The sequence below is a fragment of the Streptococcus troglodytae genome (assembly GCF_002355215.1).
Classification (GTDB): domain Bacteria; phylum Bacillota; class Bacilli; order Lactobacillales; family Streptococcaceae; genus Streptococcus; species Streptococcus troglodytae.
Genome location: NZ_AP014612.1, coordinates 1,095,755 through 1,153,425, shown reverse-complemented (window position 1 = coordinate 1,153,425; position 57,671 = coordinate 1,095,755). Strand labels below are relative to the sequence as shown.

Annotated in this window: 49 protein-coding genes, 9 pseudogenes and 1 other annotated feature (2 of these 59 running past the window's edge); of the genes and pseudogenes, 53 read left to right on the top strand and 5 right to left on the bottom strand. The window is 34.8% G+C overall.

Going from position 1 to position 57,671, the window contains the following annotated elements; translation table 11 throughout:
* A protein-coding gene (locus SRT_RS05590) for an AAA family ATPase (protein ID WP_128833347.1) crosses the window boundary here: on the bottom strand, nucleotides 1-325 show its start. Its footprint begins 1,781 nt before the window's first position; 325 of the gene's 2,106 nt are visible here — the first part of the coding sequence; the start codon lies at nucleotides 323-325; the stop codon falls past the left edge of the window.
* 234 nt (nucleotides 326-559) lie between these two features.
* Nucleotides 560-690 (top strand) — a sequence feature (ribosomal protein L10 leader region).
* 31 nt (nucleotides 691-721) lie between these two features.
* On the opposite strand from SRT_RS05590, the gene rplJ reads away from it, so the two are divergent.
* From rplJ to SRT_RS05570, 3 genes are all read left to right on the top strand, one after another.
* Entirely contained in the window at nucleotides 722-1,225 is a 504-nt protein-coding gene (rplJ, locus tag SRT_RS05580) for a 50S ribosomal protein L10 (RefSeq protein ID WP_128833346.1), read from the top strand.
* 65 nt (nucleotides 1,226-1,290) lie between these two features.
* Nucleotides 1,291-1,659, top strand: a complete 369-nt coding sequence (gene rplL, locus SRT_RS05575) for a 50S ribosomal protein L7/L12 (RefSeq protein ID WP_003082454.1) — start codon at nucleotides 1,291-1,293, stop codon at nucleotides 1,657-1,659.
* A gap of 264 nt (nucleotides 1,660-1,923) precedes the next feature.
* A complete protein-coding gene (locus SRT_RS05570) occupies nucleotides 1,924-2,475 on the top strand; it encodes a carboxymuconolactone decarboxylase family protein (RefSeq protein ID WP_128833345.1) in 552 nt (183 codons plus the stop codon).
* Between the two features lie 51 nt (nucleotides 2,476-2,526).
* Here the strand turns inward: SRT_RS05570 and SRT_RS05565 are convergent.
* Nucleotides 2,527-3,875 (bottom strand): IS3-like element ISSmu1 family transposase gene (locus SRT_RS05565; RefSeq protein ID WP_128833344.1). Its coding sequence is split into 2 segments (ribosomal slippage): nucleotides 2,527-3,434 and nucleotides 3,434-3,875, totalling 1,350 coding nucleotides; the frame shifts between segments, so codons are not numbered across the junction.
* 57 nt (nucleotides 3,876-3,932) lie between these two features.
* Between SRT_RS05565 and SRT_RS05560 the strand changes: the two genes are divergently transcribed.
* Nucleotides 3,933-5,000 (top strand): acyl-CoA dehydrogenase family protein, encoded by a 1,068-nt coding sequence (locus tag SRT_RS05560; RefSeq protein ID WP_128833343.1) that lies wholly within the window; start codon nucleotides 3,933-3,935, stop codon nucleotides 4,998-5,000.
* 163 nt (nucleotides 5,001-5,163) lie between these two features.
* Here the strand turns inward: SRT_RS05560 and SRT_RS05555 are convergent, their stop codons facing one another.
* Entirely contained in the window at nucleotides 5,164-6,063 is a 900-nt protein-coding gene (locus SRT_RS05555) for a polysaccharide deacetylase family protein (protein WP_128833342.1), read from the bottom strand.
* 105 nt (nucleotides 6,064-6,168) lie between these two features.
* Here SRT_RS05555 and SRT_RS05550 point away from each other — a divergent pair, with 105 nt between their 5' ends.
* From SRT_RS05550 to SRT_RS05485, 14 genes and pseudogenes are all read left to right on the top strand, one after another.
* Nucleotides 6,169-7,455, top strand: coding sequence for a homoserine dehydrogenase (locus tag SRT_RS05550; protein ID WP_128833341.1), 1,287 nt, complete (start codon nucleotides 6,169-6,171; stop codon nucleotides 7,453-7,455).
* A gap of 1 nt (nucleotide 7,456) precedes the next feature.
* On the top strand, nucleotides 7,457-8,323 hold the full coding sequence (thrB, locus tag SRT_RS05545) for a homoserine kinase (RefSeq protein ID WP_128833340.1): 867 nt from the start codon (nucleotides 7,457-7,459) through the stop codon (nucleotides 8,321-8,323).
* A gap of 169 nt (nucleotides 8,324-8,492) precedes the next feature.
* Complete coding sequence (locus SRT_RS05540; RefSeq protein WP_128833339.1) at nucleotides 8,493-9,770, top strand: bifunctional folylpolyglutamate synthase/dihydrofolate synthase; 1,278 nt, start codon at nucleotides 8,493-8,495, stop codon at nucleotides 9,768-9,770.
* A gap of 20 nt (nucleotides 9,771-9,790) precedes the next feature.
* Complete coding sequence (folE, locus tag SRT_RS05535; RefSeq protein WP_161940029.1) at nucleotides 9,791-10,354, top strand: GTP cyclohydrolase I FolE; 564 nt, start codon at nucleotides 9,791-9,793, stop codon at nucleotides 10,352-10,354.
* A 9-nt stretch (nucleotides 10,355-10,363) separates the two neighbouring features.
* Nucleotides 10,364-11,164 (top strand): dihydropteroate synthase, encoded by an 801-nt coding sequence (folP, locus tag SRT_RS05530; RefSeq protein ID WP_128833337.1) that lies wholly within the window; start codon nucleotides 10,364-10,366, stop codon nucleotides 11,162-11,164.
* 6 nt (nucleotides 11,165-11,170) lie between these two features.
* Entirely contained in the window at nucleotides 11,171-11,533 is a 363-nt protein-coding gene (folB, locus tag SRT_RS05525; RefSeq protein WP_128833336.1) for a dihydroneopterin aldolase, read from the top strand.
* Nucleotides 11,530-12,009, top strand: a complete 480-nt coding sequence (gene folK, locus SRT_RS05520) for a 2-amino-4-hydroxy-6-hydroxymethyldihydropteridine diphosphokinase (RefSeq protein WP_128833335.1) — start codon at nucleotides 11,530-11,532, stop codon at nucleotides 12,007-12,009. Before folB ends, folK begins: the two co-directional genes overlap by 4 nt.
* 133 nt (nucleotides 12,010-12,142) lie before the next feature.
* Entirely contained in the window at nucleotides 12,143-13,063 is a 921-nt protein-coding gene (murB, locus tag SRT_RS05515; RefSeq protein ID WP_128833334.1) for a UDP-N-acetylmuramate dehydrogenase, read from the top strand.
* 3 nt (nucleotides 13,064-13,066) lie between these two features.
* Nucleotides 13,067-14,221 carry an ABC transporter ATP-binding protein gene (locus SRT_RS05510; RefSeq protein WP_128833333.1) on the top strand — a complete coding sequence of 385 codons (1,155 nt, stop codon included), beginning with the start codon at nucleotides 13,067-13,069 and terminating at the stop codon, nucleotides 14,219-14,221.
* Nucleotides 14,205-14,999: an ABC transporter permease gene (locus SRT_RS05505; RefSeq protein ID WP_128833332.1), complete on the top strand. Its 795-nt coding sequence runs from the start codon at nucleotides 14,205-14,207 to the stop codon at nucleotides 14,997-14,999. The genes SRT_RS05510 and SRT_RS05505 overlap by 17 nt, the downstream gene beginning before the upstream one ends.
* Complete coding sequence (locus SRT_RS05500; RefSeq protein WP_128833331.1) at nucleotides 14,996-15,772, top strand: ABC transporter permease; 777 nt, start codon at nucleotides 14,996-14,998, stop codon at nucleotides 15,770-15,772. Before SRT_RS05505 ends, SRT_RS05500 begins: the two co-directional genes overlap by 4 nt.
* Nucleotides 15,765-16,837 (top strand): annotated as a pseudogene (locus SRT_RS05495) (ABC transporter substrate-binding protein). Before SRT_RS05500 ends, SRT_RS05495 begins: the two are co-directional and overlap by 8 nt.
* A gap of 77 nt (nucleotides 16,838-16,914) precedes the next feature.
* Nucleotides 16,915-17,757: a BglG family transcription antiterminator LicT gene (gene licT, locus SRT_RS05490; protein WP_128833330.1), complete on the top strand. Its 843-nt coding sequence runs from the start codon at nucleotides 16,915-16,917 to the stop codon at nucleotides 17,755-17,757.
* A 359-nt stretch (nucleotides 17,758-18,116) separates the two neighbouring features.
* Nucleotides 18,117-20,050 (top strand): annotated as a pseudogene (locus SRT_RS05485) (beta-glucoside-specific PTS transporter subunit IIABC).
* 683 nt (nucleotides 20,051-20,733) lie between these two features.
* Here SRT_RS05485 and SRT_RS05480 read toward each other — a convergent pair.
* Nucleotides 20,734-21,636 (bottom strand): AraC family transcriptional regulator, encoded by a 903-nt coding sequence (locus SRT_RS05480; protein ID WP_128833329.1) that lies wholly within the window; start codon nucleotides 21,634-21,636, stop codon nucleotides 20,734-20,736.
* Between the two features lie 195 nt (nucleotides 21,637-21,831).
* Here SRT_RS05480 and SRT_RS05475 point away from each other — a divergent pair, with 195 nt between their 5' ends.
* On the top strand, nucleotides 21,832-22,332 hold the full coding sequence (locus SRT_RS05475; RefSeq protein WP_128833328.1) for a CHAP domain-containing protein: 501 nt from the start codon (nucleotides 21,832-21,834) through the stop codon (nucleotides 22,330-22,332).
* A 134-nt stretch (nucleotides 22,333-22,466) separates the two neighbouring features.
* Nucleotides 22,467-23,903: pseudogene (locus SRT_RS05470) on the top strand (glycoside hydrolase family 1 protein).
* A gap of 142 nt (nucleotides 23,904-24,045) precedes the next feature.
* Here the strand turns inward: SRT_RS05470 and SRT_RS05465 are convergent.
* A pseudogene (locus SRT_RS05465) lies at nucleotides 24,046-24,560 on the bottom strand (helix-turn-helix transcriptional regulator).
* Nucleotides 24,561-24,908: 348 nt separating this feature from the next.
* On the opposite strand from SRT_RS05465, the gene wapA reads away from it, so the two are divergent.
* The 33 genes and pseudogenes from wapA to SRT_RS11340 all read left to right on the top strand — a co-directional run.
* Entirely contained in the window at nucleotides 24,909-26,267 is a 1,359-nt protein-coding gene (gene wapA, locus SRT_RS05460) for a functional amyloid protein WapA (RefSeq protein ID WP_128833327.1), read from the top strand.
* A 162-nt stretch (nucleotides 26,268-26,429) separates the two neighbouring features.
* Nucleotides 26,430-27,966: pseudogene (cls, locus tag SRT_RS05455) on the top strand (cardiolipin synthase).
* 103 nt (nucleotides 27,967-28,069) lie between these two features.
* On the top strand, nucleotides 28,070-28,207 hold the full coding sequence (locus SRT_RS05450; RefSeq protein WP_128834040.1) for an aspartate-semialdehyde dehydrogenase: 138 nt from the start codon (nucleotides 28,070-28,072) through the stop codon (nucleotides 28,205-28,207).
* Nucleotides 28,208-28,251: 44 nt separating this feature from the next.
* Nucleotides 28,252-29,328 carry an aspartate-semialdehyde dehydrogenase gene (locus SRT_RS05445; RefSeq protein WP_128833326.1) on the top strand — a complete coding sequence of 359 codons (1,077 nt, stop codon included), beginning with the start codon at nucleotides 28,252-28,254 and terminating at the stop codon, nucleotides 29,326-29,328.
* A 41-nt stretch (nucleotides 29,329-29,369) separates the two neighbouring features.
* Nucleotides 29,370-30,251, top strand: coding sequence for a 4-hydroxy-tetrahydrodipicolinate synthase (gene dapA / locus SRT_RS05440; RefSeq protein WP_128833325.1), 882 nt, complete (start codon nucleotides 29,370-29,372; stop codon nucleotides 30,249-30,251).
* Nucleotides 30,252-30,558: 307 nt separating this feature from the next.
* On the top strand, nucleotides 30,559-30,897 hold the full coding sequence (locus SRT_RS05435) for an ATP cone domain-containing protein (RefSeq protein WP_002262855.1): 339 nt from the start codon (nucleotides 30,559-30,561) through the stop codon (nucleotides 30,895-30,897).
* A gap of 279 nt (nucleotides 30,898-31,176) precedes the next feature.
* Nucleotides 31,177-32,141 (top strand): annotated as a pseudogene (locus SRT_RS05430) (hypothetical protein).
* 728 nt (nucleotides 32,142-32,869) lie between these two features.
* Nucleotides 32,870-33,571, top strand: coding sequence for a 4'-phosphopantetheinyl transferase family protein (locus SRT_RS05425; protein WP_128834039.1), 702 nt, complete (start codon nucleotides 32,870-32,872; stop codon nucleotides 33,569-33,571).
* A complete protein-coding gene (locus SRT_RS05420; protein WP_223213923.1) occupies nucleotides 33,572-34,048 on the top strand; it encodes an MBL fold metallo-hydrolase in 477 nt (158 codons plus the stop codon). It begins immediately after the preceding gene.
* A 217-nt stretch (nucleotides 34,049-34,265) separates the two neighbouring features.
* Nucleotides 34,266-35,255, top strand: coding sequence for an acyltransferase domain-containing protein (locus tag SRT_RS05415; RefSeq protein WP_223213922.1), 990 nt, complete (start codon nucleotides 34,266-34,268; stop codon nucleotides 35,253-35,255).
* 175 nt (nucleotides 35,256-35,430) lie between these two features.
* Entirely contained in the window at nucleotides 35,431-35,940 is a 510-nt protein-coding gene (locus SRT_RS10810) for an acyltransferase domain-containing protein (protein WP_223213921.1), read from the top strand.
* Nucleotides 35,907-37,640, top strand: a complete 1,734-nt coding sequence (locus tag SRT_RS05410; RefSeq protein WP_223213920.1) for a PfaD family polyunsaturated fatty acid/polyketide biosynthesis protein — start codon at nucleotides 35,907-35,909, stop codon at nucleotides 37,638-37,640. Before SRT_RS10810 ends, SRT_RS05410 begins: the two co-directional genes overlap by 34 nt.
* A gap of 30 nt (nucleotides 37,641-37,670) precedes the next feature.
* Nucleotides 37,671-37,892 (top strand): phosphopantetheine-binding protein, encoded by a 222-nt coding sequence (locus SRT_RS05405; protein ID WP_128833323.1) that lies wholly within the window; start codon nucleotides 37,671-37,673, stop codon nucleotides 37,890-37,892.
* A gap of 1 nt (nucleotide 37,893) precedes the next feature.
* Nucleotides 37,894-39,318 carry a beta-ketoacyl synthase N-terminal-like domain-containing protein gene (locus SRT_RS05400; RefSeq protein ID WP_223213919.1) on the top strand — a complete coding sequence of 475 codons (1,425 nt, stop codon included), beginning with the start codon at nucleotides 37,894-37,896 and terminating at the stop codon, nucleotides 39,316-39,318.
* Between the two features lie 38 nt (nucleotides 39,319-39,356).
* The gene (locus tag SRT_RS05395) at nucleotides 39,357-40,397 is read left to right on the top strand and encodes a hydroxymethylglutaryl-CoA synthase family protein (protein ID WP_223213918.1); all 1,041 of its coding nucleotides are present in this window, start codon (nucleotides 39,357-39,359) and stop codon (nucleotides 40,395-40,397) included.
* A 14-nt stretch (nucleotides 40,398-40,411) separates the two neighbouring features.
* Nucleotides 40,412-41,200, top strand: a complete 789-nt coding sequence (locus tag SRT_RS05390; protein WP_223213917.1) for an enoyl-CoA hydratase-related protein — start codon at nucleotides 40,412-40,414, stop codon at nucleotides 41,198-41,200.
* 86 nt (nucleotides 41,201-41,286) lie between these two features.
* Nucleotides 41,287-42,285: a beta-ketoacyl [acyl carrier protein] synthase domain-containing protein gene (locus SRT_RS10805; RefSeq protein WP_252120204.1), complete on the top strand. Its 999-nt coding sequence runs from the start codon at nucleotides 41,287-41,289 to the stop codon at nucleotides 42,283-42,285.
* A pseudogene (locus tag SRT_RS11250) lies at nucleotides 42,273-42,329 on the top strand (hypothetical protein); the annotation flags it as partial. The gene SRT_RS10805 and the pseudogene SRT_RS11250, both read left to right, overlap by 13 nt.
* A gap of 18 nt (nucleotides 42,330-42,347) precedes the next feature.
* Nucleotides 42,348-42,563 (top strand): ketoacyl-synthetase C-terminal extension domain-containing protein, encoded by a 216-nt coding sequence (locus SRT_RS10800; RefSeq protein WP_230401495.1) that lies wholly within the window; start codon nucleotides 42,348-42,350, stop codon nucleotides 42,561-42,563.
* Nucleotides 42,560-43,966, top strand: coding sequence for a CurL C-terminal domain-containing protein (locus tag SRT_RS10795; protein ID WP_223213916.1), 1,407 nt, complete (start codon nucleotides 42,560-42,562; stop codon nucleotides 43,964-43,966). Before SRT_RS10800 ends, SRT_RS10795 begins: the two co-directional genes overlap by 4 nt.
* Nucleotides 43,967-44,100: 134 nt before the next feature.
* Nucleotides 44,101-44,856, top strand: a complete 756-nt coding sequence (locus SRT_RS10790; RefSeq protein WP_223213915.1) for a polyketide synthase dehydratase domain-containing protein — start codon at nucleotides 44,101-44,103, stop codon at nucleotides 44,854-44,856.
* 35 nt (nucleotides 44,857-44,891) lie between these two features.
* On the top strand, nucleotides 44,892-45,884 hold the full coding sequence (locus tag SRT_RS10785) for an SDR family NAD(P)-dependent oxidoreductase (RefSeq protein ID WP_323130068.1): 993 nt from the start codon (nucleotides 44,892-44,894) through the stop codon (nucleotides 45,882-45,884).
* Between the two features lie 151 nt (nucleotides 45,885-46,035).
* Nucleotides 46,036-46,167, top strand: a complete 132-nt coding sequence (locus SRT_RS11160) for a hypothetical protein (RefSeq protein WP_256376006.1) — start codon at nucleotides 46,036-46,038, stop codon at nucleotides 46,165-46,167.
* A gap of 20 nt (nucleotides 46,168-46,187) precedes the next feature.
* Nucleotides 46,188-47,800 (top strand): annotated as a pseudogene (locus tag SRT_RS10780) (acyl carrier protein); the annotation flags it as partial.
* An 18-nt stretch (nucleotides 47,801-47,818) separates the two neighbouring features.
* A complete protein-coding gene (locus tag SRT_RS11060; RefSeq protein ID WP_230401494.1) occupies nucleotides 47,819-51,085 on the top strand; it encodes a beta-ketoacyl reductase in 3,267 nt (1,088 codons plus the stop codon).
* A complete protein-coding gene (locus tag SRT_RS10770; RefSeq protein ID WP_223213913.1) occupies nucleotides 51,082-51,723 on the top strand; it encodes a polyketide synthase in 642 nt (213 codons plus the stop codon). The genes SRT_RS11060 and SRT_RS10770 overlap by 4 nt, the downstream gene beginning before the upstream one ends.
* Nucleotides 51,720-52,001 (top strand): KS-MAT linker domain-containing protein, encoded by a 282-nt coding sequence (locus tag SRT_RS10765; protein WP_223213912.1) that lies wholly within the window; start codon nucleotides 51,720-51,722, stop codon nucleotides 51,999-52,001. The genes SRT_RS10770 and SRT_RS10765 overlap by 4 nt, the downstream gene beginning before the upstream one ends.
* 71 nt (nucleotides 52,002-52,072) lie before the next feature.
* Nucleotides 52,073-52,996, top strand: a complete 924-nt coding sequence (locus SRT_RS10760; RefSeq protein ID WP_223213911.1) for a polyketide synthase — start codon at nucleotides 52,073-52,075, stop codon at nucleotides 52,994-52,996.
* 8 nt (nucleotides 52,997-53,004) lie between these two features.
* Complete coding sequence (locus SRT_RS10755; protein WP_420011486.1) at nucleotides 53,005-53,721, top strand: acyl carrier protein; 717 nt, start codon at nucleotides 53,005-53,007, stop codon at nucleotides 53,719-53,721.
* A gap of 139 nt (nucleotides 53,722-53,860) precedes the next feature.
* Nucleotides 53,861-56,251 carry a type I polyketide synthase gene (locus SRT_RS05380; protein ID WP_128833321.1) on the top strand — a complete coding sequence of 797 codons (2,391 nt, stop codon included), beginning with the start codon at nucleotides 53,861-53,863 and terminating at the stop codon, nucleotides 56,249-56,251.
* Complete coding sequence (locus SRT_RS11120) at nucleotides 56,212-56,751, top strand: polyketide synthase dehydratase domain-containing protein (protein ID WP_128833320.1); 540 nt, start codon at nucleotides 56,212-56,214, stop codon at nucleotides 56,749-56,751. The genes SRT_RS05380 and SRT_RS11120 overlap by 40 nt, the downstream gene beginning before the upstream one ends.
* Nucleotides 56,752-56,788: 37 nt before the next feature.
* Complete coding sequence (locus tag SRT_RS11345) at nucleotides 56,789-56,992, top strand: hypothetical protein (RefSeq protein WP_353511576.1); 204 nt, start codon at nucleotides 56,789-56,791, stop codon at nucleotides 56,990-56,992.
* A pseudogene (locus SRT_RS11340) lies at nucleotides 56,950-57,671 on the top strand (KR domain-containing protein); it runs 721 nt beyond the window's last position. The gene SRT_RS11345 and the pseudogene SRT_RS11340 overlap by 43 nt, the downstream one beginning before the upstream one ends.

The window sequence follows — 57,671 nt, the reverse complement described above, 5'->3', positions numbered from 1 at the left end:
TCTCAGCAGTTTCTTGAATTTCTTTATTCCGTCCGATAACAGGATCAAGGTTGCCTTGTCTGGCTTCTTCAGTTAAATTGTTACCAAGCTTAGCCAAGATACTGTCTTCTTTTGGAGTTCTAGCAGCAGATTGAGCTTGCTGTATTTCTGGATTACCAGGAAGCTTACCTGTTTGTCTGTATTGTGCGAATTCTTCGGGACTTACTTCACGACCGTTAATCAGGTATCGGCGGTTTTCAGAGTTGTATCCTCCCATATTGCCCATTAATTGATTAAAAATATCGTCCATATTTCCAAAAGGATCGCGTCCATTAAAATTTGCCATAATTTATTACCTCTTTTTTAAATTATTATAAATAGTCGATTATACTATAACAGTTTAGTGAAAGAAAATAATTTTCAGGTACTGATATAGAAGCTTAATCAACTATTTGTCTATATTATAACACCAACATTATTATATATCAAGAAAAATGTATTATATAATAAAAATAATTTAAAATTCTTCTTACATTGTCTTAATAACTTGACTTCTTCAAATAATATGTTATGATGATAAAGGTTTTGAAAAAACTGACCTAAGACAGCAGGGGAGCATGCTCATAATATTCCTGCCGAGGCACAAAACGTAAACTGAAAAACGTATTGTACTTTCGTGTCTGGGTTTGGGTGCGATTTTTTATTGCATTCAGCCAAAAATAAAAACGGAGGTTAAACACTGATGAGTGAAGCAAGTATTGCTAAAAAAGCAGAATTAGTTGATGCTGTTGCTGAGAAAATGAAAGCAGCTGCAAGTATCGTCGTTGTTGACTCACGCGGTCTCACAGTAGAACAAGATACTGTTCTTCGTCGTAACTTGCGTGAAAGTGCTGTTGAATTCAAAGTTATCAAGAATTCAATCTTACGCCGTGCTGCTGAAAAAGCTGGTCTTGAAGGATTCGATGATATCTTTACTGGACCATCAGCTGTTGCATTTTCAAATGAAGATGTTGTGGCACCAGCTAAAATTATTAACGATTTTGCTAAAGATGCTGAAACACTTGAAATCAAAGGCGGTGCAATTGAAGGTGCTGTTTCTACAAAAGAAGAAATTCAAGCTCTCGCAGCACTTCCAAACAGAGAAGGACTTCTTTCTATGCTCTTGTCTGTACTTCAAGCGCCAGTTCGCAACGTTGCATATGCTGTCAAAGCTGTTGCAGAAAGCAAAGACGAAGACGCCGCTTAAGTCTTCAAACAGTAGCATAGCGCTACAAATTATTTAAGAAAAACTATTTTTGGAGGAAATTAACAATGGCATTGAACATTGAAAACATTATTGCTGAAATTAAAGAAGCTTCAATCCTTGAGCTTAACGATCTTGTAAAAGCGATCGAAGAAGAATTTGGTGTAACTGCAGCTGCTCCTGTAGCTGCAGCTGGTGCAGCTGGTGGAGAAGAAGCAGCTGCTAAAGATTCATTTGATATCGAATTGACTGCTGGTGGTGACAAGAAAGTTGCTGTTATCAAAGTTGTTCGTGAAATCACAGGCGAAGGTCTTAAAGAAGCTAAAGGCCTTGTTGATAACGCACCATCTGTACTTAAAGAAGGTGTTGCAGCAGAAGAAGCTGAAGAACTTAAAGCTAAACTCGAAGAAGCTGGAGCAACTGTTACTCTTAAATAAGAGAATCTTGTTTTAAAGCTATTCAAACAATAAAGTCCGCTAAGGTTTTCTTAGTGGGCTTTTTCTTTAGCTATAGTTGTTTTTGCATAAATAAAATTATGTAAAAATATTTCAGCGTTTCGATTGTACCTTCTCTGAAATTGGAATCTTTTGTTTATCCAAGAACTCTATCATTTTTTCTTATGTCTAACTATAAAAAATATAGATTATCCTAAAAAGGTAAGACATGATAAGATAGTAGAAATACTAAAAAAGGAGTCTATTATGTCTAAATTTATCATACATACAATTGAAACTGCACCTGAGGAAGTTAAAGAAACGCTGCGGACGATTAAAAGGGACAATGGCGGCTATATACCTAATCTTATTGGTCTTTTGGCTAATGCCCCAGCGGCTCTTGAGACTTATCGGACAGTAGGAGATATTAATCGTCGTAATTCATTAACACCAACGGAGCGCGAAGTTGTTCAGATTACGGCTGCTGTAACCAATGGCTGTGCTTTTTGTGTAGCAGGTCATACAGCTTTTTCGATTAAGCAAATTCAAATGTCTCCTAATTTATTGGAAGCTTTGCGCAATGCAACTCCGATTGATGATAATCCTAAATTGGATACCTTAGCAAAATTTACTATTGCTGTTATTAATACCAAAGGACGTGTCGGGGATGAAGCTTTTGCTGATTTCTTGGAAGTTGGTTATACGCCTGAGAATGCTCTTGATGTGGTTTTGGGTGTTAGTTTGGCCTCGCTTTGCAATTATGCCAATAATATGGCAGACACACCAATTAACCCAGAGTTACAGCAGTATGCGAAATAGAAAATGAAAAGAGGGTTATTATGTACTGACCCCAAAAAGTTAGACAAAAATTTAAGTAAAGGATTTCGTTCTGTACTGTACAGGACTAAGTCCTTTTAGTTTTACCTTAATACGTTTGTTGTTGTAATAATCAATATAGTCTACAATAGCTTGTTCCAATTGCTTAAGTGACTTAAATGTCTTCTCATAACCGTAAAACATTTCGGATTTCAAAATGCCAAAAAAAGATTCCATCATGCCATTATCTGGGCTGTTTCCTTTACGTGACATGAACGGCTGAATCCCCTTGTTCTCTAAAAATTGATGATAAAATTCATGCTGGTATTGCCAGCCCTGGTCACTATGAAGAATAGTATTTGTGTAATGTTTCTCTGTGAAAGCCTGTTCTATCATAGCTTTCACTTGTATCAAGTTCGGTGACGTAGAAAGGTTATAAGCAATAATTTCACTGTTGAAACCATCTAAAACTGGTGACAAATAGAGCTTTTGACCGCTTGCTGGAATGGCAAATTCTGTCACATCTGTGTAGCACTTTTCCATTGGTTTTGATGCTTCAAACTGGCGTTGAATAAGGTTGTCTGCTTTTTTGCCCACCTCTCCTTGGTAGGAAGAATACTTCCGTTTGCGACGAATACGAGCCTCCAAACCAAGAACTTTCATTAGACGTTGAACCTTTTTATGATTTACCAAGAAGCCACGATTTCTCAATTCAAGAGTCATTCGACGATAACCATAATTTCCTTTGTGCTCAGTAAAAATAGCTTGAATTTCAGCTTTAATAGCATGATCTTTATTGCTTTTATCTAGCTGCTTTAAGTGGTAATAATAGGTTGAACGAGCGAGCTTAATAATCTTTAGAAGAATGTCTAAAGAAAACTCCGTTACCAATCCTCGGACAATTTCCGTTTTTCTTCTTGCTCTTTTTCTTCCCTCAATCGGAGTTCTCTCAACTTTTTTAGAACAGCATTCTCCGCTCTCAGATATTCTAATTCTTTCTGAAGTCGCTCTAGCTCTGTCATTTCTTCCGATTTCTTCTTTGGCCTACGTCCCATTTTAGGTGGTCTCCCTCTTGTTTTATCAACAATAGTATACCTATTTTTCTTGTATTGTGCTATCCAATTAGGCAACATTCCATGACTTGGAAGAGCATAATCTAGAGATACCCTTATTTGTGAACGACCTTCAAGAAGAACTTTATCAATGATTTCTTGTTTTAGTTCAGGAGAATAGTAACGATTCTTTCTTTTTTTGACGATCTCTATTCCGTAATGATCAATCAATTTAATCATGTAGCTAAGATTAGAAATTTTTATCCCAAATTTATTTGAAAGCTGCTCTAAGCTATACCCTTGGTTTCTCAGTTCATAGATGAGAACTTTATCCTCATAAGTCAATTTCATAATAAAAACACCCCAAAAGTTAGATTTTTCTGTCTAACTTTTGGGGTGCAGTTCATTATGGCTTATTTTTCGGGAGAATTTATTGATTGGTTAGATACTCATGCTGAACAGATTGACCAAAAGTCTGGCGGAGCAGCTGACCAACTATTAGAAAAAGTAGCAGCGGAAGGTGTTTTTGGCCTTGCTGTTCCAGAGAAATCTGGGGGTAAGGGTGGTTCTCAAACAGAGGTTATTGGATTTTTGTCAGAATTAGCGCAGCATTCTTTAACGGCTTCCTTTATCTCGTGGGGACATCGAACCTTTATCGAAAATATTCTTGCAAGCAGTAACGACTATGCTAGAAAGACTTGGCTGCCTGGTTTGTTAACAGGGAAATTAGCAGCCGGGACAGCTCTGTCAAATGCGACAAAATTCTTATCTAAAATTGAAGAATTGAGTGTTACTATCATTGAGCAAGAGGGACAGTATTACCTTAAAGGCAGATTACCTTGGGTGACTAATTTGCGTTCTGATAATTTTGTTACTATTTTTGCGGCTTCTTTTGAAGACGAAACTAAAAAACCTTTAATTTTGACAGTGCCATCAACAGCAGCATACTTATCACGTTCTGATGATTTAGAATTTGTTTCCTTGCAGGGTTCTAACACAGCAGCTCTCACATTTAATCGTGTTCCTTTGGATAATAACTGGATTTTATCAGATGATGCTGAAGACTTCTTGGCTCAGACACGTCCGGAATTTCTAGGCTATCAATTTGGTCTTGCTTTTGGTTTAGCAGAGCGTTCCTTAAAAGAAGTCGCTCAAAGTCTTAACAGCAATCGTTCAGTTCTGAGAACAGAATATGATAATGTTTTGAAAAGTCTCAATGCCATTAAGAGTGACTTGTTTGAAGGTCTAGGTGATCGTACCTACTTCATTCGAAATCCGCGGCAGCTTTTTCAGCTGCGCATTGATATCGTAGATATTGTAGCCGATAGTTTGTTATTAGAATTGCAAGCCAGCGGTGGTCGCGGGTATTTTAAACATTCAACATCAAGTTTTATTCGTCGTTGGAATGAAGGGGCTTTTCTGCCGATAGTTTCTCCAAGTGCAGTTCAGCTTCGACATATTTTGGAAACTGTTTAGCCCCCTAAGGCTAACTGACAAAAAGCCAATCAGTAGATGAAAATAGGTTTCAAAACAATTTAATATAATCTATATCTTTACCTCATTTTTATCACTAAGGACGAAAGACAAGGCTAATATATAACAAAAGACTAGGACTGTTTTTAATCCTAGTCTTTTGTTATTATTGAATGGCAGGAGAGATAGTATTCATTAAAATATCTGCACTTGTGTCTGGTAGGATACGGACACGATTTAGGGAGAGAAGTCCATCGTTAGCACTAGCTAGTCCTTCGTTAGTTGTCACTCCCAACTTATATTGATTAGCTAAATTAAGCGTTGTATCATTGTAGCGTCCCGCTGGATAAGCTATTGCTGTTGTGGTTTGATCTAATTCTTTGTCAAGGTAATCCTTAGATTGCTTTAGCTCTGCAGCTTGCGTGTCTTGGTCTGAAGCGGATAAATCAGGATGGGTCAGGGTATGAGATTGGAAAGACATTCCTTCCTTTTTCATTTCTTTCATTTGCTTCAACGTTAGGTTGCCAGCCCTTCCCTCCTGAGTGAAACTGGTAATAACATTATTGGTAGCCTTGGCTTTATATTTTTTTAAGATAGGGAAGGCGATATTATAAAAGTCAATAAGACTGTCGTCAAAAGTCAGCCAAATCACTTTTTTAGCAGGCAGACTGTTTTGAGTAAGAGCTTTGTAAGCTTCTTCTGGAGTTAAAAAGTAGTAACCTTCGTCGCTCAAACGTTTAATATGGCTTTCAAAAATATCAGGGGCAACAATGAGATTAGCATTTCCTGCTTCCTCTGGAGCCATATTATGGATAGCGTGATACATTAAAATAGGGATTTTAACTGGCTGATCTTGTTTAGTCCATTTGCTGTTAGTTTTTTCTTTTTCTTGATGGGTGCTTTTAGTAATGCTGGTCACAGTAGTAGTTGCAGTTCTATTTTTAGTAGCTGTCTTTTTTTGGTAGGTTACTACAAAAAGAAGAAAACCTAACGTTAAAGCACAGGCAAAAATTAAAATGGCATTAAGACCTGTTAATGACTTCTTTTGATGTTTTTTCTTAGTCATAAAATATCCTCTTAGCCCATTATAGCACAAGAAGCGGATAATTAGCTGTAAATTCTGTCAAAAATTTGATATAATGAAAAAAATTGTGTTTACAAGGAGAAGGAAATGTCTATAAAAATTGGTTTGCTTGGGTTTGGTACAGTAGCGAGCGGAATGCCGTTTTTATTGAAGGAAAACAAGGATAAAATTACAGCTGCTTCAGGGACTAAACTTGAAATTGCTAAAGTTTTGGTTAAAGACGACGATGAGAAAAAACGTCTTTTAGCAGCGGGCAATGATTTTAACTTTGTAACGAATGTTGATGATATTTTGTCCGATGACAATATTGCTATTGTTGTGGAATTGATGGGACGCATTGAACCAGCTAAAACTTTTATCACCAAGGCGCTTGAAGCTGGTAAACATGTTGTTTCAGCTAATAAAGACTTAATTGCAATGCACGGTAAAGAACTTATCAGACTTGCTCAAGATAAGGGTGTAGCTTTTTACTATGAGGCTGCTGTTGCTGGTGGTATTCCAATTTTACGCACTTTAGCCAATTCATTGACTTCTGATAAGGTCACTCGTATTCTTGGGGTATTAAACGGAACCTCTAATTTTATGATGACCAAAATGGTCGATGAAGGCTGGACCTATGAAGCGGCTCTCAAAAAAGCTCAGGAATTAGGTTATGCCGAAAGCGATCCGACCAATGATGTTGAAGGAATTGATGCGGCTTATAAGGCTGTTATTCTCAGCCAATTTGGTTTTGGCATGACAATTGATTTTGATCAAGTAGTGCATCAAGGTATTTCAAGCATTACTCCTGATGATGTCGCTATGGCACAGCAACTAGGTTATGTTATCAAGCTGGTTGGTTCAGTTGAGGAAACACCTTCTGGTATTTTTGCAGAAGTGTCGCCTACATTCCTTCCAAAATCTCATCCGCTTGCCAGTGTTAATGATGTGATGAATGCAGTTTTTGTGGAATCAATTGGTATTGGCGAGTCTATGTACTATGGACCGGGTGCCGGCCAAAAGCCAACAGCAACTTCTGTTGTAGCTGATGTGATTCGCATCGCTCGTCGCATCAAAGACGGTAATGTCGGTAAACGCTTCAATGAATTTATCCGTGAAACAAAAATTGCGCATCCTGATGATGTTAAAAGTCATTACTATTTTGCTATTAATACAGCAGATGAAAAAGGTAAGATGCTGTGCTTGGCCGAAATCTTCAATTCGGAGGATATCTCTTTTGAACAAGTTTTACAGCAAAAAGCTAATGGTGAACAAGCGCGTGTGGTGATTATTACGCATTCGGTAAGTAAGAGTCAGTTAGTAAATGTCACTGAGAAATTACAAGCTGTGGCAGACTTTAAATTGCTCAACACTTTCAAAGTATTAGGGGAATAAGATGAAAATTACAGTACCTGCAACATCAGCCAATATTGGACCCGGCTTTGACTCTGTCGGCGTTGCTCTTTCCAAATATCTTTCTATTGAAGTTTTAGAAGAAGCTGCTTCTTGGCATATTAGTCATGATTTGGGTGATATTCCAAGTGATGAGCATAACTTGCTGCTTGTAACAGCTTTGAAAGTGGCACCAGATCTCAGACCTCATCGTTTGCGTATGGTTAGTGACATTCCTCTGGCAAGAGGATTAGGATCATCAAGTTCTGTTATTGTTGCAGGTATTGAATTGGCTAATCAATTAGCAGATCTGAATTTAACAGACAGTGAAAAGTTAGATATTGCAACGGAAATTGAAGGACATCCAGACAATGTGGCACCAGCCTTATTTGGGAATCTCGTGATTTCTAGTTATATCAATCAAAAAGTTAATTATATTGTTGCTGATTTTCCTAAAAGTTCTTTTATTGCTTTTATCCCTAATTATGAGTTAAAAACCAGTGACAGCCGTGATGTTTTACCGACAGATTTAACATATAAGGAAGCAGTGGCTGCTAGCTCAATTGCCAATGTTGCTGTTGCCGGCCTTTTGACTGGTGATTTAAAGACAGCGGGTGAAGCTATTATGAGTGACCGCTTTCATGAACGTTTTCGTCAATCCTTGGTAAGGGAATTTGCACAAATTAAAGAGATCAGTAAGCGAAACGGTGCTTATGCCAGCTACCTTTCTGGTGCAGGGCCGACGGTTATTGTCTTAACGGATCAAGATAAGGCTGATCAAATCAAGGCGGATATTGATGCTTTAGAGCTAAATGGTAGTACTCATTTGCTTTGTGTTGATGCTAAGGGTGTAAGGGTAGATAAAAATTAAATAAGAATCTTTACTTAATAATGAATGGTAACTGCTGCGTTAGCAATATACTTTGAATATTTTATAGGTAATCTTCTAAAAGATATATCCGCTTGTGGGTGATTGTATTGGTCATGATGGCTTTGTCTTAAATTCATCTGTGTTTTTGAAATTTAGAGCTGGAGAAAAAATGAATTATCAAGAAGCATTGACTTGGATACAAGATAGTTTAAAGTTTGGGATTAAACCGGGCTTGGAACGTATGACTTGGATGCTAGAAAAATTGGGCAATCCCCAACGGCATATTTGCGGCATCCATGTTGTCGGTACCAATGGTAAAGGATCCACTGTTAATGATTTACAAACTATTTTTAGTGAAGCAGGTTATCGGGTTGGAACTTTTATTTCGCCTTATATTATTGACTTTAGAGAGCGAATCTCAATTAATGGCCAAATGATTAGTGAAAGGGATCTTGTTTATTTAGTTCAATTAGCCAAACCTGTGGTTGAACGTCTGCCTCTTGAGACTGATTTGGAAGCAGCGACAGAGTTTGAAATTATCACGCTTCTAATGTTTCTTTATTTCGGGAAAGTGCATCCGGTTGATTTAGTTTTTATTGAGGCAGGAATGGGCGGACTCTACGATTCAACTAATGTTTTTAAGGCGCAAGCTGTTATTTGTACCTCCATTGGACTGGACCATCAGGCTGTTTTGGGAGAGACTTATTCAGATATTGCTCAGCAAAAGGTTGGTGTTTTAAAAGAGGGTGTCCCTTTTATTTTTGCTGAAAAACGTCCTGATGTTAAGGCCTTTTTTTACCAAAAAGCCAAAGAAACTCAGAGCTCTATTTATGAGTTAGGGAACACTTTTTATCTTGTAGATAAGGGTGAGAGGTTTGATTTTATTTGCGGCAATAAAAAGATTTCTGATATTAAATTGGCCATGCAAGGATACCATCAAAGATCTAATGCTGCTTTGGCTATTATGGCTAGCCTTTTATTACAAGAGCATTTTCCTAAGGTAACTGATACTGTTATTCAAAAAAGTCTGGTTCATAACTACTGGATAGGAAGGACAGAGTTTATCAAAGATAATCTTATGATTGATGGTGCTCATAATAATGAAAGTGTTGCTGTTTTAGTGGAACTTTTAAAAGAGCAGTATGCTGATAAAAAGATTCATATTCTTTTTGCGGCCATTAATACCAAACCAATTGACAGCATGTTAAAGCAATTAAATCAATTCACTGATTTGACTGTGACAACCTTTTCTTATCCTAATGCCCTTCCTTTGAAAGATTATCCACAGATTTACAAACAAGTCAGAGATTTTAGACTTTGGCTCAAAAGATTAAGTAAGGCTCAAAGAGATGACTTTTATGTCATTACAGGATCGCTCTATTTTATTTCACAAGTCAGAAAAGTTCTTTTGAAAAATGAAGAAATAGGCTATAATAGATTGTATTAAGAAAAATGAATGAGAAAATAATGTCAAACCAAAAAAAGATTGAAGAAGCCGTTTATCAGTTGTTAGAAGCGCTTGGTGAAGACCCTAATCGTGAAGGACTGCTAGATACACCAAAGCGTGTTGCTAGGATGTATCAGGAAATGTTTGCAGGTCTTAATGAGGACCCTAAAGACCAGTTTACAGCTGTTTTTTCTGAAGGACACGAAGAAGTTGTCTTAGTCAAGGATATCCCATTTTATTCTATGTGTGAGCATCATTTGGTCCCTTTTTACGGCTTAGCACATGTTGCCTATATTCCGAGTGACGGCCGCGTCACAGGACTTAGTAAATTGGCTCGTGCTGTTGAAGTGGCCAGCAAACGTCCGCAGCTGCAGGAGCGACTGACAGATCAAATAGCTAATGCTCTTGAAGAAGCCCTAAAACCCAAAGGTGTCCTTGTTATGATTGAAGCAGAGCACATGTGTATGACTATGAGAGGAATCAAAAAGCCTGGCAGCAAAACTGTAACCAGAGTTGTTAGAGGTGTTTGCCAATCTGATAAAGAAACGCGTCAGGAAATTATAGCAATGATACATCATAACTAGGGAGTAAGTATGAAAATTGGTAACTATGAAGTGGCTGGTAACGCGGCTATTATGGGGATTCTCAATGTAACCCCAGATTCATTTTCAGATGGCGGACAATATGAAACAATCGATCAGGCTCTAAAACAGGTTGAAGTCATGTTGGCAGCAGGAGCGGCTGTTATTGATATCGGCGGTGAATCCACACGTCCCGGCGCAGCATTTATTTCTGCGGAGGATGAAATTAAGCGGATTGTTCCAATTGTTGAAGCTATTAGTGAAAAGTTTAACTGTCTGATTAGCATTGATACCTATAAGACTGAGACTGCTCGAGCAGCCCTTGCTGCAGGAGCGCACATATTAAACGATGTGTGGTCCGGCCTTTATGATGGACAAATGTTTCAATTAGCAGCTGAAATTAATGCACCTATTATTTTGATGCACAATCAGACTGAAGAAGTTTATGGCAATGTGACAGAAGATGTCTGCCAATTCTTACTGGAACGTGCTGATTTAGCTCAAAAAGCAGGAGTTAAAAAGGAAAATATTTGGCTTGATCCTGGGTTTGGTTTCGCTAAAAATGTTGAACAAAACATGGAACTTCTGAAAGGTTTGGCGGAGGTGACTAAGCTTGGTTACCCTGTTTTATTTGGTATTTCCAGAAAACGTGTGGTTGATAGTCTGTTAGGCGGTCATACCAAACCGCAAGAGCGTGATATGGCAACAGCAGCTCTTTCTGGCTACGCTATTAGTAAGGGTTGCCAAATGGTCAGAGTACATAATGTGGCTGCAAACAAAGACATTGTAAAGGTCAGCAGCCAGTTAGTATGAGGTATTATGGATAAGATTATTTTAAAGGGCTGTCGTTTTTATGCTTATCATGGTGTTTTTTCTGAAGAAAAGGCCTTGGGCCAGATTTTTACGGTTGACCTAGACCTCTCACTTGATTTAACAGCAGCTTCAAAAACAGATAAATTGGAAGATACGGTGAATTATGGTCAGGTTTTTTCAGTGCTTAAGACCTGCGTTGAAAATAGTCAATATGCCCTGATCGAAAGATTGGCAGGGGTCATTTGTGAAGATATTTTTGAACAATTTTCATCAGTCAATGCCATCAAGATTCGTATTACTAAGGAAAATCCGCCAATAGCTGGCCATTATGATAGGGTTGGCATTGAATTGGAACGAGAGCGCTCATGACACTTGTTTATTTAAGTCTAGGTAGTAACATAGGAAATCGACAAATTTATCTACAGAAAGCTTTAGATAAACTGGCACACCTTCCTCATACTACTATGCAAGCAGTATCCCCCGTTTATGAAACAGCAGCTTGGGGAAAAGTAGATCAGGCGGATTTTTTAAATCTCGTGTGTCGACTTGAAACTGAGTTATCACCATACGATTTACTAGAGGCTTGCCAAAAAATTGAAAAGCATTTAAATCGTGTTCGTCATGAACATTGGGGCCCCAGAACTATTGATATTGATATCTTATTTTATGGAAATACTATTATTAAAGAGGGTACCCTCAAAATCCCCCATCCTTATTTGCAGAATCGTGCTTTTGTTTTGGTTCCTCTTAATGATATTGCCAGTGAATTAGTTCATCCGGTTTTAAAGGAAACAGTAGCTGTTTTGCTGGAAAAAGTGGACAAATCAGGAGTTAAAATCTGGTAGGAAAACTATCAGATTGGGAAATGATGAATTAATGGAAAAATAACTTCTCTTGTCGTCAAAGTAGGTAAAATTTGATATAATAAAATCGGTTTAATTTACCGATTTTTTAGTATGAAAAAGTAGAGAATAACTAATGATATCAAATGAAATGAACAAAAGTTTAGAAGGCATTGATATTCGTATTAATGAACCCCTAAAAAAATATACCTATACAAAAGTGGGCGGTCCAGCTGATTTTTTAGCCTTTCCGCGTAATCGTTATGAACTCGCTCGCATTGTTAAATTTGCTAATCAAAACAACTTACCTTGGATGGTTTTAGGAAATGCCAGTAATTTGATTGTGCGTGATGGTGGGATTCGTGGCTTTGTCATCATGTTTGACAAACTTAATGCCGTGACCGTTGACGGTTATGTCATTGAAGCAGAAGCAGGTTCTAATCTGATTGAGACGACTAAAGTTGCTCAATATCATAGCTTGACTGGTTTTGAATTTGCTTGCGGCATTCCAGGAAGTATTGGCGGTGCTGTTTTTATGAATGCTGGTGCTTACGGTGGTGAAATCTCGCATATTTTGATCTCAGCTCAGGTTTTAACTAGAGATGGTGAGATTAAAACGATTGAAGCGTGTGATATGCGCTTTGGTTATCGTCATTCTGTTTTACAAGATAATCAGGAAGTTGTCATTTCAGCCAAGTTTTCTTTAAAACCAGGGGATTATATGGTTATCAGTCAGGAAATGCAGCGTTTAAATCATTTACGAGAACTTAAACAGCCCTTGGAGCATCCTTCTTGCGGTTCAGTCTTCAAACGTCCTTTAGGACATTTTGCTGGTCAGTTGATTATGGAAGCCCAATTAATGGGACATCGTATTGGCGGTGTTGAAGTTAGTACAAAACATGCCGGTTTTATGGTCAATGTTGCTAACGGTTCAGCTAAAAATTACGAAGACCTAATTGCTGATGTTATTCGTAGAGTTAAAGAACATTCTGGCGTTACGCTTGAACCAGAGGTTCGGATTATTGGTGAAAAAGAAGTACAAATGGAGGATTCATAGGTATTGACTGATCCAATCATTGCATTTAAAAATGTGTCAAAAGTTTTCGAAGACAATGGTACTGTTGTTTTAAAAAATATTAACTTTGAATTAGAAGAAGGGAAGTTTTACACGCTTCTTGGAGCGTCCGGTTCAGGGAAATCAACCATTCTAAATCTAATCGCGGGTTTACTGGAAGCGAGCAGCGGTGGCATTTTTCTTGATGGAAAACGAATCAATGATATCCCTATCAATAAACGTGATGTGCACACGGTCTTTCAGTCTTATGCGCTCTTTCCGCATATGACAGTTTTTGAAAATGTTGCCTTTCCGCTAAAATTACGCAAAGTAGCTAAGAAGGAAATTGAAAAACGTGTTACGGAAGCCTTAAACATGGTGCGTTTGTCTGGTTTTGAAAAGCGTTCAATTAGAAAACTATCGGGCGGACAGCGTCAGCGTGTTGCTATTGCTCGTGCCATTATCAATCAGCCCAAGGTTGTTTTATTGGACGAGCCTCTGTCAGCTTTGGATTTGAAATTGCGAACAGAAATGCAGTATGAATTGCGAGAGCTGCAGCAGCGTTTAGGGATTACGTTTGTCTTTGTAACGCACGATCAAGAAGAAGCATTAGCTATGTCTGATTGGATTTTTGTCATGAATGATGGGGAAATTGTCCAATCAGGAACACCTGTTGATATTTATGATGAACCAATCAACCATTTTGTTGCTACTTTTATTGGGGAATCTAATATTCTGCCAGCCACCATGATTGAGGATTACTTGGTTGAGTTTAATGGTAAACGTTTCGAAGCTGTTGATGGTGGTATGCGGCCTAATGAAACTGTTGAAGTGGTCATTCGCCCAGAGGATTTGCAGATTACGTTGCCAGAAGAAGGCAAGCTTCAGGTCAAAGTTGAAACACAGCTTTTTCGTGGTGTTCATTATGAAATTATCGCTCATGACGAACTCGGCAATGAATGGATGATTCATTCAACGCGTAAAGCTATTGAAGGTGAGATTATCGGTCTTGACTTTACACCTGAAGATATCCATATCATGCGTCTTAACGAAACTGAGGCAGAATTTGATGCCCGTATTGAAGAATATGCGGAAACAGAAGAACATGAAGAAGGTCTAATAAATGCCATAGAGGAGGAACGTCATGAAGAGGAAGGTTAATTTCTTTTCCCTGCCTTATCTCCTTTGGATAGGTTTTTTTGTTTTAGCGCCGGTAGCACTTATTCTCTACAAATCTTTTTTTGATATTGAGGGGCATGTCACATTAAGCAATTATAAAACTTTTTTTACCAACTGGACTTATTTGAAAATGAGCCTTAATTCTATTTTATATGCTGCTATTATTACTTTAGTGACACTTCTTATTTCTTACCCGACGGCACTTATCTTGACAAATCTTAAGCACAAACAATTGTGGTTAATGTTAGTTATCTTGCCCACTTGGATTAACCTTTTACTTAAAGCCTATGCTTTTATGGGAATTTTTGGTATTCATGGTGGTGTCAATAGTTTTTTACAGTTTATGGGATTGGCACCCAAACAGATTCTTTTTACTGATTTTTCTTTTATTTTCGTGGCTTCTTATATTGAAATTCCTTTTATGATTTTGCCGATTTTTAATGCTCTTGATGACATTGATCCCAATCTTATCAATGCTAGTCGTGATTTAGGGGCAACTGATTGGCAGACCTTCACCAAGGTCATTTTCCCCTTGTCTTTAAATGGTGTTAGAAGTGGTGTCCAATCTGTTTTCATCCCTAGTCTCAGTCTTTTTATGCTGACACGCCTAATTGGTGGCAATCGCGTCATTACTTTAGGGACTGCTATTGAACAGAACTTTCTGACTACACAAAATTGGGGAATGGGGTCAACTATTGGTGTCATTTTGATTGTTACCATGCTTGTCATTATGTGGGTAACTAAGGAGAGAAAGAAATGAAGAAAATAGGGCATTTATATTTAACGCTTGTCTTTTTAATTCTTTATATTCCTATCTTTTATTTGATTTTTTATTCCTTTAATCAAGCAGGAGATATGAATCGTTTTACTGGTTTGACTTTAGAACATTATACAACGATGTTTAACGATCAGCGGTTAATGTTGATCCTTGTTGAAACCTTTCTTCTAGCATTTCTAAGCTCCTTGTTGGCAACCGCTATTGGGACTTTTGGTGCGATTTTAATTTACCAAGCAAAAAAGAAGTATCAAAATACGATTTTGTCTATTAACAATGTCCTTATGGTAGCACCTGATGTGATGATTGGGGCTTCTTTCTTGATTCTCTTTACCTTTATTGGCTTTAAATTGGGCATGTTTTCCGTTCTTCTTAGTCACATCGCCTTTTCCATTCCTATTGTTGTTCTAATGGTTCTTCCTAGATTAAAAGAAATGAATGATGATATGATTCATGCGGCTTATGACTTAGGAGCCAGCTACTTTCAAATGTTAAAAGAAGTGCTGCTGCCTTATTTGACACCTAGCATTATTGCTGGGTATTTTATGGCTTTTACTTATTCTTTAGATGATTTTGCGGTAACTTTCTTTGTTACTGGAAATGGCTTTTCAACGCTTTCAGTTGAAATTTATTCCCGTGCTCGTAAGGGAATTTCTTTAGAAATCAATGCGCTATCAACGGTTGTTTTCTTATTTAGTATCTTACTTGTCATTGGTTACTATTTTATTTCGCAGGATAAGGAGGAAAAGCATGCGTAAACTTTATTCCTTTATAGGAAGTGTTCTCCTTATTATCCTGCTTTTGACTGGCTTAAGTTTCTATATGAATCAACAGATAGAAGGGGAAGGAGCTTCTGATAAGCTGGTTATTTATAACTGGGGGAATTATATTGATCCCGAACTTCTGACAAAATTTACCAAAGAAACAGGCATTCAGGTTCAATATGAAACCTTTGATTCTAACGAAGCCATGTATACCAAAATCAAGCAAGGTGGGACAACTTATGATATTGCTGTTCCTAGCGATTACATGATTAGCAAAATGAAGGCAGAGCATCTTTTGGTTAAACTTGATAAATCAAAAATTAAGGGATTAGCTAATCTTGATCAGCAATTTCTTGGTAAGAGTTTTGATAAAGACAACACCTATTCTATTCCTTATTTTTGGGGAACAGTAGGTATCGTTTACAATAGCAAAATGCTAACTAAAGTGCCTCAGCATTGGAATGACCTTTGGAATAAAGCATATACCAATAAGATTATGCTTGTCGATGGTGCGCGCGAGGTACTTGGTTTTAGTCTCAATAGTCTTACTTATAGTCTCAATACTAAAAATAGGACAGAGTTGGAACAAGCTAAAAGGAAGCTCAATCAGTTGACACCCAATATTAAGGCCATCGTTGGTGATGAGATGAAGGGGTATCTCATTCGAGGAGATGCGGCCCTTGGTGTGACATTTTCAGGAGAAGCTAGTGAAATGCTGGATGCCAATAAAGATCTTCGTTACCTCGTTCCTAGTGAAGGCTCCAATCTTTGGTTTGATAATCTAGTTATTCCTAAAACAGTCAAACACAAAAACTCTGCCTATGCCTTTATTAATTTTATGCTAAAGCCAGAAAATGCGGCTCAAAATGCTGGATATATTGGCTACGCAACGCCAAATGCTAAGGCGAAAGATTTACTGCCGGCTGATATAAAAATAACAAATCTTTTTATCCAAGCGAGGAAACAATAAGTCATTTAGAAGTCTATGATAATCTTGGCAAGAAGTGGCTGGGCATTTATAATGACCTTTATTTGCAATTTAAAATGTATCGTAAATAAAGATTTCTAAGATATTTTTAAGTTTTTATTTGATAGGATAGAAAAAGGATGTCATTTGTTTTACTAAGGAAAGTTCTATGAAAATTGAAAAAGTGTTTAATAACAATGTCGTTCAGGTACTTGGTATCAACAATGAAGAGATTATCGTTATGGGGAAGGGGCTAGGTTTTCAAAAAAAGCCCGGTGATGAGGTCAACCAAGATTTAATTGAAAAACGATTTATTTTACAAAATACGGATACAGACATGGTCGGAGAATTATCGCGTGTTTATGTTGATCTTGATAGCGAAGAAATTGATCTGGTTCTTGAAATTATTCATCAAGGGCAAGAAAAGTTAGGACAAACTTTTGACATTTCCCTTTATATTGCCTTGGCTGACCACCTTCATTATACTATCCAAAGAACCAGAGAAGGTCTTACCTTGCAAAATCCTCTTGCTTGGGAAGTCAGAAAATTTTATCCTGAGGAGTTCCAATTAGGAAAAGATACGATTGAGTTGGTCAAAGAAAAAATGAAGCTTCAATTGGCAGATGATGAAGCGGCTTCCATTGCCTTGCATTTTATTAATGCACAAAAAGATGGTGGTCTGTTAGAAAAGAATCGCCTTATTTCTAAAATTGTTAGTGATATTTTAGAAATTGTTCGTTTGCATTTTGGAGAGGTTAGAGATGAAGAATCAATCAGTTATAATCGGTTTATCACCCATGTTCAATACTTTGCTCAACGCGTAGCTAATGGTCTTGTTCAAGGGAAAAATGACGCTTTCCTCTATGAACAGGTAAAAGAAAATTATCCCCATGCCTTTGCTTGCACAGAAAAAATTAAATCTTATGTAGAATCCGCTTATAATTTTGCTATGAGTAGAGATGAACAGGTTTACCTGACCATCCATATTCAACGTCTAGAGACTAGTCAATAAAGATTAGTTTCAGATTGAAGACAAACTTACTTGAGGTTTGTCTTTTTTCTTTTGCCTAGATCATGAAAAGTTTTATCTCCTCTAAATGTGAACTTACATTTACTCTGCGCTTCAGTTTATAAGGAGGTTCTTAATTGTCTTTTAATTTTTATAAAAAAGCGTTTGCAAAAGTTAAATAATCTGCTATAATAATTTTGTAAGGATTGTTACTGGTCATGCAGGCAAAACCTAGATGAATACGAAATAGATTGCAAACAAGTGTTTTGTTGTATTTATTTGGTATTTGTTTAGGTTTTTTCTGTTTTTACGCCTCATAAGGATAAAATTGCAAAAGACCAGAAAAAAGAAAGGAGCCCAAAATGGCTAAAGATTATACCGAATTAGCGCAAGATATTGTCTCCCATGTTGGTGGCAAAAATAATATCGTTAAGCTTGTTCACTGTGTTACTCGCTTGCGTTTCACTCTCAAAGATGAAAGCAAGGCTGATGATGATTACCTCAAACAACGTGAAGGTATTGTGACTGTTGTCAAAGCAGGTGGACAATATCAAGTTGTTATCGGAAATCATGTTCCTGATGTCTATGATACTGTACTAAAAGTAAGTGGCATTACTGGAGAAGGCGGTATTGATGTGGATGAGGGAGATATTCCAAAAGGAAATCTTTTTGATCGCTTCATTGCTCTCGTTTCAGGACTGTTCCAACCAATGCTGGGGGTTCTTTCAGCAGCAGGTATGATTAAAGGTCTAGTTGCTATTTTAGCAGCAGTAGGAGTCTCGAAAACAGATGGTGCTTATGTTGTTCTCAATGCAGCAGGCGATGGCTTTTCCAATTCTTGCCTTTGATTCTTGCACTTACAGCAGCTAAACGTTTTAAAATGGATCAATTTACAGCTTTAGCTATTGGTTTTGCTCTTGTTTATCCTAATATTGCAGCTAGTTTTACAGCTAAACAGCCGCTTTATACTTTGTTCCAAGGAACCTTAATTGAATCTCCTATTTATTCAACATTTTTTGGGATACCAATTATTTTCCCAGCCTCTAGTTATTTGCAGACTGTCTTACCAATCATTGTAGCGATTTGGGCCGGTTCCAAAATAGAAGCTTTCTTTAAAAAGATTATTCCAGATGTGGTTAAGGTATTCGTTGTTCCTTTCTTTACAATTTTAATAACTGTTCCACTTTCCTTCTTAGTTATTGGTCCTGTGATGAGTTGGGCATCTGATCTTGTAGGTGCCGTCTTTACAGGCATTTATGGCTTTAATCCAGTTATTTACGGCATTGTTCTTGGTGCTACGTGGCAAGTGCTTGTTATGTTTGGTCTTCACTGGGGCCTTGTTCCACTTGCTATTTTGGAACTGCAAAAGGGATCTGGTGTCATTCTTGTAGCGACTATCGCCATTTGTTTTGCTCAAGCTGGATCACTGCTTAATATCATGATGCGTACCAAAGAAAATAAGGTTAGACAATTATCTATTCCAGCTTTTATTTCTGCCCTTTTCGGTGTAACAGAACCAGCTATTTATGGTATTACACTTCCAATGCGTATGCCATTTATCATGACCTGTATTTCTGGAGCTCTTTCAGGCGCCTATCTTGCTCTCTTTAATGTAAAAATGCAGGTTATGGGAGGTCTGGGACTCTTTGCTATTCCTTCCTTCATTGATCCTAAAAATTCAATGACCTTAATCCATTTCCTAATCGCTATTGCAATGAACTTTGTTCTTGGTCTTGTTTTAACACAATTTGTTAAAATTCCTTATCTTTATGGTGAACCAACAAGTACAGACAGTGATGTTGATAATAAGGAAGAACCTGTTAAAGAACTCAAAGAAATTAAACAAGAAATCATTTCTAGTCCACTCATTGGCAAAGTAGTTAAATTGGAAGATGTTCCTGATGAAGTCTTTGCTTCAGGTGCTATGGGTAAAGGAATTGCTATTGATCCAGATGATGGTATTGTTGTTGCACCAACTAAAGGTGAAATAACACTTATCTTTCCAACTAAACATGCTGTTGGCTTAAGGACTGAAAATGGTGCAGAAATTCTTATTCATATTGGTATGGATACTGTCTCTCTTGCAGGTAAAGGTTTCAAATCTTTTGTTGAAGTTGGCGATCATGTTGAAGCTGGCCAAACCCTTCTTGAATTTGATGTCAATGCTATAAAGGCTGCTGGACTTCCGGTCATTACACCCGTTATTGTCACTAATTCAGATCAATTTGAAGACGTCTTGACGACTCAAGAACGGACTGTAGAAGCAGGAGATTACCTTCTTACAGCCGTTAAATAAAGCCCAAACTAAAAGGTTCTCTTTAATTATATAGTTCTTTGATTAATTAATGGTTAAAAGAAGTGAACTAAACGTTTTTAAAAAAGAAGACCTAATGAATATCTCAATGTCACTAAGTTAAGAAATTCAATGACTCATTTTTAGAGTACTTGGGTTTCTTTTTCTTATGCTAAACTAGTATTAAGGAAGAATTTGATATGTTGCACCAAATAAAAAATGTCCTGTCAATGGTATCAAAACTATTTCTGAACTTTTGTTAATAATATTCAGTGTTATGGACAAAACTCTATGAAGTCAGGGCTCAGGATTTGGTTTACCAAATAGTCCTGTTTTTGACTCAATTTCCCATCTAAAGATCTGCCGAAAAGAACAATGAGATGAAACATAAATACTGTGAACAACCTAACAAGTATCACTCTCTCCAAGCACTAATACAAACTATTCAACAGAAGTATTAAAAAATCTCTACACCAGAAAATAGGGTATAGAGACTAGTTTTTATGACTTAAAATACAATATTGATTTATTTGTATTGGTTTAGTGAATTTTCCTGCTTTACTAACTTTAAGTTCTGTCAATGACTCACCTCACAAGCAGCTCTTAAAAAATCTCGCAGCAAACAAAACTATCAGATGAATTTTTTATACTCAATAGAGTTGCTCTTGCTCTTATTGAGTGAATATTTATCGCTCCTTTTGTGCTTTTTTGAATTGTTTACGATATTGACTTGGAGTAATTTGATAATAACGTTTAAATTGGCGATTAAAATTAGAGAGGTTAGTAAAGCCAACTTCGGAGGCAACTTCGAGAATTGGCTTAATGGAATTGACTAATAAATCACAGGCTTTACTCAGTCGGAATTGAATAATAAAATCTGTGCAGGAAGTTCCGGTATGTTGTTTAAAAACGGTCATAAAATGAGTTTTGCTATAGCCGATAATATCAGCTAAAGAGATAATAGACAATTTTTCTTGATAATGCTGATGAATATAATCAATCAATTCACGAATTTTCTCATTTTTGCGGTACATATCATCAGAATGCTTTCGCAGGACGTATTGATGAAAGTAGAGGAGATAGATTAATTCTTGTAATTTTGCTTTGAGTAAGAGTTCAAAATGGCGTCCTTGTCGCTGATAAATATCGAAAATAGTAAAAAGACAATTTTTGATGTCCTGATAACCTAACATGTCTGGCTTGATACAAGGGACAAATTTAAAAGTAGAGTTTTGCAAAGGCTGCAAATAACAAAGACTAATTTGATCCAAAAGAGAATAGCCAACCAAATCTAAATGGAAAAGTATTGTCTGAGCTTTTTGCATTTTATTTTCGATAGGGTGAATAGAATGCATACCATTAGGACGGATAAGGATAATATCACCAGTTTGACTATTAAAATAATCATAATCAATGTGATATTGAGCTGTACCTTCATAAATATAAGAAATTTCTACTTCTGGATGCCAATGAAAAAGGGTATCTGGACAGCCATTAGCAATAGTTGTTTGATAAATTTTATAAGGTAGCAAATCATTATCAAAGTTAATCTCATGCTTGAAATTTTCATCTGTTAAAAATGCTTTCATTTTTCTCCCATTCTTTTTATCAGAAGATAGTATTATTGTAGCATATCAGACTCATAAAAAGAACACATCAATTCAAGACGTTGTATTTTCCCAGAAACATTATGTAACTAAAATGAAATATAATATTGACATTTGTCATAATAATGATTATAATTTTAAGTATAGGATATAAGAAATATGTAGTTCTTTACAAGACTGATTAGCAGACAACAAAAAAAGAGATTTAAAGAGATTAAGGATGGGGAAATGGAAGAAAAAGATATTATTTTAACGGGTTTTTATAATGTTAAATTAAATAGTGCTCAAGAAGCTAGGTTAACTTACAATTTACCAAACGATCAAACCGTGAAATTTGGCTATGATGGTAATGATTATAGCTATGGAAGTGCTTTTTGGTATATTTATAATAGAACAGCTCAGTTAGGTAAGGAAATTAGTTCTCACTTAGGTGAAAATGCTGGCAAATGGAGAGAAGAAGCAGTTCAGAAAGGTTATACAACGGGTAATCAGGCAAAAGTTGGAGCTATAGCCTGCCTACCTTCTCGTCTATCTGATGCAGAGTCTTCTAGTCATCTTGCTTTTGTAGAGTATCTTAATAGTGATGGCAGTTTTATTGTGAGTGAAATGCCCAGCCCCAATATTCTTAATTGGCGTCTTATACAGCCTCAATCAAAAATGACTTTTATTTATCTTTAAATATGATTCTCCTTTTATGAAGGAGGATTTTTTTATATCAAAGGATAGTATCAATTTTTCACAAGATAGTAGCAGTTTTTTTCCTGCTAAAAGTTTTATAATAGTATTATCAATAGTGAAAGGAAAAAAAGATGATGTCATACACATTTCCAGAAAATTTTTTATGGGGCGGTGCAACAGCTGCTAATCAGTTTGAAGGCGCTTATAATCAAGATGGCAAAGGCTTATCTGTTCAGGATGTTACGCCAAAAGGAGGAGTTGCTCAACCGGGTTCTTCAAGTCCATTGATTACGGAAGAACCGACGGAAGATAACCTTAAATTAGTTGGCATTGATTTTTATAATCGTTATAAGGAGGATATTGCTCTTTTTGCTGAAATGGGGTTTAAAGTATTTCGTCTTTCTATTGCCTGGACTCGTATTTTTCCAAATGGAGATGATTTGGAGCCAAACGAAGCCGGCCTTGCTTTTTATGATAAAGTTTTTGATGAATTAGCAAAATATGATATTGAACCATTGGTTACTTTATCGCATTATGAAACACCTCTTCATTTAGCTAAAAAATATAATGGCTGGGCCAATCGTGAGTTAATTGCTTTTTATGAACGTTATGTACGCACAGTATTTACACGTTATAAAGATAAGGTGAACTATTGGTTAACTTTTAATGAAGTTAATTCTGTTTTACATGCGCCGTTTATGTCAGGAGGTATTATTACTGATCCCGAACAATTAAGCAAACAGGATCTTTATCAAGCTGTTCATCATGAATTAGTGGCATCCGCTCTTGCAACTAAAGTTGGACATGAAATCAATCCAGATTTTAAAATTGGCTGTATGGTTCTTGCTATGCCTGCTTATCCAATGACTGCAGATCCATTGGATCAATTAGCTGTTCGAGAGTTTGAAAATCAAAATTATCTATTTAGTGACTTGCATGCACGTGGGAAATATCCTAACTATATTAAACGTTATTTTAAAGACAATAATATTGACATTCAAATGGCTGAAGGTGACAAGGAGCTAATGCTCGAAAATACTGTTGATTTTATTTCCTTCTCTTACTATATGTCAGTAGCAGCAGCTCATAATCCTGAAGACTACAATTCAGGAAGAGGTAATGTCTTGGGAGGTCTTTCAAATCCTTATCTTCAAGCTTCGGAATGGGGTTGGCAAATTGACCCTGTTGGTTTACGACTAGTTCTTAACAACTTTTATGATCGTTATCAATTACCACTATTTATTGTAGAAAACGGTCTAGGTGCCAAAGATATTCTTGTTAAAGGTTCAGATGGACCAACTGTTGAAGATGATTATCGCATTGATTATCTTCAAAAACATTTGATACAGGTAGGAGAAGCCCTGCAAGATGGCGTAGACTTACTTGGTTATACGACTTGGGGACCGATAGATCTTGTTTTCTGCATCAACTGCACAACTTAGTAAACGCTATGGTTTTATCTATGTTGATCGCAACGATGATGGTTCTGGAAGTTTGGCGCGCTATAAGAAAAATCATTTGTTTGGTATAAAAAGGTTATTGAAAGTAATGGTGCCAGTCTCTATGAATGAATATTGATGTTGATTAAAAATTAAAAAAAGTAGAAAGTTTAGAGTAACAGTGAATTACACCTCAAAAATTAGACAAGAAATCTAATTAGAAGATGTATTTCAATAGTCTCTAAACTTTTTTGTTAGCAGTAAAAAATCTATTTTAGCAAGGAGGAATCACATCATCAAAAAAGGAAAAGGTCTTATAAGTGGAAGTAGTAGAACCTAAAATAGACGCAGTTAAAGGAAGCAAAGCGAAAACAGCCATTGTTTTTCTCTCTAGATTTGTCTGTTCACTGTTTGTTATCTGAGAAGTATATGCAGCTTTTGATGCGGCTCCAAGTTGTGCGATTTTTATGTCTTTAGCCAATTTTAACTTTATGTTTGAATCTATATTGTCTTGTTCTTGGTTGAATAAGTAGTCCATTGCTTTTTTTAAAACAGGATTATCAGTGATAGTGATTTCATGATCAATGACAGAACGAATAGCAAGATATTGTGTGGAATTTAAATTATTTGTTTGTCCATTAGAATTTTCAAGATTACTAATGGTTTGTTTGGTAACACCGATTTTAGCGCCTAACTCTTCAGCTGTCCAATTAGCTATATTTCGAAGAGATGAGAGATTTGCTTGTAATATTTTAAATTTTGGTTTGAATATTGAATTCTTTTTGGCATAAGCTTACTCCAGTCAATTATTTTATATATTATTATAAATAATTATTTAAGTATAGTCAATTAATTTAATATATAAAATAACAATAATTAGTCAATTATTTTATATTCAAAAAAACACGGTGTTGTTTGGCATAGTTATTGAGTATTAACACGAAATCATTGTGCACAAAATCTTCAAAACAAAATTTTATGATACAAAGATAAGTGAAAGATTATAAGAACATTAAAATAACAAAATAATAACAATTGAAGACTTCTTGTTAAAAACAGCATTTTTATGTTAAAATGTATGATGTAGATATAATAATTCAAAATATTCTACAGATTAACTAAGGAGAAAATTCTATTATGAAAATGAAACGTAAACTATTAAGCTTGGTTTCAGTCCTTACTATTTTATTGGGAGCTTTTTGGGCAACGAAGATTGTAAAAGCTGACCAAGTCACAAATTATACAAATACGGCTTCTATCACAAAATCAGATGGTAAAGCACTTTCTAATGATCCATCTAATGCTGTTAACTATTGGGAACCACTTTCTTTCAGTAATTCTATTACTTTCCCAGATGAAGTCAGTATTAAGGCTGGAGATACTTTAACCATTAAATTGCCAGAGCAATTACAATTTACGACTGCTCTTACTTTCGATGTTATGCATACCAATGGGCAATTAGCTGGTAAAGCAACAACTGATCCTAATACAGGAGAAGTGACGGTTACTTTTACTGATATTTTTGAAAAACTGCCTAATGATAAGGCTATGACACTAAATTTTAATGCGCAATTGAATCATAACAATATTTCTATTCCTGGTGTTGTAAACTTTAATTATAATAATGTTGCTTATAGCACTTATGTTAAAGATAAAGATATTACGCCAATAAGTCCAGACGTTAACAAAGTGGGTTATCAGGATAAAAGTAATCCTGGTTTAATTCACTGGAAAGTTCTCATTAATAACAAACAAGGTGCTATTGATAATTTGACTTTGACTGATGTTGTCGGAGAAGATCAAGAAATTGTAAAAGAGTCTTTGGTTGCTGCACGTTTACAGTATGTTGCTGGTGATGATGTTGACAATTTAGACGAAGCTGCTTCGCGACCTTATGCTGAGGATTTTTCAAAAAATGTTGCTTATCAAACGAATGATTCAGGTCTAACAACAGGATTTACCTATACAATTCCAGGATCCAGTAACAATGCTATCTTTATCTCTTATACTACTCGTTTAACTTCTGCTCAATCTGCTGGTAAAGATGTCAGCAACACTATTGCTATTTCAGGAAATAATATTAATTATTCCAATCAAACAGGCTACGCTCGTATTGAATTCGCATATGGTAGGGCTAGTTCTAGAGTAAAGAGACAAGCGGAAACAACAACTGTTACTGAAACAACAACTTCGTCATCTTCTGAAACGACAACTAGCGAAGCAACAACAGAAACAAGCACAACAAATAATAATTCAACTACTACAGAAACAGCTACTAGTACGACGGGAACTTCAACAACACAGACAAAAGCGACAGTTTCTCAAACGAATGTTCCGACAACAACAAACATTACAACAACTTCAAAGCAAGTAACCAAGCAAAAAGCAAAATTTGTTTTACCATCAACAGGTGAACAAGCAGGGCTTTTGTTAACTACTGTAGGTCTTGTAATCGTTGCTGTGGCAGGTGTCTATTTCTATAGAACACGTCGTTAACAATTGATTATGTTAATAAAACCGAGGTTGGATCAAAGCTGATTATCCTGCCTCGTTTTTTATTGCTTTTAAAAAATGACCGGTTATTTATGTTATAATAACCTTTGATATCTGTTTTAGGAGGACAAAACCATTAGCAATAACAATACGGTCAAAAGATTACTGAAGAAAAGTAAAAGAGGTATTTTAAGAGGGATATTTAGTCGTGCCACGATTATTGTTATTCTGCTTCTTGTTCAAGTTTTTCTTTTGTTATCAACTTTTCTCTGGTTTAATCACTATAGACTTCATCTTGAAATTTTAGGAATTGTCTTAATGATAGGAGCTGTTCTGTATCTTGTGAATAGTCAGATGGATACGCTTTCGATTATTACTTGGCTTTTGGTCATTTTGCCTTTTCCTATTTTAGGAACACTTTTTTTAATCTATACAAAGCAAGATTGGGGTTATCGTGAGTTGAAATCGCTTATCAAAAAATCAACACAAGCTATTAAACCTTATTTTCAGTATGATCAGCGTATTTTGTATAAACTAAAAGAAAGTCACGCTAGAACTTATAATTTAGCCCAATACCTCCATAGAAGCGGAGGATTTCCTGTTTACAAAAACACCAAAGTCACGTACTTTCCGAATGGACAATCTAAATTTGATGAGATGAAAAAACAGTTGCTAAAAGCTGAAAAATTCATTTTTTTAGAATATTTCATTATAGCTGAAGGGTTGATGTGGGGTGAAATTCTTTCTATTTTGGAACAAAAAGTTCAAGAAGGGGTAGAAGTTAGGGTGATGTATGATGGCATGTTGGAATTATCAACGCTTTCTTTTGACTATGCTAAAAGACTGGAAAAAATTGGTATAAAAGCCAAGGTTTTTTCACCCATAACTCCATTTGTGTCTACCTATTACAATTACCGAGATCATCGTAAAATTTTAGTTATTGATAATAAGGTCGCTTTTAATGGGGGGATTAATCTTGCGGATGAATATATCAATCAAATTGAACGATTTGGTTATTGGAAAGACACTGCTGTTATGCTGGAAGGTGAAGGCGTCACTTCTTTTACTTTAATGTTTTTACAAATGTGGTCTACTACCAATAAAGATTATGAATTTGCACCTTATTTAACCCAAAATTTTCATGAGATTGTTGCTAATGGTTATGTCATTCCCTATAGTGATTCACCGCTTGACCATGAAAAAGTAGGTGAAAATGTTTACATTGATATCCTCAATCAAGCGAGGGATTATGTTTATATTATGACGCCTTATTTAATTTTAGATAGTGAAATGGAGCATGCTTTACAATTTGCTGCTGAACGTGGTGTTGATGTTAAAATTATTATGCCAGGTATTCCTGATAAAAAAGTTCCCTTTGCCTTAGCTAAGCGCTATTTTCCTGCTCTTCTTGATGCGGGAGTTAAGATTTATGAATTTACGCCAGGATTTGTACATGCTAAAGTTTTTATAGCTGATGATATAAAAGCAGTAGTAGGGACAATAAACTTAGATTATCGCAGTCTTTATCATCATTTTGAATGTGCAACTTATATGTATCAGACGGATTGTCTTGTTGATATTAAAGCCGATTTTAAAGAAACTTTAAAACAATCAAGACGAGTAACACGCTCAACTTTACAAAAGAAAAATTACAACAAGATTAATTGGTTTAGTTGTTAAATTGGTAGCCCCCCTCTTGTGACGTTCCACTTTTTTGATGGTTTGGCAAATCAGACGATTTGTGTTATACTAAAATCATGCGATGAGTCGATTGTGGTTTATACCACATTTGCGCTAAGGAGATCATAACGCAGGAGCGGATCTTGGCAAGTTGTGTGAACCTGCTTGCCACACTTAACCAAAAGTGTCTTTTCCCTTGTAATAACAAGGGCTTTTTTATTGAATTCAATAGTTTATGGACTTTTTTTTTGTATAAAAAGTAGTATAATGTCTATTATTAGAATGAATTAGAATAAAGAGGTAAACTATGGGCTACACAGTTGCTATCGTTGGTGCTACAGGTGCCGTTGGAACTCGCATGATTCAACAATTGGAACAATCGACGCTTCCAGTTGATAAGGTACGACTTTTGTCATCTTCACGTTCTGCAGGTAAAGTTTTGCAATATAAAGATCAAGATGTCACGGTTGAATTAACTATGAAAGATTCCTTTGAAGGTGTTGATATTGCGCTTTTTTCAGCTGGCGGCTCTGTCTCGGCAAAATTTGCTCCCTATGCAGTCAAAGCTGGTGCAGTCGTTGTTGATAATACCTCTCATTTTCGTCAAAATCCAGATGTGCCTTTGGTTGTTCCTGAAGTCAATGCTCATGCCATGGATGCTCATAATGGGATTATTGCTTGTCCTAACTGCTCAACGATTCAAATGATGGTAGCCTTGGAACCTATTCGTCAAAAATGGGGATTAAGTCGTGTTATTGTTTCAACTTATCAAGCTGTCTCAGGAGCAGGTCAATCAGCTATTAATGAAACTGTTCGTGAAATTAAAGAAGTTGTTAATGATGGTATAGATCCTAAAGCTGTTCATGCTGATATTTTGCCATCAGGTGGTGACAAAAAGCATTATCCTATTGCTTTCAATGCTTTGGCGCAGATTGATGTCTTCACTGATAATGATTATACTTATGAAGAAATGAAGATGACTAACGAAACCAAGAAAATCATGGAAGAACCTGAACTTCCCGTTTCGGCCACTTGTGTTCGTGTTCCAATTCTTTTTTCACATTCTGAGTCTGTTTATATTGAAACTAAAGACGTTGCTCCAATTGAAGAAGTAAAAGCAGCTATTGCAGCATTTCCAGGTGCTGTTCTTGAAGATGATATTAAACATCAAATTTACCCACAAGCAGTGAATGCTGTTGGCAGTCGTGAAACCTTTGTCGGCCGTATTCGTAAGGATTTAGATATTGAAAATGGTATTCATATGTGGGTCGTTTCAGACAATCTTCTTAAAGGCGCTGCTTGGAATTCAGTTCAAATCGCTGAAAGTCTTCATGAACGTGGTCTTGTTCGTTCGACATCAGAATTGAAGTTTGAACTGAATTAAAATAACTAATGATGGTTTATTAAAAGTGAGAGGGAGAGAACATGTCAATTCAAGATTTTAAAGACGTCAACATTATTACAGCTTTCATCACCCCATTTAAAGAAGACGGCTCAATCAATTTTGCTGCTCTTCCAAAGCTTATTGAGCATTTACTGGCTCATCATACTCAAGGTTTGCTCTTAGCGGGAACAACTGCCGAGAGTCCTACCCTTACTCATGATGAAGAATTGGAGTTGTTTGCTGCTGTTCAAAAAATTGTTAATGGACGTGTTCCTTTAATTGCTGGTGTGGGAACAAATGATACACGTGATTCTGTCAACTTTGTTAAAGAAGTTGCTGACTTTGGTGGTTTTTCTGCTGGCTTAGCTATTGTTCCTTATTACAACAAACCGACACAAGAAGGGCTCTATCAGCATTTTATGACTCTTGCTGATACTAGTGATCTGCCTATTATTATTTATAATATTCCGGGACGCGTTGTAACAACATTAGAAACTGATACCATGCTTCGTTTGGCTCAGCATCCTAATATTATTGGTGTTAAAGAGTGTACAAATCTTGATAATATTGCTTATTTAGTTGACAATAAACCAGATGATTTCTTAGTCTTTACGGGTGAAGATGGCGAGGCTTTCCATGCTCTTAGTTTAGGGGCTGATGGCGTTATTAGTGTAGCTTCACACACTAATGGTGATGAGTTATTTGCTATGGTGGAGGCTATTGAAAAGAGTGATATTAAAAGGGCTGCTGGGATTCAGCGCCAATTTCTTCCTAAAGTTCACGCGCTCTTCTCTGTTGCCAGTCCAGCTCCTGTCAAAGCAGTTCTTAATCATCAGGGTTTTGATGCAGGACCTTTGCGCTTGCCACTAGTTGCTTGTACTGATGAAGAAGCTAGACGCATCATTGAAATTGTTGAGAAATGATTGCAGCACACTAGTTTTTGCTAGTGTGCTTTTTGAAAAGGGGCTATAATTACTGTTACTATTCGAAAGTGAATTTAAATGATATTTTAGTTATTTAGGATGTTGGAAATTTCAGCGATAGTGATGAAATAGAGGGCTTTCATTATTGAGGAATCATTTAGAAAGCCTTTAGTATATGACCGGTTTTCCATTATATTTATATTAGACAAAGAGTAATAGATTAAGATAAAAGACTTGACAATTAATCCGACAATTTAGATAATAATAGTAATGAAAGATGTTAATAACATTTAGAAAAGAGGTTCTTATGCAAGTTATCAAACGTAGTGGTCAAGTTGTTGATTTTGATCCTGATAAGATATATCAAGCTATTCTTGGTGCAGCACAAACAGTTTATGTATTAGATGATGCCTTGCGTCAAGATTTGGCGCAAGTTACTAAAAAGGTTGTTGTTGATCTAGAAGAAGCACAGACTGAACGGCCCACAATTAGCATGATTCAATCACAAGTGGAACATCGTTTGCTTGATGCTGGTTATATCACAATTGCTGAGCATTATATTTCTTACCGCCTTCAACGTGATCTTGAGCGCAATGGTTACGATGATCATATTAATGTACACTTGCATTTTGAACAAGTTAAATAAAATCTGGCAATGATTCTTTCATTTAAGAATATGATGATGAGTAATTATTGCTAATTAGTAAATTTTAATGGTACTGACTTGGTTGTTTTTATCAATATCTAAAATTGGATGAGAGTCACGACAAATCAACTTCTTCTTGAGCTACTGATTTGTTGTGATTCTCATTTTGTATTTACAACGATTATTGAATTCTTTTTAAGATTTAATGACAAAAGCTGCCTTTTAGAAAGTATATGTTATACTGAAAAAGTAATGATAGGCAGAAAGTGGAGGTTGTTTATGTTAAAGGAAAACTGCAATAAGGGGTTTGTTCTATATCTTGTTTTTGGAATTTTCTTTATCATTGGAGCCGTAGGGATTTTTCTAGCGGTTTCTTATAAAACAATAGTCAAGCAGTTTCTTATAACGGCGAGTCTACAAAGGCCTCTTCGGGAGACAAGGTGACGCTTGAAATTCGTGATATTTATTCCAAACCTATAGCAGATATTGATGGTCACAAAACAGTTATTTGGCTTGTGAAATATAAAGACAATGGTTATGTTGGTTTAGAATCTAAAGAAGAGGATAAGGATATTGCTAGATTATTGAAAGCTGGCAGTTCGCTAAGACAGCATCCTAAACGCATTGCGGTGAAGTATTATAACACCCATAGAAGTACCAGCCATGCTATTCGAAATTATTCTGGTGCAATGATTGGTATTTTACGATCACAGCCTGAGTTGAACAAATATTTTTCATTTTATACCTATGTTTCTCTCTATGATATAAAATCTGATCAGACTAGCCTACCAATTGTATGTGGCCTCTTAGGTTTGGTTGGCTTGCTTTTTATAGGTATCGCTTTCTATGTTAGATATAAGGTTAATCGAGCTTATGATGAGCTTTATGCTGCTTATCCTGAATTAAATGGTAATTTAGATCCTCTCATCTCTGAATCGCTTTATCATGATGATAAGCTTAAAATTATTATTTATAAAAATCATCTTATAACTTATCATAGAGGATTTGCTCTTGTAGATCTGCATCAAGTTGTGCAGCTTTACCATCGCATTGTTAAGACCAGACGTTCTTTTATTGCTGTCAATCAACAATCTTTTCTCGTTGCAGTTAAAATGGATAATAAGAAAGTTAGTCTATTTATTTGCAATCGCGGTAAGAAAACAGATGAAGAACTTCAGCCGTTATTTGCTGCTGTTACAAATTACTTCCCTGATATAAAAATTGGTTATGATAAACTATTTTAAATTAATCATGTGATAGTTCATTTACTAACTTTCATCCTCACTATACTGTAAGAGAACGACTGGATCGTGATGTTTTACTTTGAAAATCATATCATATGAGATTTGAACGATGGGCAGAATTTATCCATCAAATAATCTTTGGCAGTAAGTCAAATGATTATGTGATAGGGGAGTAAGTATCCAAGAACATTTATTGTAGAAGAGGAGACAAGGAGAAATATGCAACAATTTTCACTACTTGCAATACATCATAATGGCGTTTATTATGTGATGTTATAAAAGCTGTGTTCAAAAAGTACTAACAGAACGCAGAAATATACAACATTGTAAAATTTCTAGTGTTCAAATTTTGCTTCCCTTAATTCTACAAGTTTAGCTTAGATAGCAATCCGTAATGAAAATCTCTATCATTATAATTAAGGTTCAAGTTTTTGTCGATAGTTTTATTAGGGTTATATTGAGACAGTTATTTCGGATCGTTTAGCAAGCAGTAGGACATCCCCATCCAATGTATTTTGAGAAATTTGGATTATCTAGAAAATGATTAAAAAAAGAGACTGTTAAATATATTTTCTTCTATTTGAATATCGCCTAGAGAGAATATATCTGAAGCTAAAAAGACAACTTCTACTTATTTTTGAGTCCATGAAATCGGGAAGTAGAACCTTAGGTCAGTAAGTGACATTAAATACAAAATCTGATTATATACATTTGGAGATTAAGTGGAAATGATATACCAATATGCAATTAATACAAAGAAAATTGTGAACATAAATGAGGTAAAAGAGTTTCTTAATATAGTTTCAGCAGAGAGAAAAGTAAAGATAAATAGATTTTATTTTCAAAAGGATAAAGTACATAGTCTATTTGCTGAGATTATATTGAAATATGCATTGTGGGAGCAGTATGGTTTAAATAGTACATATATAGAGTTTGGACAATCGAAATATGGAAAACCTTATTTAGTGAACCAAAAAGGTCTTTATTTCAATTTATCGCACTCAGGGAATTGGGTGTTATGTGGGTTAGGAGATACTCCAATTGGACTAGATGTTGAAGAGATTAAGGATAAGAAGATGAACTTATTCAATAGAATTTTTACGAAAGAAGAACATGATTTTATATTTATGCAGCCTTTGGATCAAAGGATAAAGACATTTTATAAGATATGGACATTAAAAGAAAGTTATGTGAAATATATAGGAAAAGGATTAAGTATACCATTCGACAGTTTTCTGTTTCAATTTAATGAGGATGGCATTCAGTTTTATCTAAAAGGGGAAAGGGATTGTAGTTTAGTCTTTACAACAGGACAGTTAGATGGACGACACGTTATATCATTATGTGTCAAATCACAGTGGAATGATAGGATAAATAGTCAAGTTAAAATTCTTACATTAGAGGAGTTACAAAAATGGAGAAACTTATAAATGTTAACGTATGAAGTTTATCAGCTCAAGGTACAACAGTTCGGTTTTATTAATTATATATATCTAATAATAGATAAATATACAAAGAAAACAGCTATTGTTGATCCTTCTTGGAATACTGTCACTGTATTTAACTTACTTGATAAGTTAAAGGTTGAAGTTGATGCAATACTATTAACTCACTCTCATATTGATCATGTATACATGACAGATGCGTTATTACAAAGATATCAAAATGCCAAAGTATATATGTCAGATGTTGAATGCTCCTATTACAATTTTTTTTCTCGTAATCTTATTAGACTTCATGATATGAATATGATAAGAATTGGAGAAACAAATGTAACTTGTATATTAACCCCAGGTCATACGAAAGGTTCAATGTGCTACTTGTTAGAGGAGAGTCTTTTTACAGGGGATACGAGTTTTTTCAGAAGGGTGTGGGATGTGCAAGGGACCAGGTGCAAATGCCTGTGATATGTATTATAGCTTGCAGAAAGTGAAGGAGATAGTGTCACCTAATGTGCGAATATATGCAGGTCATTCTTATGGAAAGCAACCAGGTGAGATCCTAAGTGAAGTGATGGATCATAATATATATTTTCAGATAGAGGATATAAATAAATTTATTGAGTTCAGAAATAGAAAAGGACAAGATAATTTATTTAAATTTATATAAATTCTGTGAGGTGTGATGGAAAAAAATGAGATTTTCGATTGTTTTCTTTGTTCGGGACAGGGTTCCCAATATTTTAATATGACTTATCAATTGTATGAGGAAAATGTCAATTATAGGAATTACCTAGATGAATTGGATGAGCATTGCTATGAGATAACTGGTTATAGTGTATTAACTTATTTGTTTGATAAATCAAAGAAATTATCAGTATCCTGTGATGATTTACAGTTAAGTAGTCTAGCATTAATGATTTGTCAGTATTCGCTTGGTAAACTCCTGATAGACCAAGGCATTTATCCGGATTATATTGTAGGTTCAAGTATGGGAGAGTTTGTGGCAGTAGCACTTTCGCATAATAATAACTTGAAGGATGTAATAAAAGTGCTATTTGAAATTGTCAGAAAGGTAGCAGAAAAGTGTCAAAAAGGTGGAATGGTTTCGATTCTGGATAACAGTAATATGTATTTTGATAAAAGAGAAATCTTTGGTGATTGCGAAATCGCGGGAATAAATTATGATAACAATTTTGTGGTTTCAGGCAGTAACAAATCACTAGGAAACGTAATTGATTATCTTAAGCAAAATCGAATTATATTTCAGCGACTTCCGGTGAAGTATGCTTTTCACTCTAAGATGATTGAAGAGATAAGAAATGAAGCAAAGAATAAATTAAATCCATGGCAGTTGAAAGTTCCAATTGGTTCTTGTGCATATGGAAGAATCATAAAAGAAATTCCGCATTCTTATATATGGGATGTCCTAAGAAAACCGATGCTATTTCAGCAAATGATCAAAAGTATTGAGAAAAACATGAATCCTGTATATATTGATTTGGGTCCCAATGGTACACTATCTAACTTTGTTAAACGCGGAGAAGGATCAAAACATAAGAGTTACTCCATTATCAATATGTACAATACGGAAAATGAGAATTTGAAGAGACTAATGGATGATTTAAACAGCACTTCCAAAGTTAGACAGAAAACATTCAACCTCAGGAGGTGATATAATTTTCAGGAAACGTTTTATTGTTTTATTAGGGTAGTATCAAGTAAGTTATGTGAAAATACAGCTAAAGACAAAATCTTGTTATTTTATTTGACATAACTTTATTAAATAAAAAGGAGAAAGAATAGATGAAAGCTTATGTATTCCCAGGACAAGGTTCACAAAAAAGGGAATGGGAGAAGAACTATTTGATGAATTTCCTGAGTTAGTAGAGCGGTCAGATCAAGTTCTTGGATATTCCATAAAAGAATTATGTCTGGAGGATAAAGAAGAGAAGTTGGATAACACGCAGTATACACAGCCTGCATTGTATGTTGTTGAAGCATTATCGTATCTGAAAAAAATTAAGGAAGAGAATGTAAAACCAGATTATATAGCCGGACATAGTTTAGGTGAATATGTAGCACTTTTTGCAGCAGGAGTATTTGATTTTGCTACAGGGTTAAAGTTGATTAAAAAAAGAAGTCAACTCATGGCTCAGGTTTCAGGTGGTGGAATGGCCGCTGTTGTTGGAATGAGCGAGGATGAAGTAAAAAGAGTATTAGAAAAAAATCATTTAAATATGATTGATTTGGCCAATATCAATACGCCATCGCAAATCGTAATTTCGGGATATAAAAAGATATTGAAGATGCAAAACAGGTATTTATGTTTGAGGGAGCAAGTAATTATGTGCTTTTAAATGTAAGTGGAGCTTTTCATTCGCGTTATATGAAGAAAGTAGCTAAGGAATTTGATACATATATATCTCAGTTTACGTTTAATGATTTTGAGATACCTGTTATTTCTAATTTAAAAGCCAGACCATATAAGAATAATCAGATAAAAAACGTACTCGTGAAGCAGATGTATAATTCTGTCAAATGGGTAGAGTCTATAAGATATCTTATGGGAAAGGGAGTCGAAGATATTGTTCAAGTGGGACCTAGTAATGTTCTTACAAGCATGATTCGCCAAATAAAAGAGAAGTCAACTCCTTTGATTGTAAATGATGAAGAAGCAACAGTTCAAAAGTCAGGAGAAACAACAGTTAATTTAGCTGAAAAATTTGGTTCCGAACAATTCAAAAAGAATTATAACTTAAATTATGCTTATATTGCAGGAGCAATGTATCGAGGTGTTTCTTCAAAAGAGTTAGTTGTCGCAATGGGTAAGGCAGGTTTTATGGCATTTTTAGGAACAGGTGGACTTCCCATAGATGAGATAGAAGAGTCTATTCAATATATTCAAGCAGAATTACTTCATGGTGAAGCCTATGGAATGAATTTATTGTGTAATGCTCATAATCCTGAAAAGGAAGATGAATTAATTAAGTTGTATATAAAATACGATATTAGAAACTTTGAAGCTTCAGCATATATGAGTATGACATTGGCACTGGTTAAACTACGAATTAATGGTATAACCAAAGATGATACTGGAAACATTATTATTAAACATAGAATTATTGCTAAGGTGTCAAGACCAGAGATTGCAGAGCAATTTCTAAGTGCACCACCGGAACGTATTGTCAAAAAGCTTTTGGAAAATGGGGAAATTACAAAAGAGGAAGCTGAACTTGCTGCATATATATCTATGGCTGACGATATATGTGTAGAAGCAGATTCAGGAGGCCATACGGATCAAGGTGTTGGATATGTAATTTTACCGACAATACAAAAGTTAAGAGATGAGATAGCAAAGAAAAACAGTTATAAAAATAGAGTACGAGTTGGATTAGCTGGTGGAATTGGGACACCAGCAGCAGTTGCATCTGCTTTTCTTATGGGAGCTGATTTTGTTGTTACTGGTTCAATTAATCAATGTACAGTAGAAGCAGGGACAAGTGAAGTTGTAAAGGATATGCTGGAAAAGATCAATATTCAAGATACAGCGTATGCACCAGCTGGTGATATGTTTGAGATGGGAGCAATTGTTCAGGTACTTAAGAGAGGGGTATTCTTTCCTGCTAGAGCTAATAAATTATATGAGCTGTATAAAAACCACAATTCTATTTCAGAAATTGATTTCGATACACAGGAACGAATTCAAAAGAAGTATTTCAAGAGGAGTTTTGAAGAGGTTTATAGTGAAGTAAAGAAATATACAAACTCATTAAAAATAGAGAAAGCAGAAAGAGACCCAAAATATAAAATGGCTCTTATTTTTAAATGGTATTTTAGATATACCACACAATTAGCATTGCATGGTGATGATAAGTTAAAGGTTGATTACCAAGTACATTGCGGGCCAGCATTAGGGGCATTCAATCAATGGGTAAAGGGTACTGAGCTTGAGAGTTGGAAAAATCGACACGTTGATAAAATAGCAATTAAGTTATTAGAAGAAGCAATGGAACTATTAGAAAGTCAATCAAAAAGAATATTAAATGAGGAAATATAATATTATGAGTAAAAAGAAATTTTTAAAGTAATGAAAGAACTTATCTATGAATATCTGCCAGAGTTAGAAGGAAGGGATATCGTTATTACAGATAGTTTAAAATCACTAGGTGCAAATTCCATTGATAGAATGGATATTATTGTTGATACAATGGAGAAGATTTCGTTAAAAGTACCAATGGTTGAATTCGGAGGCTTGAAAAACATAGAGGAAATTATAGATGTTATGTATTCAAAATTAGTAGGTCAGTAATATGGAAGTTGGTAAAGTTAGCATAACAGGTATGGGAGTTGTCAATTCGGTTGCAAAAGATGTGCCTGAATTCACAGATGCATTGCGTAAGGGAATACATGGATTTAGTAAAGTAGAAAATGAAAAATCAGTAATTCAAGTAGGAGCTTACTTAAAAGATTTTTCAATGGTAGAATACATAAAAAAATATAGTGAATATATGCCGGATATTGCCATAAAAGCAAAAAAATATTCTCGAAAAGCTTCACTATCGGTTGAGACATCAATTGCTTCTTGTATGCAGGCATGGGAGGATGCAAAACTTAATTTGAATCCGGTGCCTTCAGAACGTATCGGTATAGTGATTGGCGGAAGCAATATTTCACAAGATATGAATTTTAAAATGTCTGAAAAGTATAAGATGACACCAGAGTATGTATCCCCTAGCTACGCACTTCAGTTTATGGATACTAATCAGTTAGGCATTATTAGTGATATCTTTGGAATTCAAGGTGAAGGATATACAGTAGGTGGTGCATCAGCTAGTGGAAATGTCGCCATTATAAATGGATATCGCTTGATTAAGATGGGCATTGTTGATGTTTGCATTGTTGTTGGTGCATTAGCAGAGTTATCACCTGTAGAATTCCAAGCATTTAAAAATCTTGGAGTTATTGGCGGAGAGAGATATAAAGAGAACCCTGAAAAAGCATCATGTCCATTTGATAAAAATCATTCTGGTTTTATTTATGGCCAGGGTGCAGCATGTATCATACTTGAAAATGAGAAAAGTGTAAAAGCAAGAGGTGCAAATACGATTGCTGAACTATTGGCTGGTACAATTGTCCTTGATGGAAACCATTTATCCGATGCAAGGGTAAGTGGTGAAGTTAAGAGTATGGAACAGGCGATAAAAGATGCTGGCATTGAGAAGAAAGAAATTGATTATATTAATGCGCATGGCACTTCTACTCCGTTAGGTGATCAGGTAGAAATGGAAGCAATCGAAAAAGTATTTGAAAATGAATTGGATAATATTAAAGTAAATTCAACCAAGGGATTGATTGGACATTGCTTGTACTCTGTAGGTGTTATTGAGGCTGTGGCAACAATTATTCAACAAAGGGAAGGATTTTTGCATGGAAATAGAAATTTGAACAAAACTTCTGTATGTAACATTGATTTCTGTGGTAAAGATAGTACAGCATATGTTTCCCAATATGCTATGAGTAATTCATTTGGGTTTGCGGGGATCAATACATCAATAGTAATTAGAAAAAGAGAGAGGAATAAGATGAGTGTAGGAATTGAAGCAATTAATTTTTATGGAGGAGCTGCTTGTATTGACGTTAGGGATATTTTTGAAGCGAGAGATCTAAATTTGGATCGTTTTGATAATCTTATGATGAAAAAAAATCAGTTGGTCTTCCTTGGGAAGATGCTGTAACGAATGGTGTAAATGCTGCTAAGCCTATTATTGATTTATTGTCTAAAGAAGAGAAAAATAGTATTGAACTAGTGATTACATCAAGTGAATCAGGATTAGATTTTGGAAAATCATTAAGTACATACATTCACGATTATTTAGGATTAAGTAAAAGTTGTCGATTATTCGAGATTAAACAAGCTTGTTATGGTGGTACAGCGGCGTTCCATATGGCGAGTTGTTTTGTTGCTTCGCAGGTATCTCCTGGAGCAAGGGCTTTAGTAATTGCTACAGATGTTGCACGTGCAGCTGCAAGATACACATATGCGGAAGCATCTCAGGCAGTAGGGGCTATAGCCATGCTTGTTAGTGAAAACCCAAAAGTTTTAGAACTTGATTTTGGTGCATCAGGACAATACTCTTATGAAGTAATGGACACATGCAGGCCCTTACCGGATATTGAAACAGGTGATGCAGATTTATCATTGCTGTCTTATCTGGACTGTTTTAGTAATAGCTACAAGAAGTATGCAGAAAAAGTAGAAGATGTAGATTTCATCAAAACATTTGATTATTTGGTATTCCATACACCATTTGCAGGTATGGTTAAGGGAGCTCATAGAAAGCTTATGAGAGAATTATTTAAGGTAGGCCCAAGTGAGGCAAATGCAGATTTCTTAAAACGTGTACAACCATCATTAGAATATTGTGTTCAGGTTGGTAATGTTTATTCAGCAACTACTTATTTGGCATTATGCGGATTGATTGATTATGGTGATATAAAAGGAAATGAGCGCATAGGTATCTTTTCTTATGGATCTGGATGTTCCTCAGAATTTTACAGTGGTACACTGACAGAGTGCTCTAGAGAACAATTGGCTAAAATGAAAATTGGAGAACATCTGAATATTAGATACAAATTAACTATCGATGAATATGATCGTGTCATTGATGAGAATGCAGAATGGTTATTTGGTATTAAAGACAAGGAAGTAGAGTATAGTAAATTTATAAAAATATATAATCACTTCTTTAAAGGAAAAAATTATTTAGTTTTGGACAGAGTGTCTGATTATCATAGAGAGTATAAATGGAGCTAACCAAGGTGTATAAGATGGAATATAGAACGCTGATTGTTGAAAAAAAGAATGCAATATTACAGATTACATTCAATCGTACAGAAGCAAGAAATAGTATTAATTGTGAGTTTCTTCAAGAACTAAATACTGCATTAGATTATGCAAAGGAGAACCTTGAAATTAAGATCGTTCTTTTACAAGGAAAAAATGGTGTATTTTGCAGTGGGATGGATTTTCAGGAAGTTGCATCTATAAAAGAAAAAGAATCTTCTGAGAGTAGTCAAAAAGATTTAGTTATGACTCAGATGTATATGGATACTTTACGAAGAATAACCTTATTTTCCAAAGTTGTTATTTCATGTGTTGATGGTCAGGTCTTAGCTGGCGGTATTGGTTTAGTTGCTTGTAGTGATTTGGTAATTGCTACAAGCAAAGCAGAATTTGGTTTATCAGAAGCACTTTGGGGACTTCTGCCAGCAATGGTACTACCATATTTGATCAGAAAAGTTGGAGTCCAGAAAGCATATTTTATGACTTTAACCACAATTCGGATTAGTGTGGAAGAAGCAAAAGATATGAATCTTGTTGATGAGATTTCTAATAATATGGATCATGTCATATTAAAGTATTATCAGAAAATATCCAGGATGGAAGAAAAGACAATAGAAAATATGAAAAGTTATTTTCGTAAGTTGTGGATTATTGATGAAAATATGGAAAGAATGGCTGTTAATCAGACCTATACATTGGTGTCACAACCACAGGTAAAAGAGAATATTTATAACTTTGTAACACACAAAAAGTTTCCTTGGGAAAAAAATTAGTGCTATGCAGACTTGCTAAAATGTAAATATATGAGGTTATAGAATGCTAGAAAAAGAGAGAGTAAAATAAAATAGCTATTATTGGAATGTCTACGCGTTTTCCAGATGCAAATAACTATAATGAGTTTTGGCAAAATCTTAGAGCTGGAAAAAACTCAGTAAAAGAAATTCCAAGCGATAGATGGAATATAGAGCAGTATTATTCAGAGAATATCAATGAGAGCAATAAGAGTATAAGCAAATGGTGCGGTATACTTGACGATATTGCGCTTTTTGATACTCTCTTTTTCAATATATTGCCAAGAGAGGCCTGTAGTATGGATCCGCAGCAAAGAATATTACTTGAAGAGACTTGGAAATGTATTGAGGATGCAGCAGTATCAATAGAGGAATTACAAGCAGGTAGGACAGGTGTATATACTGGGATTTTTAATATGGATTATAAAAATAAAATCGTTGAATCAAATCGTGTGGTTGATTATTATGAGGGAATTAATAATTTTGAAAACCACATCGCAAACCGTATTTCATACCAGTTTGATTTCAATGGTCCGAGTATGGCAATTAATACAGCTTGTTCATCCGGATTGGTTTCTATTATTCAGGCTGTGAGGGGGTTGCAAGCTGGTGAATGTCAGTATGCATTGGCTTCAGGTGTGAACTTAAATATTGATCCGTACAAATATATTGCATTTTCTAAGTATAGGATGTTAAGTCCAGACGGACAATGTAGGACTTTTGATAAAAATGCGAATGGCTATGTTCCAGGAGATGGAGCTGGTGTATTCTTATTACAAAGATTAGAAGATGCAGAACGTGACGGAAATCATATATATGGAGTGATTATCGGTTCTGCAATAGGACATACGGGAAGAGGCTATACATTGACAGCACCTAATGTTGAGTCACAAATGGAGGTGATTAAATGGGCATATGAGGAGGCTGATATTGATCTTAGAACGATTAACTATATTGAGGCACATGGTACAGGAACCTCATTAGGTGATCCGATTGAATTAGAGGCTCTAAATAATGTATTTAACGATGTCACTGATAAAAAAAATTTTGTAAGATTGGATCAGTAAAAACAAATATTGGGCATCTGGAATCGGCAGCTGGGATTGCCAGTGTTGCAAAAGTACTTCTTATGTTTCAGAATAAAGAGATCCCTCCGACAATAAATTTGGAACAGGTTAATCCTGTTATTGATTTTGATAATCTTGCATTAGAACCGGCATGGAAATTGATGGACTGGAAGAAAGAAATTGAAGGAGAACCACGTCGAGCTGGTGTAAGTTCTTTTGGTTTTGGTGGAACAAATGCACATATTCTTTTAGAGGAATACGAAAAAAACCAGATTTGAAGCAAGAGAATGAAGAAGAGGAACAAAGCGTTTTTTATATTTTTAATCTATCGGCAAAGAGCAGTAAAAGCTTGAAGAGGCAATTAGAACAATGGAAGAGGTATATAAATACAGAAGAATTTGCGACAGAAAAGTTAAGTACTTTATGTTTGAATCTTCTGAAAGGAAGAGAAAGTTTTAAGTATCGTTGTGGAAGAATCGTAGAAAAGAAAGAAGATATCATTAAATTCTTAAATTCGTTGGAGGATAATATAAAAATAAAGAAAGTTAATAATGGAATTAATATTTCCCGCAATCGAGAATATATAGGATATGTTGAAGTGAAAAATGATTGTGAACGATTCCCGAAAGTTAAGAATTATATAGAGAAGATGATTCCGGATAAAATTACAGAATTTGAAAAAATAAGTGGAATGAAAACAAGTAAAAGTTTTTCGTTGGTTATGAATCTGGCAATTTTACAAACACTGTCTGATTATGGAATGAGAATCGAATATATCAACGGAAGTGGGAATGCGACACTTTTAAGTATGGTGTATGCAGGGATACTCTCTATAGAGGATGCAATGGCTTGTATAGCGAACAATAAAAAATTTGATGATTGCAAAATGAGTCGCCCTAGAATTAATTATTATGATAGTAATAGCAGAAAATATATTTATCCATTAAATATAAACATGGAATATTTACAATATGTAGCAGATATTGAGATGGGTGAAGAGATTGAGGCATATTTAGATAAAGGAAGAGAATTAATCTGTAATCAATATACGTTCAAAAAATTTGTAGGAGAATGGGAAGTGGCATTTAATACAATTTTTGGACAGTCAATTAAAGAAGCTTTGATGAATAGAGTAGATATTTTAGACGAGAAAAGTTTACAGAAAAAAAGAGTATTACTTGCAATAATTGTGGCAAATTCGTTAAGAAGGGTAAATTTAAAGTGGAGCCTTAAAGAAGTTCGGCTTGTAAAAAATGAAAAGTTCTATGAAATATTAGACTTGATTACAGATGAAATTTTGACAAAACAAACTGTAAGCAATCTGATCTGTAATCAGAATATTATTTTTGAAGATATAGTAAGCAGAATCAAATATCACCAAAAAAAGCTGAACGCATCCAATGGTAAGTATAAAATATTACAGAAATTTAATACGAATCTAAGTGAAATACCATCGTTACAGGAATGGATTGATCAATGTTCTGTTATACATATAGAAGATCCTGATTTGGCAACTATTTCCTTCGGAAATATATTGAACATGCTGGAATACGCATGGCTTCAAGGATTTGATGTGGACTGGAGGAAAGTATTTTCAGAAGTTAAATATAAAAAGATTGCTCTTCCAACATATTGCTTTGATCAGAAATATTATTGGTTGTCTTCTAATACAGAAAAATAACTAAAGTAAAAGAAGATACTACTGTAAATGTTAAAGAGAATGGTATCTTTCAGTATACATGGAATATAAAGGACAATTATCAAGCATTAGAAGATCATAAGATAGAAAACAATAATATTGTTCCGGGAGCTGCAATGGTTAGTATAGTCCATGATTGTTTAACAAGTATGCTGGGGCAAAAACAATATGAGATGGTTAGTATATCTTTTCTAAACGTTGCCAGAAAAGGAGAGTATATAGTTAATATTGATAAGAATAAAGGTAATTTTTTTATTACAAAAGATAAAGAAAAAATATTTACCGGCAATTTTAAAACTGTACAGAAAATGGAATCAGTGGAGCAAGTTCAGATACCAATGAATGACAGAAAGATAGATACAACAGAATGTTATAACTTTTTTTTACAACGAGGATATGACTATAAAAAGAGTCTTCAGGTCATTAAAAAACTGGGAATTAATAATAGAAAATATATTTATAAATTGCAGGTGGGAGCAGAATCTCAATTCAAAACAATTAGTGAATATCTTTTGGATGGTGTTTTCCAGAGTATCTTATATACATACTATCAAAATAATAGGGAAGTGACAAAATTGCTAATCCCATTTCTTATATCTGAAATAAAAGTGAGAAAAGAGCTTAAAAATACTTGTTATGTTTATGTAGATGCGGGGAAAATACGTGTATTTGGATCTGATATTATGGCAAGTGCATCAGTGTATGATGAAAAAGGTGAGTTGATTTTAGAGATAAGGGATATGTTGTTTAAGAGGCCTGAGGAGCATTTTATAGAAGAGAAAAAGTTGAATTTTTATGAAACAGTCTGGGTAAAAGAATGGATTGACATGAAGCCAACCAAAGAAGAGGGGATCGCTGCTATTACTTTTTAAATGATGATAAGTTTTCGAATAGGTTCCATCAAGAAATCTCTGAATTATATAATAATATAATTGTTGTAAAAAAAGGAGAAGACTATTATAAAGTATTTGATTTAATTAACAAACAGAATCAAAGTAAAAGTTATGATATTTATTACTTATGGTCATTGAATTCTGTTAAAGAAAGTGGAATTGAACAAGAAATTGAAAACGGAGTTGTGGCTTTATATAAAATATTCAAGGGATCTCTTCTAAAATTAGACAAGGCAAAAATAAGAATTATGTCTGTTACAAAAGATTGTTATGCTATTGTTGAACAGGATAAAGGTATTAATTATGCATATGGTGCATTAAACGGTTTCTCCCGTAGTTTAATGAAAGAGATGAATCGTTATTGCATGAAAATAATTGACTTAGATGAAACTTCAATGGAGCAAAAGTATATAATTTCTTTATTGAAAACTGAGATGTCAAACAACCAGAAATTACTAATAGGGTACCGTAATGGATCACGTTTTGTACAGAAGGTGCAATCTAAAGAGATAAAGTCTGAATGTGAAAAAACTGTTTTTGAGGATAACAAGCAATATATTATTGTTGGTGGTATGGGAGGGATAGGACGTAAAATTATTAGCAAGATTACGAAAAATACCAATTCCCATATCATCGTCATTGGACGGAAGAAAAGAGAAGAACTAAATGATATAGCAGATTGTTTAATTAGAGAAAGCAAGATAGAGTATTATTCCTGCAATATATCAGATTATTCTAGCATTAAAAACTGTATAGATGAGATTAAACAGGAGTATGGAAGTATCCATGGTATTATTCACGCGGCTGGAATTGTAGAGGATCAATATTTAATAAATAAACAGTTAGATTCATTTAAGAAGGTTCTTTCACCCAAAATATTAGGTGCATATTATTTAAATGAACTGACAAAGGACGAAGCATTAGATTTCTTTATTGTATTTTCATCTATTGTATCAATTGTGGGTAATTCTGGACAGGCAGATTATGCTGCAGCAAATAGTTTTTAGATGCATTGATCCAATATCGTCAAAAGAACAAGTTTCATGGAAAGTCTATAGGAATTAACTGGACATTATGGACGAACGGTGGAATGGGAAGAGCTAAGTCAATTGAACAAAATTTCAAAAGAGGTTTGGTACAATTGATGATAAAGCTGCAATGAAAGGGTTAGAAACAATTATGAAGCAAGATAGTGGGCAATATATTGTATCAGATAATTCAGATGCATTTGACAACACAATTCATGCTGAAGAGCTTGATAAGATAGAAAAGGATGAAGAAAACAAATAAAGAAAGCTGAAAATAAGATTATGGAATTATTAAAGCTGAAATTACTCTCCTTATTAGCAGATGTAATTCAAGTATCGCAGGACGAACTTGATGATCATACAGATTTAAGAGAGTATGGATTAGAATCAATCATGTTGTCTAATTTTTCGGAACGGATTAGTGAGTTACTTCATGCTTCAATTAGTCCGACTATTTTCTACGAATATAGTACAATCGTAGAATTGTCAGAATATTTAAAAGATAATTTTGATCTATCGACAATTATGTTGGTTGAGGAACCTCAAAGGAAATCTAGCGATATATATAAAGTAGTAAGTAAAATTCTTTCCAATATTCTGAAAGTAGAAGAAACTGAAATAGATGGCAGTACAGATTTAATAGAATTTGGTATGGATCCAGTGTTATTTAAACAATTTGCTGAAAGTATAAATATTCAATATAATATGTGGATGAATGAGAAAGAGTTTGAGCAGCATAGGACATTAGATGAGGTAGTAAAATACATAGATGAAAAGTCAGCCTCTGTTAAAAGTAATAGTGAAAGTACATTTGAAAGCAATGATTATGAAAATGATATTGCGATTATTGGTGTAAGTGCAAGATTTCCGAAAGCATCAAATGTAGAGGAATTTTATGAAAATCTTTTGAAAGGAGTAGATTCCGTTGTAGAAATTCCAAAGGAGCGATGGAATTGGAAGGAATTAGAAGGGGATCCACTTACAGATAAAAATAAGACATACTCTAAATGGGGAGGATTTCTGAAGGATATCAACCAATTCGATGCTGAGTTCTTTAAAATATCTCCACATGAAGCTTCATTAATGGATCCACAACAGAGGTTACTTCTTGAAGAGGTGTGGCATACCCTTGAGGATGCAGATTACAAGATATCGGATATAGAGGAAACTGATACTGGGATGTTTGTTGGAGTGTGTAATAGCGATTATAACCAGTTGCTTATTGAGCAGGATATCAAATTTGATGCTTATACTTCAACAGGTACTTATTTTTCAATATTACCAAATCGAGTATCTTATCTACTTAATATACATGGACCAAGTATTGCAATAGATACAGCATGTTCCAGCTCGTTAGTGGCAATGTATCAGGCAGTTAATGCTATGAAGTCGGGAGATTGTTCTCTAGCATTTGTTGCAGGTGTAAATGTGAATTGTACTCCACGAAACTATATTGCATTTGGCAATGCAGGCATGCTTTCAAAAGAAGGAAAATGTAAAACATTTGATGATAGCGCGGATGGTTATGTAAGAGGTGAGGGAGTAGGTGTTGTTCTGCTAAAACCACTTAAGAAGGCAGTAGAGGATAATGATAATATATATGGGGTTATTAAAGGAGTAGCGGTTAATCATGGTGGATATGCTAATTCTCTGACTGCCCCTAATGTGAAAGCTCAGACAGCCGTAATTAAAAAGGCGTATAAGAGAGCAAATGTGGACATCTCGACAGTTTCCTATATTGAAGCGCACGGTACCGGAACCAGTTTAGGAGATCCAATAGAAATAGAATCATTAAAGAAAGCATTTGAAGATGGAAAGTATAGCAAAACAAATTATTGTGGAATAGGATCAGTAAAACCAACATTGGGCATCTTGAATCAGCATCCGGAATAGCAGGAGTCATTAAAATTCTTATGATGATGAAGTATGGAAAGATGGTAAAAGGTCTACATTTAAAAAATCAAAATAAGTATATTAATATTGAAAATTCTCCGTTCTATTTTGTAAATGATTCAAGGAACTGGCAACATAATATTGACGAAAGTGGCGTCATTCTCCCATATAGAGCAGGTGTAAGTTCTTTCGGGTTTGGTGGTACTAATAGTCACGTGGTTCTGGAGGAATATATTGATAATAAGGAAACAAATGATCAACTAGATAAGGAAAAAATCATAATTTTATCTGCAAAAAGTAATAAAGCATTAAATGAGTATGCAAAAAGCTTATATGATTATTTAAAGGAAAATAAAGCGAAGAAATTAAATTTGAACAATATCTCGTATTCCCTTATTGTGGGAAGAGAAGCAATGGAAGTGAGACTTGCCATCATTGCTAAAGATATGCAGGATCTCATTCGGAAACTAGAATATTATTGTCAAAATAATAAGGCAGGAAATGATACGTATACAGGTGTAGTAAGTAATAAAGGTCAGGATAATAAAGTTGTAATAAACAGCAAAGAAGCAACGTATTCAATGATAGCAAATGCATGGGTAACAGGTCAGACAATTAATTGGGATGGTTTATCAGATGCATGCCGAATTTCATTGCCTTCATATCCATTTCAGAAAAAATCATATTGGGTACCGAAGAAAGAATTGAGGATAGATACAAGAACGGTTGATAAAGATTGTAAGATTTGTTATTACAGTGGAAAAATGGTACCGAGTCAATATCAGGATAAATCTGAAATGAAATTAAATAAAAGAACAATTATCTTTTGTGAAAATGAAAGTGACTGGATTACATACATTGAGAAAAATGAGTTAAAGGGTAGTGTAGTATTGGTAACATTTAATCCTTATGTTCAAAAAGTAAGGGATTATTTATATCTACTAAAAGTGGATGAAGAAACGTGCTGGTTGGAACTAATTGATTGGCTTGATCGAAGTGCTTTTATTCCGGAAGTTATTATTTATTGTGAAGATGGTTACAGTCATGTGGAAAAACCGGAAAGTACAGACTGGAAGAGCTTGTTTACAGTATTTAAGAAGTTTGTATCAATTTACAAGGACCATAAAATATATTTTACATATAATTATCTTAGTGATAATAATAGTGAATTATCCTTTAAAGGAGCAGTATCCGGTTTTATGAAATCTCTTGGAAAAGAGGAACCAGGAATTCATATGAAAGTTGTAAAATATAATAAAGAGGATTATAACTGTAAAACCATAGTTCAAGAGTGTTTAATGGACTGGCATTATGAAGTAGCATATCAGAATGGATCTCGTCTAATTCGTAAAATGGATAGAATACACCCCTCTCTTGTTACTAAGAATAAAAAAGTTTATAGAGACGGCGGGGTTTATCTAATTACTGGTGGATTCGGTGGATTAGGTTATCGGATTGCAAATAGAATTGTTTCTAGTGTACATGCAACTGTAATATTGGTTGGAAGATCAGAGCTTGATACTCAAAAACAAGAACAGTTGATATTATTGAGAAATAAAGGGTCACAAGTGACATATTTTCAGGTAGATGTTACAAAGAAAGATAGTATCAAATCGCTGTTAAACAATGTAAAATCTAAGTATGGAAGTATATCGGGTTTAATTCATTGCGCGGGTATTGTTAATGATCAATACTTTAGTCAAAAACGTATTGATGAAATGGAAAAAGTAATTGCACCAAAGATAAAAGGGGCCATTTATCTTGATGAAGTATTAAAAGATGAACCGTTAGATTTCTTTGTCATGTTTTCTTCTCTGGTTGGGGAAGTGGGAAATGCTGGACAATGTGATTATGCTTATGCGAACTCATTTTTGAATCATTTTGCAAATTATCGTAATGAATTATGTAAGAGAGAGAGAAGAAGAGGACATACTATTTCAATCGCCTGGCCATTCTGGCTAGAGGGAGGTATGAAAATCAGTAAGGATCAGCTAGAGTCAATAGCAAAGGTGACGGGAAAAGGGATTACAATGGAAGCTGGTCTAGACTCGCTAGAAACTCTATTACAAACAGAACTTGTAACATGTAGTGTAACTAATATAGAAAACGAACATGAGATTAGTTTTAATTTACAACAAGAGGTGAATGAAGTACTTGGGAGTAAGTGTACCAGTTCAAACCATAATATAAATGATTTTGTTGAAAACGAGGTAAAAAATATATTTTCAGCAATTTTAGAAATTCCAGTAAATCAAATAAATTCAGAAGTAAGTTTTAGAGATTATGGTGTTGATTCTATAATGATAAATCATTTTAATGAACTTTCAGAAAAGAAATTTGGGAAGCTGTCTAAAACTTTACTATATGAATGTTCTACAATTTCAGAACTTGTAAAATATCTTATTAAAACCAAAGGAAAAGATTTAATGAGCACTCGTAGTGAAAGTGAGATTCCAGATTTCAAAAAGAGCAGTAATATGAAGTGTGAAGAAATTGCTATTATCGGCGTAAGTGGACAATATGCAATGGCAGAAAATGTAGAACAATATTGGGATAATTTATTGGAAGAGAGAGATTGTATCTCTGAGATACCAAAGAGTAGATGGACTATAGAGGATTATTACGATGAGCACTTGGATATGGCTTTAGAAGGTAAGATGTATAGTAAATGGGGAGGATTTATCAAAGATGTAGACAAATTCGATCCGTTATTCTTTGGAATATCCCCAAAGGAAGCAGAGTCAATGGATCCACAAGAAAGGATATTTATTGAAGAAGTTTACAGAGCCTTGGAAGATGCAGGAATTAACAAAGAAAGATTGAATACATATACAAATGCTAATGGTGGCACAAATATAGGTGTGTTTGTTGGAGCAACTACGAATACTTACAGTCTCTGGGGACCAAGTGGTTTGAAAAACAATACGTATGTAGTACCAAATACATTTTACTGGTCGATTGCTAACAGAGTTTCCTATCTATTTGACTTTAGCGGACCAAGCTTGACGGTTGATACAGCTTGCTCATCATCGTTGACAGCAGTGCATCTTGCTTGTGAAAGCTTACTTAAAAACGAAAGTGAAATGGCAATTGTCGGTGGAGTGAATTTGTATTTACATCCAATCAAGTATATCCAGTTATGTCAGATGAGGATGCTATCCCCAACAGGAAAATGCCATTCGTATGGAGATAATGCTGATGGTTTTGTTCCGGGAGAAGGTGTCGGTGCTATTGTATTAAAGCGACTTTCTGATGCAAAAAAGACCATGACAGAATTTATGCAGTGATAAAAGGAACTGCTATAAATCATGATGGAAGTATGAATGGTTATACAGTCCCTAATCCGAATGCACAAGCACAGGTTGTTCAGAATGCATTGAAAAATGCTAATCTTAAATCCAGTATGATTAACTATGTTGAAGGGCATGGAACAGGAACAAAACTTGGAGATCCGATAGAAGTTGCAGGTCTAGTGAAGGCATTTAATAATGATTCGATTGGAGAGAAAAGAATGTGCTCTTTAGGTTCTGTAAAATCTAATATTGGACACCTAGAGGCAGCAGCTGGTATTGCTAGTATAACAAAAGTACTCTTACAGATGAAGCATAGGAAGTTAGTACCCACGCTGCATTGTAAAGAACTTAATTCCAATATATATTTCGAGGATATACCATTTTATGTTCAAAGAACTTTGGAAGACTGGAAACAACCAGAAATTGGAGTCAATGAAAGTGAAGATAATTTAAGAAGGGCCCTTGTGAATGGATTTGGAGCCGGAGGAACTAACGTCAGTATTGTTCTGGAAGAATATAAGGAGGAGGTAGCAGAGAATAGTGGTGAGAATCAGGAAGAGGTGCTTGTACTATCTGCTGAAAATAAAAAACACTCCGTAAGTATGCAAAGGAAATGGCAAGATACATTATGAAACACAAGGATATTACAATAAAACAGATTGCATTTACTTTAAGAACTGGACGCAACATTTTGAGTGAGAAACTGGCATTTATTGCATCAGATAGAACAGCAGCAGCAAAATTATTATTGGATTATAGTAATGGTAAAGCAATTAATGAGTGTGTATTTACAAGTGATGATTTTGATCTTGTAAACTGTAATCTGGCTTCGAACCATAAGAAGCAAGTGGAGGCATTTATGAATGGGGAGATTTATAGTAATGAGGTACCTCTTCAAAAAATGACTTAAGAATAGTATCTCTTGCTCCTTATCCATTCGATAATAAATCATATTGGTTTAATAGTTTCAAACCAAAGTCTTTGAAAGAAGAAAGGGCAAATGAAGGTACAGAGGATATCAAGAGTTATGCATGTGAGGAACAGATTGAGTATGAAACATCAGAAGTAAAGATGGATATCATTGATGGTAATATTGCAGTAATTCGTATGGAGAATAGAGAAAATAAAAATCTATTTACAACGAATATGCATTTAGGACTTTGGGATAAGATTAACAAAATTAATAAGCAAGATGATATTAAAGCAGTGGTATTAACCGGTTATGATAATTTGTTCTGTATGGGGGGGACTGATACACAATTAACAAGCATTGCTACACGGAAATCAAATTGTTCAGAAATGTCGTTTGTATACAAAGGATTATTGAAATGTAATGTTCCTGTAATATCAGCTATTCAAGGACATGCATTAGGTGGGGGATTCGTGTTAGGAATGTTTGCGGATATTATAGTGATGTCTAAAGAGAGTATTTACAGTACAAACTTTATAAAATACGGATTTACACCAGGTGTGGGAAGTACGTATATTCTTAAGGAGCGTTTGGGAGGTACTCTTGCAAATGAAATGATGTTTACAGCAAAATCGTTTACTGGAGCAGAGTTACAAAAAAGAGGAGCTTCATTCATTTTTGAGAATCAAGAGGAAGTATTACCAAAGGCAATCAGTATTGCAAGAATGTTATCAAAGAAACCAATAGAGACCTTAGTGGAGCTAAAAAAAGAACTGGCTTTAAGGGTACTGCAAGTGATTCCGAAAATTATTGAATCAGAAGTAAGGATGCATAATAATGTATTTTCAAAAATTGACGTGTCAAATCTTATTGAACATTATTTTAATGCTAATTTTGAAAAAATAGCAAGGGAGGAAAAAAAGTCGGAAAGAAAGCTTGTACTAAAGAATAAGGATTCTATGCCAGTGAAAATTAAACATGATAATAAAAATTAAAGCTTAGGATAGCTAAAAAGCAAGAGACAAGTGAAATAAACAAAGAAGACAATCAAAGTTCAGAAATTAAAGATAGTATATATAGTATTTTAAGTGAAAAACTGCATATACCAATACAAGATATTTCAACCAACCAACTATTTAGGGATTTAGGAGTTGATTCTATTAGTGCAGTTGAAATTATTCGTGATTTGAATGAACAATGGAACTTGTGTATGGATGCAGCAAGCATGTTTAATTATCCAAATATTGAAACTCTTTCTGAGTTTATTTGCACTGAACAGAAGAGAGAGCATTCCGATAGAATTGATCATTATGATCCAGATGATTACAGTAAATTTTTTAGCAGTAAAACATTGAAGAATCCGCAAAAGGAAGAATTAAAGAATTCAGAACAGCATCTAGTTAAAGTTAGAGAAAATAATCATGATGACGTTCAGTTGAGAGTAATAGAGATTCTTCGGAATACTTTACATATCAACAAAGAAGATATTGATATGAAAAAGTCATTAAATAGTTATGGGCTTGATTCCATCAATGTAATTGAGATCGTAAATAAGATAAATAAGGAATTTTTGCTGAATGAAGAGACAATTAGTGTTTATGATCATCCTACACTTGAAGAACTGGTAGAATACATAAAGAAACAAATTAAGAGTAAAGGAAGTAAAAACAAAATATTAATGCTATTGCACGCAAAAATTTTGGAGCATCCGCGGAAGTGAATAGTGCGTGGTTTCAATCGGTAAATAAAGAACAAATACAGGAAACGAACAAAGATAAAAAATTGGAAAATGTGTTGAATAAATTCAAAAAAGGTGATATGGATATAAAAGAAGTTGAATTGTATTTGGAGGATTTGCTATGAAATATACAGAGTTAAACAAGAGTGACATTCTTTCAAAGATAAAAAATGAAACGATATCAGTTGAAGAGGGAGTGGCATTATTAAAACAACAGAATAAGAAGAAAGTTAATATAAAGAATACAGATGTTGCAGTCGTTGGTATCTCAGCAGTAGTTCCAGGAGCAAAAGATATTGATGAGTTCTGGAGTAACTTGCAAAATGGTGTGGATAGTGTAAAAGAGACGCCAAAGAATCGTTGGAAACTTGCAAAAGATACGGTAAAAAATAGCAGACCGATTTGTAAGTGGAGTGGAGTTCTTGAGGATTATGATAAATTTGATCCTTTGTTTTTCAATATTTCTCCAATGGAAGCGTATACTATGGATCCTCAACAAAGATTATTTTTAGAGGAATCATGGAAAGCGATCGAGGATGCAGGAGTTAATCCGGAAAAATTATCAGGAGTAAAAGTGGGTGTTTTTGCTGGTGTTGCGCAAGGAGACTATTCACAAAATCTTAGACATAATAAGCAGAAATTAGATGCACTTACATTAAATGGAGGACAGAATTCTATATTGAGTGCCAGGATCTCCTACTATTTAAATTTGACTGGACCTAGTATCGCGATTGATACCGCATGTTCGTCTTCTTTAGTAGCTACGGACATGGCGTACAGGAGTATTGTAAATGGCGAATGTGAAATGGCGTTAGCCGGAGGAGTAAATATATTATCTACTGCTGATATGAATCTTATGACAAGCAATAGTAAGATGCTTTCAAGTGATGGTAAATGCAAGACCTTTGATAATAATGCAGATGGTTTTGTATTAAGCGAAGCAGCAGCAGTAGTTGTACTAATGTCCTTAAAAAAAGCAGTAAGTGAAAACTATTCTATTTACGGAGTAATTAAAGGAAGTGGAGTAAACCAGGATGGTAAAACCAACGGGATTACTGCACCTAGTGCAAAATCTCAAAAAAGGCTGGAATTAGAAGTATATACAAAATATGGTATTAACCCAGATAAGATTAGTTTGGTCGAAGCACATGGGACAGGCACTAAGTTGGGTGATCCAATAGAGGTTTCAGCTTTGACAGATTCATTTAGGAAATATACCAATCGCACAAAATATTGTGCGATTGGCTCCTCTAAAACGAATATTGGACATTGCTTAACAGTAGCAGGGACAATTGGACTTATTAAAGTATTGTTGTGTTTGAAACATAAAAAGTTGGTTCCATCACTACACTTTAATAAATTAAATGAGCATATTCATTTAGAGGGAAGTCCTTTCTATGTGAACACAGAGTATAAGAATTGGATCACAGAAGATGGAGGAAAACGATTAGCGACAGTCAGTTCCTTTGGACTAAGCGGTACCAATTGTCATATGGTAATTGAAGAATCGCCATATGAAAGTAAGTGTAGCAATCATCAGGAATATCAATTATTTACATTATCGGCAAAGACAAAAGACAGTCTTAAGAGAATGATTCAACAATTACTTGAGTGGTTAAATGGAAAAGAGCGCATAGAGTCATTAAATAATATTAGTTATACATTAAATGTTGGAAGAGCACATTTTGAGTACAGAGTAGCGGTCATCGCCAACGAAAAGAAACAGCTGATCAAACAGTTCTCTGATTTACTAACAGATGAGGGTAAAATAGACAAATCTATTGAAGTGGATGAGGAATTAATAAGCGTTCAACTAGACATAGACAATGTATTAAAAAAATTTCATGAGAAAGTGAAATCCACAGAACGAAAAGTATGTCTAGAGAAAATCAAGGAATTGTATCTAGATGGGAAGAATATACCTTGGGAGAATATTTATGAAGGAGAAGATTGTATGAGGATTTCTCTCCCTACGTATGTATTTATGAAGGAGAGATATTGGATTGATGAAATTGATAATGTGAATTATATATCAGAGAGTGTTTCTATGCATCCGCTTCTTACGAGTAATGAATCAACCTTTCAAGACACCAGATTTAAATTATCGTTAACAGGAAATGAAACTGTTCTTAGAGATCATAGAATCCAAGGAGAAAGAGTATTTCCAGGAGCAGCCTATATTGAAATGATAAGAGCTGCTGCAGAATTATCCGAGAAGCGAAAGGTATATGGAATCAAAAATATTATATGGCTGAATCCGATAAAAGTTAAGAAGGATTTGTTAGATGTATGGATTGATTTATCAAAAAAAGATGAGGATGTTGTATTTGAGATCTCTACACAAGAGCGAGAAAATGTAAAAATAATACATGCAACAGGTAAGATAAGCTATGAGACAGATGATAGTTCAGAGGATGTTGTCATTGAGGATCTTGATGAGATAAAAAGAAATGCGATGAAGAAATTGCCAATATGGAATCATATTATAGATTATTTGAGTCTACATTTGTGAACTATGGAAAACGCTTTCGAACAATAAGGAAGCTATGGCGCTCAGATAATGAGGTATTGGCTAGATTGGAAATAGAAAAGACATATTATCAGGAATCAGAAGCTTATGTCTTGTATCCGGGTTTGTTAGATGGCGCATTTCAAAGTACCATTGCACTAGGAAGTCTAATTGATAAAGAAAACGGAGTCTGCAATATACCATTTAAAATCGAAGATATATATATCCATGATAAAATTGAAAAGGAATGCTATGCCCATGTAAAATTCTCAAGAGATAGCTGTAAAGAATTCGGTGTAAAGAAATATGACATTAATATTCTGAACAAGTATGGTAGAACGTTAGTTGAATTAAGAGGAATTTTGTCCAGACCAATAAAGAAGCAGAATAATGACAATGGAATTCAAACAGAAAAACAAGGTAGTCTTGTAGCATATAAGAATGTCTGGAAGGAGAGTACATATAAAGAAAAGCATTTAAAACAAAAGTATCGTAGTTTTTGACATAGATAAAAACAATTATCTTAAGTTAAAGCAAAATATGCATAGTAGTAATTCTATTTATTTGGTGATGCCAGCAAGGGAATGTCATCAAGTGGATGAGTATGTATATGAGATTAACCCAAATAGCGAAAACGATTATAATAGATTAAGAGACAGTCTTTTAAAAAAGAATATGAAATCAATCTATATAATTAATTTATGGTACAACAAAAAGAGTTCAATTTATTTGACAAAAAGATAGAGTCTTGTGTATTACAAATGCATTATCTAACAAAAGCATTTATGGAATATTTAATCAGTAATAAAATTGCGATAGTAAACATGGTACAGAAAAGAGGAAATGACAGTTGTGCAAAATGGAACGCTATTAATGGTTATGGCAAGTCAGTAAAGCTTGAATTACCAAACTTAGTAATGAAATCGGTTATGGTTGACGAAAATACAGATCTGATTAAAGCAATAAAAAAAGAGTTCAGTTTATATGATAGTGGCAGTGCTATGTTTGACATTCGATATACAGATAATAGACGAATGATGAAAGTTATGCAAGAAATCCCGGTGGAAAAGCTGAGGCAATATGATAGTATGGTGAAAGCAAACTCTGTCTATGTCATTAGTGGGGGTGCTGGCGGCCTAGGTCTTCTATTTGCAGAATACATTTCAAGCAAGGAAATATCAACAATTTGTTTATTAGGCAGATCAGCATTATCTGAAGAAAAAAGAGTCGAATCCGTAAAATTAAGGCGAAAGGTTCTAATGTTCAATATATTCAGGTGGACATTACGGATAGAAGTAAGCTCAGAACGGAACTAAATAAAATAAGGAGTGCGTATGGAGAGATTAATGGAATCATACATAGTGCTGGTGTGATCAGAGATGCACTGATTATAAAGAAAACAGAAGATATGATACTGAGTGTA

What these genes read in the sequence shown, in the direction of transcription:
- rplJ (WP_128833346.1), top strand. Translation starts at nt 722, where the DNA reads ATGAGTGAAGCAAGTATTGCTAAAAAAGCAGAATTAGTTGATGCTGTT.
- rplL (WP_003082454.1), top strand. Translation starts at nt 1,291, where the DNA reads ATGGCATTGAACATTGAAAACATTATTGCTGAAATTAAAGAAGCTTCA.
- SRT_RS05570 (WP_128833345.1), top strand. Translation starts at nt 1,924, where the DNA reads ATGTCTAAATTTATCATACATACAATTGAAACTGCACCTGAGGAAGTT.
- SRT_RS05560 (WP_128833343.1), top strand. Translation starts at nt 3,933, where the DNA reads ATGGCTTATTTTTCGGGAGAATTTATTGATTGGTTAGATACTCATGCT.
- SRT_RS05555 (WP_128833342.1), bottom strand. Translation starts at nt 6,063, where the DNA reads ATGACTAAGAAAAAACATCAAAAGAAGTCATTAACAGGTCTTAATGCC.
- SRT_RS05550 (WP_128833341.1), top strand. Translation starts at nt 6,169, where the DNA reads ATGTCTATAAAAATTGGTTTGCTTGGGTTTGGTACAGTAGCGAGCGGA.
- thrB (WP_128833340.1), top strand. Translation starts at nt 7,457, where the DNA reads ATGAAAATTACAGTACCTGCAACATCAGCCAATATTGGACCCGGCTTT.
- SRT_RS05540 (WP_128833339.1), top strand. Translation starts at nt 8,493, where the DNA reads ATGAATTATCAAGAAGCATTGACTTGGATACAAGATAGTTTAAAGTTT.
- folE (WP_161940029.1), top strand. Translation starts at nt 9,791, where the DNA reads ATGTCAAACCAAAAAAAGATTGAAGAAGCCGTTTATCAGTTGTTAGAA.
- folP (WP_128833337.1), top strand. Translation starts at nt 10,364, where the DNA reads ATGAAAATTGGTAACTATGAAGTGGCTGGTAACGCGGCTATTATGGGG.
- folB (WP_128833336.1), top strand. Translation starts at nt 11,171, where the DNA reads ATGGATAAGATTATTTTAAAGGGCTGTCGTTTTTATGCTTATCATGGT.
- folK (WP_128833335.1), top strand. Translation starts at nt 11,530, where the DNA reads ATGACACTTGTTTATTTAAGTCTAGGTAGTAACATAGGAAATCGACAA.
- murB (WP_128833334.1), top strand. Translation starts at nt 12,143, where the DNA reads ATGATATCAAATGAAATGAACAAAAGTTTAGAAGGCATTGATATTCGT.
- SRT_RS05505 (WP_128833332.1), top strand. Translation starts at nt 14,205, where the DNA reads ATGAAGAGGAAGGTTAATTTCTTTTCCCTGCCTTATCTCCTTTGGATA.
- SRT_RS05500 (WP_128833331.1), top strand. Translation starts at nt 14,996, where the DNA reads ATGAAGAAAATAGGGCATTTATATTTAACGCTTGTCTTTTTAATTCTT.
- licT (WP_128833330.1), top strand. Translation starts at nt 16,915, where the DNA reads ATGAAAATTGAAAAAGTGTTTAATAACAATGTCGTTCAGGTACTTGGT.
- SRT_RS05480 (WP_128833329.1), bottom strand. Translation starts at nt 21,636, where the DNA reads ATGAAAGCATTTTTAACAGATGAAAATTTCAAGCATGAGATTAACTTT.
- wapA (WP_128833327.1), top strand. Translation starts at nt 24,909, where the DNA reads ATGAAAATGAAACGTAAACTATTAAGCTTGGTTTCAGTCCTTACTATT.
- SRT_RS05445 (WP_128833326.1), top strand. Translation starts at nt 28,252, where the DNA reads ATGGGCTACACAGTTGCTATCGTTGGTGCTACAGGTGCCGTTGGAACT.
- dapA (WP_128833325.1), top strand. Translation starts at nt 29,370, where the DNA reads ATGTCAATTCAAGATTTTAAAGACGTCAACATTATTACAGCTTTCATC.
- SRT_RS05435 (WP_002262855.1), top strand. Translation starts at nt 30,559, where the DNA reads ATGCAAGTTATCAAACGTAGTGGTCAAGTTGTTGATTTTGATCCTGAT.
- SRT_RS05425 (WP_128834039.1), top strand. Translation starts at nt 32,870, where the DNA reads ATGATATACCAATATGCAATTAATACAAAGAAAATTGTGAACATAAAT.
- SRT_RS05420 (WP_223213923.1), top strand. Translation starts at nt 33,572, where the DNA reads ATGTTAACGTATGAAGTTTATCAGCTCAAGGTACAACAGTTCGGTTTT.
- SRT_RS05415 (WP_223213922.1), top strand. Translation starts at nt 34,266, where the DNA reads ATGGAAAAAAATGAGATTTTCGATTGTTTTCTTTGTTCGGGACAGGGT.
- SRT_RS10810 (WP_223213921.1), top strand. Translation starts at nt 35,431, where the DNA reads ATGGGAGAAGAACTATTTGATGAATTTCCTGAGTTAGTAGAGCGGTCA.
- SRT_RS05410 (WP_223213920.1), top strand. Translation starts at nt 35,907, where the DNA reads ATGTTTGAGGGAGCAAGTAATTATGTGCTTTTAAATGTAAGTGGAGCT.
- SRT_RS05405 (WP_128833323.1), top strand. Translation starts at nt 37,671, where the DNA reads ATGAAAGAACTTATCTATGAATATCTGCCAGAGTTAGAAGGAAGGGAT.
- SRT_RS05400 (WP_223213919.1), top strand. Translation starts at nt 37,894, where the DNA reads ATGGAAGTTGGTAAAGTTAGCATAACAGGTATGGGAGTTGTCAATTCG.
- SRT_RS05390 (WP_223213917.1), top strand. Translation starts at nt 40,412, where the DNA reads ATGGAATATAGAACGCTGATTGTTGAAAAAAAGAATGCAATATTACAG.
- SRT_RS10805 (WP_252120204.1), top strand. Translation starts at nt 41,287, where the DNA reads ATGTCTACGCGTTTTCCAGATGCAAATAACTATAATGAGTTTTGGCAA.
- SRT_RS10800 (WP_230401495.1), top strand. Translation starts at nt 42,348, where the DNA reads ATGTTTCAGAATAAAGAGATCCCTCCGACAATAAATTTGGAACAGGTT.
- SRT_RS10790 (WP_223213915.1), top strand. Translation starts at nt 44,101, where the DNA reads ATGGTTAGTATAGTCCATGATTGTTTAACAAGTATGCTGGGGCAAAAA.
- SRT_RS11160 (WP_256376006.1), top strand. Translation starts at nt 46,036, where the DNA reads ATGAAAGGGTTAGAAACAATTATGAAGCAAGATAGTGGGCAATATATT.
- SRT_RS11060 (WP_230401494.1), top strand. Translation starts at nt 47,819, where the DNA reads ATGATGATGAAGTATGGAAAGATGGTAAAAGGTCTACATTTAAAAAAT.
- SRT_RS10765 (WP_223213912.1), top strand. Translation starts at nt 51,720, where the DNA reads ATGAAACACAAGGATATTACAATAAAACAGATTGCATTTACTTTAAGA.
- SRT_RS05380 (WP_128833321.1), top strand. Translation starts at nt 53,861, where the DNA reads ATGAAATATACAGAGTTAAACAAGAGTGACATTCTTTCAAAGATAAAA.
- SRT_RS11120 (WP_128833320.1), top strand. Translation starts at nt 56,212, where the DNA reads ATGGAATCATATTATAGATTATTTGAGTCTACATTTGTGAACTATGGA.
- SRT_RS11345 (WP_353511576.1), top strand. Translation starts at nt 56,789, where the DNA reads ATGCATAGTAGTAATTCTATTTATTTGGTGATGCCAGCAAGGGAATGT.